Source organism: Chryseobacterium barbadense (genome assembly GCF_042849955.1).
Classification (GTDB): Bacteria; Bacteroidota; Bacteroidia; order Flavobacteriales; family Weeksellaceae; genus Chryseobacterium.
The window spans coordinates 344,667-402,337 of the sequence record NZ_BAAFHL010000001.1; the positions used below are offsets into that span (position 1 = coordinate 344,667).

Here is a 57,671-nt window from a genome sequence, read left to right on the forward strand (position 1 = left end):
CCTGGTGGACAAATTTTCTCTATCGGGAAATCTAAAGCGAAGCTTTTTGATGAAAAGGAAAGAATCCAGGTAACATTTAAGGATGTAGCGGGGTTGGAAGGAGCAAAAGAAGAAGTTCAGGAAGTCGTGGATTTCCTTAAGAACTCTGAAAAGTATACCAAACTGGGAGGTAAAATTCCGAAAGGGGTTCTTTTGGTAGGGCCTCCGGGAACCGGTAAGACATTATTGGCAAAAGCCGTAGCCGGTGAAGCTAAAGTGCCTTTCTTCTCCCTTTCAGGATCAGATTTCGTTGAAATGTTTGTTGGGGTAGGAGCATCGAGAGTAAGAGACCTTTTTGCCCAGGCAAAAGCGAAATCTCCGGCAATTATTTTCATCGATGAGATCGATGCAATCGGACGTGCAAGAGGAAAGAATAATTTCTCCGGCGGAAACGACGAAAGAGAAAATACCCTGAACCAGCTTCTTACGGAAATGGATGGTTTTGGTACCGATACCAATGTTATCGTAATGGCTGCTACCAACAGAGCGGATATCCTTGATAAAGCTTTAATGAGAGCCGGACGTTTTGACAGGTCTATTTATGTGGACCTTCCGGAATTACATGAAAGAAGGCAGATTTTTGATGTTCACTTAAAGAAAATCAAATTGGCGGATAATGTAGACAGAGAATTCCTTGCCAAGCAAACCCCTGGTTTCAGTGGAGCAGATATTGCCAACGTTTGTAACGAAGCAGCACTTATTGCGGCAAGAAATAATCATGACGCTGTTAATAAGCAGGATTTCCTTGATGCGGTAGACAGAATTATCGGTGGTCTTGAAAAGAAAAATAAAGCGATCAAACCTTCTGAAAAGAAAAGAGTGGCTTATCATGAAGCAGGACATGCTACCATCTCATGGTTGGTAGAACATGCTTCTCCATTGTTAAAAGTAACGATTGTACCAAGAGGACGTTCTTTAGGAGCAGCCTGGTATCTTCCGGAAGAAAGACAGCTCACGACTACTGAACAAATGCTGGACGAAATGTGTGCCACATTGGGAGGTAGAGCCGCAGAGCAGGTAATATTCAATAATATTTCTACAGGTGCGCTTTCTGATCTGGAAAGTGTAACGAAAAGAGCTCAGGCAATGGTAACGATCTACGGTTTGAGCCCGAACATCGGGAATATTTCTTACTATGACAGTTCAGGCCAATCTGAATATTCTTTTGGGAAACCATATTCTGAAGAAACAGCAACCAAAATTGATGCAGAGATCAAGAGATTGATTGAAGATCAATACGAAAGAGCTGTACAGATCCTTACGGAGAACAAAGATAAGTTAGATGCCTTAGCCAATAAGCTTTTGGAAAAAGAGGTGATATTCCGTGAGGACCTTGAAGAAGTGTTCGGGAAAAGAGCCTGGGATCCGGAATTAACGGAGAAACCCGTAACCAATACCATTCCTACGATAAAAGAGAAAGATGAGGTAGAAGAAAGCGAAATTCAGGCTCCTGAAAGCCCGACTCAGCTTTAAAATGGTCTCAAATTGATCAAAATACAAACCTGGTAATTCAAAATTACCAGGTTTTTTCATATTTAAGAACACTTTTTTAGAATCTATATAATTAATTTTTTACTTTTGTATAAAGTTGACTAAAAATAATTTAAGTTGAGTTTATTTAAGAAAATTGTAAGCAAACTTACCAACCAGCCTGAGGAAGAGGACAAACAGAGTTTGGAGAAGCTTGGAGATTCGTTGAAAAATGCGGATCTTGACTACAAGTTTGCGCAATTGTTTACGCATTCCGGAGGGTTTTTCAACTACTGTGCAGATGAAGCGGAAGCTCTTCAGACGTTAAATCAGATTGTTAAAATAGAAGGCATCCACAATATTTTCTGTTGGGATAAGGAGCTGCAGAACTTTTTGAATGTGGTGAAAACACCATACACTTCGGAACTGGTACATTCTAATGACGCAGCGTTTATTACGTGTGAATATCTTATTGCATATGATGGTAGAATAATGCTTTCTCACAACAATATTCTCCATTATCATTCGTCAAGACTTCCTGATAAAATTATCATTATGGCCAATGTTTCCCAGATCGTTAATAATCTTAATGATGCGATGGGAAAAATAAAAAGGAACGGGAATATTAAGAACCTTACTTCCATCAGCGGAAGCCAGTCCAAACTAGACAGTTCTTCCAATTCCAGTCCGAAACTGTTTTTATTGTTGCTTGAAGATTAAGCATCAACTTATAAAATTTTAAATTTGGATAAAAATCTCATACAAAGAACCATCTCCGGAATTGTATATATTGCAATTATCATCCTTTGTACTTCCCCGTTAGGAGCCCAGCTCCTCAACTCCATTTCTCCTGATCTTATTCAGCAACAATATCTGTATTATCTGTTGATTACCGTTTTGATGGTAATCGGATCATGGGAGTGCGTTAAAATTATGAAGTTTGGAAAAGGATATGAAAAATGGGTGGTTTTCCCTGTAATTGTCATTATATTCTATATGTTTTCCAAAAGGTATTTTTATCATGATTTCTATTTTGATTTCAGGTTGAATGAAATACTGGCGCTCGCGTTAATTGCCATTGCGGTAGTCACATTATTTAAATATCCGAATGAATTATACTATGACAGTGGAAAGCTGATTTTTACGGTAATTTATGTTGCCCTTCCTTTCTGCTTTGCCTTAGGGCTGCCAAAGTATTCAACCTATAATCATACTTTTTCTTTAGAAGTATTGTTCTTATTTATACTGATCTGGAGCAGCGATACTTTTGCTTATTTGGTGGGAAAGTTTTTCGGAAAGCATAAAATGGCTCCTAAAATATCCCCTAAAAAAACCTGGGAAGGATATGCAGGAGGTGTTATTCTGACATTAGTTCTGTCTTACTTTGTAGAACAGTATCAGCCGGATCTTCGTGGAAATTGGATGATCGTAGGGTTTTTAGTAGCTACTTTTGCACCTTTAGGAGATTTGGTGGAAAGCCAACTGAAAAGAACCTTTGGGGTGAAAGACAGCGGAAATATCATTCCGGGACACGGCGGAATTTTAGACAGGCTGGATAGTTTCATAATCTGTGCTCCTGTCGTATATTTGTACTTTATTTTAGATAAATTTATTTAAACTCATGAAACTACATAGAGAATCAAAAGGAACCATTATTGTAGCAACGTTGCTTTTTATTGTTATTGGCGCATTAGCTGTCTATTTTCTTAAAATATGGTCGCTGCTGGTTATTATGCCTTTATTAGTCATTTACAGCCTTATATTTTGGTTTTTCCGGGTTCCGAACCGTGAAATCCTGGAGCACCGTGAAAATGTGATCGCTCCTGTTGACGGAAAGGTTGTCATGATCAAAGAAGTGGAAGAAAATGAGTTTTTAAAAGAGAAAGCGATTCAGGTTTCCATTTTCATGTCACCTCTGAATGTGCATATTTGCCGTTACCCGGTTTCAGGAAAAGTAATCTACAAAAAATACCATCCGGGAAAATATCTGGTAGCATGGCATGAGAAATCCTCTACAGAAAATGAAAGGACAACGGTGGCTGTTGAAAGCTTAACCAATCATAAGGTCGTTTTCAGACAAATTGCAGGATATGTAGCAAGAAGAATTGTTTTCTATTGTAATGAAGGCGATGAGGCAAAAGCAGGACATGAATTCGGATTTATCAAATTCGGTTCCAGAATGGATGTTTTCTTACCATTGGATACGGAAATCGTTTGTAAGATCGGAGATATTACCAAAGGCGGATTAGATGTCATCGCAAGATTAAAAGAGTAATTTTAAGAATAAGGATATAGTAAAGAGAAAATCGGTTAGGTTTTCTCTTTTTATTTTATGTACGCTTTTACTTCATTAATAATATTGAAAATAAGTTCTAAAGGCAAATCCTCGTCCATATCAATTAAGAAGATTTTAAATTTCTTTCTGCCTTCCTGTAAAAGCTCAGGATGAGCTAATCTGTCACCATGATAGAAACTGATATAATGCTTTTGATATTTTTTACTGTAATATAAATAGCAAAGCATTTTCTTTTTGTACTTAAAGAAAGGAAGCCCGAAACTCAGTGTTTCCGTAATATATTCCGGGTCAGATTCCAGGATATTCTTCCGTAAAAACAAAAGAGTACTTCTTGCAGGTTCTTCAATTCTGTAGAAATACTCTTGTATTGGATTCATTTGATTTAATGATTTTAATCAAAGTTCTGGAGCTCAACAAGCTTGTAGTACATCCCTTTTTTGGCAATGAGCTCATGATGGGTGCCTTGTTCCACAATATCTCCTTTTTCCATTACTACGATCCAGTCTGCTTTCTGAATGGTCGAAAGCCTGTGGGCAATTACCAGAGATGTTCTGTTCTCCATCATTTTTTCCAGTGCATCCTGAACAAATCTTTCGGATTCAGTATCCAAAGCGGAAGTGGCTTCATCCAGAATCATGATCGGAGGATTCTTTAATACCGCTCTTGCAATGGAAACTCTTTGCTTCTGACCTCCGGAAAGCTTGTTTCCATCATCGCCGATATTGGTATCATACCCTTCAGGAAGCTGCGAAATAAATGAATCTGCATTGGCAATTTTAGCTGCGGCAATAATTTCTTCTTTTGTAGCATCCGGTTTACCCATCAGAATGTTATTGTAAACCGAATCATTAAATAAAACCGATTCCTGGGTTACCATACCTAAAAGCTGGCGGTACTCCTTTAATTTTAAATGCTTGATATTGATACCATCAATTAAAATATCTCCTTGCGAAACATCATAAAATCTGGCCAAAAGATTGGCAATCGTTGTTTTTCCGCTACCACTTTGACCTACCAGAGCTACTGTTTTTCCCTTTGGAATCGTAAGAGAGAAATTTTTAAGAATAACATTGTCTTTATCGTAATAAAAGCCGATATTATTGAATTCAATTTTATCATTAAGGGTAGAAATGGAAACCGGTTCCGCAATTTCTTCCACCTTTAAATCGTAATCAAGGACTTCAGAAACCCTGTCTAAACTTGCCATACCACCCTGAATAGAAGAAATGGAGTTGGAAAGCTTTTTGGCAGGATCTAATATTTGGAAAAATAACCCGATGAAGGCTAAAAACGTTACAGGGTCATTATTGGTTCCGTTAATGATATTTAAACCTGCAAACCATGTAATTAATAGAATCGTTACAGACCCTAAAAACTCGCTCATAGGAGAAGCTAATTCTCTTCTTCTGCTCATTCCGATGGCATATTTCTGCCATTGAGTTGTTGTTGTATTGAATCTATTTTTTAATATTCTGTCGGCATTGAATATTTTAATGACCTTAGATGATTTCAATGTTTCATCAACCAAAGAGAACATATTTCCCAATTCCTGCTGAGCTGAAGTTGCCTGCTTTTTTAAGCTTTTCCCCACCCATGATATGATCAGGCCCATGATAGGGAAGATGATCAATGAAAACAAAGTTAAATTTGCATCCAGCATGAATAAGGTAATCAACGTCCCGATAATCATGAACGGTGCATTTACCAGATCCACAAGAACTCCCATAATGCCTCCTTCTACCGCTCCGATATCGTTAGAAATCCTCGACATCATATCTCCTTTTCTCTGCTCGGTAAAAAATGAAACAGGCAATTGCAAAAATTTATCATACATTGCCGTTCTCAAATCTCTGGTAATTCCTACCCGGTAATTCACAAGTAAAAAAGCACCCAGATATCTGAACAGGTTTCTCAATAAAAAAGCAAATGCGGTAATAATACACAATGTCGCTAAAACCTGAACACTTCCATGCTCGTTAATGTTCATTTGAATTTTATAGTAGGCTAATTCTTTTAAATAATCGAAATATTTGCCTAAATCACCTACATAGCCGAAAAAACTGTCGGAATTTCCTTTATAAACCGGAGGCCTTGAAATATCAACGGCCTTATCGAGCTTAAATAAAATCCTAAGAATAGGAAGCATGGTGATCACTGAGAAAATACTTAACAGCGAGTAAAGTATGTTAAATAATATACTTCCTAAAAGATATTTTTGGTGGGGTTTTGCGAAATAGAGTATTCTTTGTAATGGTTTCATTTAATGAGAATAGAAAAACAAAATTACGGAAAATTAAAGGATTAGACGTTTCTAATCGAATTTTACTTTATTATTATACTTAGGAGCAAAATTCTGAGGCGTCAATTTTTCCAGTGTTTTTCCAAAATTATTGATGATTTGGGTAAGGTTGTCGAAATCCACCACGCTGATGTCATCACTTTCATGATGATAGTGGGAGGCTTTATTCATATTGACCGTAGAGAAAGAATGGGCAATAATTTTCTTCTTCACAAAGCTTACATTATCTGATCTGTAAAATAATTGTTGTGCAGCATAAGGATCGGGATGTATCATCAGGCCGTTGGAAGCATTCTTGTTAAACAGCTCATCCAAATCAGAATATTCATCACCGGTCATAAATAGTGCATTTTTTCCAAACTGGGATTCTGTAGCCACCATTTCAAAATTGAAAAGCGAATACAGGTTATTATAGATTTTATCCAGGTTCTTATCCTTGGCAATAGCTCTTGAACCTAACATTCCTTTTTCCTCCCCGTTGAAAGCGATGAAAACCATAGAAAAATCAGGTTTTTTGTCTTTAAAATAATCTGCAATTCCTGCCAGAGTGGTGATTCCGCTTGCGTCATCATCAGCGCCATTATAAATATTATCACCACTTTTTTTACTGGTTCCGATATGGTCAAAATGACCTGAGAATCCCAAAAATTTATCGGTTTTTCCCTTTTTTACACCGCAAACATTGTAAGCGGTCTTTCCTTTATACTCAAACGGAACCAGATAAGAATTCCCGGTACAGTATTCCAGATTGTTTTCTTCAAAAAGTCGTGCAATATATTTGGCGGCATTGTCATTTTCAGGAGTTCCTATTTCACGGCCTTTCATGTCATCGGAAGCAAGAGTGGAGATCACGGTTTTGATCCTGTCTGGGGAAACATCCTGTGCAAAAGTAAATACGGAAAAAAGAGATACAGTAAGGTAAGCTAATTTTTTCATTGTAAAGAATTTATTATATCTGTCGCAAATTACATGAAAATGTTGCATAAAAGTTCTAAAATCTTCTAAAAGAAAAAACCGTCTATTTCTACGACCTCTACTCTTACGGTATGCAAAGCTGCCAGAGTCTGCAAAATAAAAAAACAGCTCCTTAAAAGAAGCTGTTCTCACTCAAAAAATCGTTGTAAGGTTATCGAAGTCTGTCTACAGATTTTACGAGCCTCTCATCTCTGCGGATGTATACATTTGCAATAGACAAGCAAATTACCGCGATCAATGGGAAAATTGGCTCAATACCCTTCTCAGGAAATTGAATTCCTCCGGATAAATTGAGTAACCAGTACGCCAATACACCAATCAACAAAGCGTTTATAATTATGCTGATGTTATTCAGCAGAATTTGTCTTTTTCTGTTTTTAAAGCTGAACAAACTGAACAATCCTATCAAAACAAGCACCACACAGGCAATATTTATTACGGGAATAGTGCCGAAAACAGCAACATCCTGTCCTGTAACAAAAAGAAAAACAGCAGCTAAAACTGCCAGAAAAACCCATATAGTCTGTATTCTTTGTAGCATTGAATAGTAAATTCCTGGCAAAAATAATATAAATTTTGCACAATTCAAAAATAAGTGTAGATTTGCATTATACAATGTACTTGAAAACCAAAGTCACCGGACTTACTTTTCTTATTCACAATTAATTACATTTTTACATACAAATATGTTTAACCTAGAAACGTTAAGGTCAAAATCCGTAACGGAACTGACTAAAATCTTGAAGGATTTAGGCGTTAAAGTTGCAAGAAACAGCAATGAGAATGATAAAATCTTTGCAATTCTTGATTTTCAGGCTTCTAACCCTAAAGTCGCAAAAGATTACTTCAATGCTACAGAAACCACTGTGGCTGCAGTAGAATCTCCGGCGGAAAAACCAACAAAAGCACCCGTTAAAAAGGCTGCTCCGAAAAAAACGGCAGTCAAGCCAAAACCTGAAGCCAAAGCTCCGGAGGAAACAAAAGCCAATGCAGAAGAGAAAGCACAAGCAATAGAAAAAGAAATTGTTTCTGAACAGGCAAGGCCGGAAGGCATAAAAGCTGAAACAACAACATCAGAAACTTCCAATACAGGATCGGCCAAGAAGAAAAGAAAAAGAGTTTCTGCCACAGCAAACAACACAGAAGCGCTTCCGGAAAAAACAGAAGCCCCTAAAAACACAGAATCTCAGGAACCTGCTCCTATAGAAGAAAAGCCAATCCAATCTCAGTCTCAGCCGAGACCTCAAAAAGGCCAAAACCATCCGCACAACAGCGGTAATCCGAATAAAAATCCTAACCAAAATCAAAACCAGAACAGACAACCTGAAAGACAGGAAGAAACTGAACAGAAAAAAGAGTTCAATTTCGATGGTATGGTAAGTATTGAAGGGGTACTGGAAATATTACCGGATAATTACGGATTCTTGCGTTCTTCGGATTTCAGCTATATTTCATCTCCTGACGATGTGTATGTTTCTACAGCACAGATCAGAAATTTTGGACTGAAAACAGGCGATACCGTAAAAGGGATCGTAAGATTGCCCAAAGAAGGAGAGAAATATTTTTCCTTATTAAAACCAACAGAGGTTAACGGACGTGATCTGGCATTTATTAAAGATCGTGTTGCATTTGAATATTTAACACCGCTTTTCCCGGAAGAGAAATTTAACCTTGCAGGCAGAGGCTCCACGGTTTCTACCAGGGTTGTAGATCTTTTTGCACCTATCGGAAAAGGACAGAGAGCGATGATCGTTGCCCAGCCTAAAACCGGTAAAACCATGTTGCTGAAAGATATTGCGAACTCTATTGCAGCCAATCACCCGGAAGTATATATGATGGTCCTTCTCATTGATGAACGTCCTGAAGAAGTTACCGATATGGAAAGAAGCGTCAATGCAGAGGTTATTGCATCTACATTTGATGAGGCAGCAGAAAAGCACGTGAAAGTAGCCAACCTGGTTTTAGCGAAAGCTCAAAGAATGGTTGAGTGCGGACACGATGTAGTTATTTTACTGGACTCCATCACCAGATTGGCAAGAGCTTATAATACCGTAACGCCGGCCTCTGGAAAGGTTCTTTCAGGAGGGGTGGATGCCAATGCTCTTCATAAGCCGAAAAGATTCTTCGGAGCGGCGCGAAAAATTGAAGGCGGAGGTTCATTAACCATTATTGCGACAGCCCTTATTGACACGGGCTCTAAAATGGATGAGGTAATCTTCGAAGAATTCAAAGGAACCGGAAACATGGAACTTCAGCTGGACAGAAAAATTGCCAACAGAAGAATTTATCCTGCCATTGATCTGGTTGCATCAAGTACCCGTAGAGACGATTTACTTCTGGATGAGGTAACCTCCCAGAGAATGTGGATCTTAAGAAAATATCTTTCTGAAATGAATCCTGTGGAGGCCATGGAATTTGTAGATAAAAACATCAAAGGAACTCTTAATAATGAGGAATTCCTGATGTCTATGAACAAATAAATAATTTAACTTTGTTAATGAAGCATGGGATGAATATTCCGTGCTTTTTTTATGATATAAGTTGGAATTGAGTATGAAAGACACTGTTAACTTCCAGTTTTTGACTTCTATCTTCCAACCTTTTTAATTTTAATTCATTCTTAATCAAAATATCAATGTTAAAGATTTATTAAAGTAATCCCCAGTTTTTGATAATAGCTTAAATAATGGCTAAATTTGAATATTAACATTAAAACAATCAACATTATGTCATTTGAATTACCAAAACTAGGATATGCTTATGATGCATTAGAGCCGACTATTGACGCGAGAACTATGGAAATTCACCATACCAAGCATCACCAGGCTTATATAGATAATTTAAACAAGGCAATTGAAGGCACAGACCTAGCAGGGAAAAGCATAGAAGAAATCTGCCAGACAGGAACAGATAAGCCGGCTGTAAGAAATAACGGCGGAGGGCACTTCAACCACTCTTTATTCTGGGAAATTTTAACTCCGGGAGGTAGCAAAGAGCCGGTAGGAAATGTAAAAGCTGCTATTGAAAACTACGGTGGATTGGAAAAATTTAAAACCGATTTTTCTGAAGCTGCTAAAACAAGATTCGGATCAGGATGGGCGTGGCTGATTAAAAATGAAGATGGATCTGTATCTGTTTCCTCCACTCCAAACCAGGACAACCCTTTAATGCCTGTTGCGGATGTTAAAGGAACTCCGGTGTTAGGACTGGATGTTTGGGAACATGCTTATTATTTAAATTACCAGAATAGAAGACCTGATTATGTGGCTGCTTTCTTTGAAGTAGTAAACTGGGATAAAGTAGAGGAATTATTCAACAAATAATTATAAGCTATATAAAAAGCAAAAAGGTTCTGGAGTATTCCGGACCTTTTTTGTTGATTTTTATATAGATGGAAAAACTATTTATGACCTATGAAAGTATATATTCAGACATTGAGAATGATAGCAATGCTGTCTTTATTCCTTTTCCTGTTTTTTAAATTTTCAAATCTTAACAGGAATTTTGAATTTGTTTTTTCGGTTGCGGCAATAAGCTGTTTTGCTTTGCTGGCTATTGTTACAGTTTCTAAGGTGATTATGAAATATATTAAATCTTAACTTTAAGTGTATACAATATAAAAGGTTCAGAATTCTGAACCTTTTTTGTTTTACCTTATGAAAGCATCACTTCCTGAAAGCCCGTTCAGGCGAAGCTTATATTTCCAGTTCACAAAAACAAAAACCTGGTATAGTTTATATTCGAATTTGAGTCCGTAGTTCTCTCTGGGATCATAATCAATGGAGGACTCCACAATATTTCTATACCTTCCTGAAAAATAATAGGAATTCCACTCACTTACCAATATTGCGTTTTTACTTTTTAAATAAGGTTCGGAATATTGATTGACAGGTTTTGCAATGGCGTTCAGAAAATAATCAAACTGGGTATCCAGTACTGTGATATCCCATTCTCCGTCTTCATTTTTTGACGGTTTGATTTCCGATTTCTCCTGCTCACTTTTAGGGTTGGTCTGAGACTGGCAACTCAAAGAAATATATGCAAGAGATAGTATTACAATTAAATTTTTCATATCCTGGAGATTAATAATAAAAAAGCACTCCAATAAGAGTGCCTTTCTTTATTTTTTCACATATTCTTTCTGAACTACAGAAACCGCAGGGAAGTGGTCACTGTATCCTCCGGTAAACCGGTCACCGTCCCAGGAACGGAAGGGATATCCTTTCCATTGTCCTTCTTTGTTTACTAGATAGGAAGGAGCATAAATTTCCGCCTTATAGATGGTATAGGTTGGAGTAAGCTTTTCCGGGGAATATAAATTTTTTGAAACGATGATCTGATCAAATAAGTTTGGAGCATCTCTGTAGGCTAAAGAAGCAACTCCCGCTTTGTATAATTTGTACATCAGATTATAATAAGGGTATTTGTCTGATAATTCACTAGGATCGCCCACGGCGCTTAAGTGTTTTTTCAAACTCGGGCTTACAGGATCATCATTGTAATCCCCCATTGCGAAAGTTTTAATACCCGGATTCTCTGCGATTACTTTATCCATTTCGTTCTTTAAAACAGTAGCTGCAGCATTTCTTTTTGCCTGTGAAATGGCTTCGCCACCTCTTCTCGATGGCCAGTGATTCATAAAAACGGCTACTTTTTCACCATCCAGTAATCCGATTGCGATAACAATATCCCTGGTATATTCTCTTTTGCCGTCTTCATCAAAGATTTTTACTTCCTTTTTGTAAGAATTTAAAACTGAAAATCTGCTTTTCTGATAAATGATGGCTACATCAATACCTCTGGCATCATAAGAGTTGAAATGAACAATTCCATAATTGCTTTTCGCCAATGCCGGTTGCTTGATAAGGTCTTCAATAACCTTTCTGTTTTCCACTTCTATAAGTCCGCAGATAGCAGGGTTGTCATTGGTGTATTGTCTTCCCAGTTCTGAAATTACTTTAGCTTCATTAGCCAATTTCTGGTTGTAGTATTTAGTTCCCCATCTTTTAGGACTGTTTGCCGTGAAATCCTCCGCCAGGATCTGATGACGGATCACTTTTTTTCCGATCAAAAGCTCATCGCTCCATTCTCCTTTATAATCTTCAGTAGTCTGTAGATGCTTTAAGGAATCTACCGGGACACTTCTGTGAAATTTAGGATTAGAAACAGGAAGTGTTCCGTCTATATAATCGGCAGAGGGAATCGTATCCCAAAGGTTTTCCACATTGAGGAAAGCTACTGCAGCTCTTCTTACCTGCTTTTGTTGGGAAAAAGTAAAGCCAAAGCAAAATACTGCTGCAATTATTAGATATTTTTTCATATTCTTAGTATATTCAAAATAAAAATGAGGGGGTAAAATTACTAATTTATTATAAGAATTAAGATTAAAAATATTTAATAGATATTTTTTCACTATTCATGATAAACAGGTGGTATTTTTAAAAGATGTACCACAGGTTAAGAAAAATTAATAGAATAAGTTGCTAAAAATGTTTGTGTTAATGAAAATAGTTCTAAATTTGTTGCCCCTTAATTAAAGAAGGAGCTAAAAATAAGTTTATTATGATTAAAAAACTATCCCTAATCTCTTTATTTACATTATTGCCTGCATCTTATTATTTTGCGCAAACCACAGTGTATGCGTACGTTAAGGATCAGGATGGTAAGCCTTTGGAGAGAGCAGAAGTAGATCTTGCGCAATCCAGCAATGATGTGACCGCAGATAAAATTGGATACTTCCAATTTGTGGATTTACAACCTGGCCATTATCTGATTACAGTTACAAGGCCAAGCTTCGAATCTAAGATTGTAGAGTTTGATGTAACAGCAGGTGAAAAAAGAAAAGACCTGGGAGTCATTACACTAAATTATAGCGTGGGAAGTGATGCCGGAGTAGTTGTGATTGATGATTCCGCGAATGATACCGAAGACGGCGGTTCTGCGATGCAGCCTACGGTAGGGCTCTTAAGTTCAGGGAGAGATGCATTCCAAAATGTATCAGCTTTTGAATTAGGTGCATATTGGTTTAGACCAAGAGGTGTAGATAACAGATTTGAGGATGTGGTTTTCAATGGGGTGCCGATGTCTAAGAATGATGACGGAAGAATTGATTTCAGCAACTGGGGTGGTTTGAATGACGTAACAAGGTATCCTTATGAAAATGTAGATAACATCACGCCTTCCGAATATACATTCGGTAATTTGGGCGGTGTTGTTTATTACAATACCAGAGCTTCTTCGTATAGAAAACAAACTTCCTTAGCATATTCATTCACCAACAGAAGCTATTTGCACAGAGCAATGGCCACCTACTCTTCCGGTTTAACCAAAGATGGTTGGGCTGTTACCCTTTCTGCGAGCAGAAGATGGGGCGACAGAGCAATACTTGATGGGGTTTATCAGGATGCTTATGCCTATTTTGCATCTATAGAAAAGAAATTCAGCGACAGGCACTCGATCAACTTCACAGGTTTCGGATCTCCTACCTACAGGGCATCCAATTCTCCGAACACGCAGGAAGTGTATGATATCATGGGTAAAAACTATAACTCTTACTGGGGATGGCAAGATGGGGAGAAAAGAAATTCAAGAATAAGGAATGTATTTGAGCCGATCTTTATGTTGACAGATTACCTTAAAATAGGTAAGAACTCCAATTGGACAAATACGGTTTCCTACCAGTTCGGAAGCGATGCAAGAAGCAGATTAGACTGGTTCCATGCACCAGATCCTAATCCGACTTATTACAGAAAATTACCTAGCTATGGAATTTATACGGCCGATGAGTTCAGAGAAAATGCACAGATAGATTGGACTTCCCTTTATCAGGCTAATTATCTGAACCTTACAGATATGAACGGTAAACCGAGAGGAGCCGTTTACACTGTAGTAGAAGACGTAAACAAAGATAAAACCTTTAATTTTGCTTCTCATTTTGATACGAGATTGAAAGATAACTGGAAATTGAATATCAATTTCAATTACCAGAATTTAAAATCAGATAACTTCAGAAGAATTAAAGATTTACTAGGGGCTAATTTTGCCAATAACTTAAATGCTTTTGATGGTGATGTAAAATATAATATTGATGATCCGAACGTAGAAGTTAGAGAAGGAGACAGAACTCAATATTCTTATGAGCTGACAAGAAATAACTATGCCTTAAACGTTTCATCAGAAATAGATTTCACCAAATGGAATGTAATGGCATCTATTTTCTCTTCTTATTCAGAAGCTCAAAGGGAAGGGGACTTCAGAAGTTTCAGGTTCCAGAATAACTCCAAAGGCAAGAGTGCTATTTATGATGCATTGGATGCAGGGATTAAAGCTAGAGTTACTTACAAGATCAATGGTAAGAACTTTATCGTCTATAATGGAGCATTCTTTAGTTTGGCTCCAACTCTTAATGAAATCTATATCAACCCAAGGGTAGTGGATTTTGTAACTCCGGGAGTGAAAAACCAGATGATCAATTCCAACGAATTAAGTTATATTTTAAGAGGACAAATCTTAAAGCTTAGATTATCAGGTTACTATACAACCATCAACAACGCCACTGAAATTGCGAGATATTATGCCGATGTAGAAGGAACTTTTGGAACTTCTTTGAGTACATTGGTTAATGAGGCTCTGACAGGAGCTAATAAGAGATACATCGGAGCTGAATTAGGGTTTGACCTAAAAATCACACCAACCTTAAATGCAGTGGGTGTAGCAAGTATTGGAGAATATAAGTATACCAATAACCCTGATGTGGCTACCTTTGATGATATCAACGAGTTCAGAAGCGCTGATTTCTGGGGGAAAGCCAATATTAAAAATTATAAAGTAGCCGGGACGCCTCAGAAAGCATTTTCCTTCGGACTGAAGTATAATTCACCAAAATACTGGTGGATAGGAGCTTCTGCTAACTATTTAATGGATCAGTACCTGGATTTCTCTGCATTAAATAAGACGCCATATTTTTATATAGATCCTGCAACCGGAGATCCTTATCAGGCAGGTACTACCAGTGCAGGGGTTTCTTATCCGGCGGCTACACCAGAAAATGTTGCACCATTACTACAACAAAAGAAGTTCGATAACCAGTTTATGCTGAATGCTAACGCAGGAAAATCATTCTTAATCGGAAAATACAGAATGGGAATTAGTGTTTCAGTAAATAACATTCTTAATAACAGAGACTATGTTACGGGTGGATTTGAACAGGGTAGAAATGTTAACTTCCCTGATGCCTTTGTCGATTCACAAAAGCAATATCCTTCTTTTGCTCCAAAATTGTGGTATGACAGAGGAACTACATTCTTTACCAATGTTTATTTAAGATTCTAAACTACTATTTATGAAAAAATATAATTCAATTTTCAAATATATTTTCATCGTTTTCGCTTCTCTGGTTATCACGGGATGTGTACATGATGATAAATATGATGAGCCGGGCGTTGGCGACTTTCAATGTGCGGATCTTACAGCAACGATGACTCTTGCTCAGGTAAAGGCTAAATTTGCCAGCACAGCTCCTAATACGGCCTTTGTTTTCCCTGATGATTCTCAGGATATTATCGAAGGGTATGTGTCTTCAACAGACGAAACCGGAAACATTTATAAGACCATCTACATCCAGGATAAACCGGAAAATCCTACACAAGGATTTACTATCAGTGTAGATATGGTAAGTACTTATACGCAATACCCGCAGGGGTCAAAAATATATATCAAACTGGCCGGGTTAGCGGTAGGAACTTACGGAAATGTAGTGCAGTTAGGGGTTAAAGATCCTGCTTCCACTGCTACAAATGCTGTAGCAAGAATCTCTGAAAAGCTTGTTCCTGCTCGTGTTTTCAGATCTTGCTCTATCAGAGAGAAAATTGTACCTAAAGTAATGACTTTAGCTCAGATGGTTACCGCAAACGATCAGTATTTAGGATGTCTGATTCAGGTGAATAATGCTGAATTCGACAGCAGGATATTATGTACCAACTATGCACCTAGTGGTGTAACGGTAGACAGACAGATCAGAGATGCCAGTACAACTACAGCAAGAGTAGTAAGGAACAGTGGTTTTGCTTCATTTGCGAACCAGATCATGCCTGCCGGAAACGGTAAATTTGTGGGAATTTACAGCAAATTCAACTCTACATACCAAATGTACATCAACAAGGTAACAGACCTTGATATGAATAATTTCCCACGTCTGGACGGTATTGCTGCCAATCCTTGTCAATATAGCGATGCAGGGCTAACCCCAAAAACAGTTGCAGAAGTTAAACAATTGTCTACTTCCAACCCACTTAACTTAATTACAGGTGACTTTGTATTAAAAGCCAAGGTAACTGCCAATGATAAAACAGGGAATCTTTTCAAATATATCTACGTTGAAGATGCAACAGGAGGGATCAGAGTAAACATTGATAAAGCAGATTTATACAACGATGCAAGATTTGCAGTAGGTAAAGAAGTATATATCAAGCTTAAAAATCTCTATGTAGGAGCGGTAAACGGGGAACTCCAGATAGGTTCGCCTTTCAGCGGAGTTGTAGGTAGAATAGCAGAAGCAGATGTATACAAATATTTCTTTGATTCTAATAAGCCTGCAACAGCTGTAGTGCCTACAGAGAAAACCATTACTCAATTCACTGCAGGTGATGTGGGGAAATGGGTTAAAATTAAAGATTTACAGTTTATCGAAGGAGACTTAGAAAAAACGTATGCCGGAACAGCTGCAACCAACAGAACCCTTCAGGATTGTGCCGGAAATACAATTATTTTAAGAACAAGCAACTTTGCAGACTTTGCCGGAAATATTATAGAAGCGGGAAAAGGGGATGTATACGCTATTTTAAGTGTATTCAACGGAACCTACCAATTATGGATTACAGATATTTTAGGGGCCGATTTAGATGAACCTAGATGTGACGGGACTATTTATACGCCACTTCCGGTAATTTACAATGATAACTTCGCTGCTGGTGGATTCAGTGCAGACTGGACAACTAAAAGTGTAACAGGGAACCAGGTTTGGGGAACATCTAACCAAGGAAACGGAACCAATTATTATGCTATAATGAACGGTTTTGCTTCAGGAAATAATGCTAATGAAGACTGGCTGATCTCGAAAGCTGTGAGTTTAGTAGGTAAGACAAAAGCGGCGGTTAGCTTTACAACAGACGTTAGATATGCCGGAAACGCTTTACAGGTATATGCTACTGAAAACTATACAGGAGATCCTGCAACTACTGTGTGGACTTTGCTTCCTGCAACACTTGATACCAATACAGGTGCATTCGGAGACTGGGTGAGCTCTGGAAATGTAAACTTAAGTGCTTTCTTAGGTAAAAACGTAAGAATCGCATTTAAATATACATCTACAACTTCTGCTGCGGCAACATGGGAAGTAGATGATTTCAAAATTAAGGCACAATAATCGACTTTTAATAATAAAGAATGCGGGCTGATTTTTTCAGTCCGCATTTTTTATTGTTTAACAAATAATTTAATTGAACCAAGGCGATTGAAGAGAAAAAAATGATAAATTCAGACTCTGATTTCAGATTTTTTCAATGGAACCTTTATCAACGCCCTATATATTTTATTTAGCAGGAATATTTATCGCCTTTTTCTGCTCTATTCTCATTATAGGAAAGAGAAAAAAAGTAACGGCGGATTACATATTGGCACTATGGTTCTTCATCATAGGAATACATCTCGCTTTGTTTTTATTCATTTTTTCGGGAGAGTATGAGAGATTTCCCTATGTTCTTGGAGTGGAAGTGCCTATTCCTCTGATCCATGGGCCTATGCTGTATCTGTATGTTCTGAATCTTACCCGCCAAAACAAATTGAAATATTATGGATATCTTCATTTTATCCCCGTTATGATCATTTACTTCACTTTATTTGATTTTTTTAGATTGCCTTCTGTAGATAAAATTTCTGTTTACCGGAATAATGGATGTGGCTATAAAGACCTGAGAAAATACGTCAGTATTCTGATTCTTGTTTCCGGGGTTGTATACACATTACTAAGTTTCCTTTTAGTAAGAGAATACAAGAAGAAAATTTCTGAACAGTTTTCCAATACTGAGAAAATCAATTTAAATTGGACTTATTACCTGATTGTCAGTATTGCTTTAATCTGGGTAGCCGTATTTTTGAAAAACGACCTGATCATTTTTACATTAGTAGTTATTTTTATTGTCCTGGCAGCATATTTTGGAATCAATAAGGTAGGTATATTGAACCCGGCAGATATACAAGAAATTCATGAGAAAGAAGAAAAGGTGAATGTTGAGGTTGCACCTGCAAAATATCAGAAGACACTTATAAGTGAGAAGTCTTTACAATTAATCTACCAAAAGCTTAATGAAAGAATGGAATCCGAAAAGATCTTTAAAGATCCGGAATTGAACTTGAATCAGGTGGCAGAAATGCTGAATGTTCATCCGAATACGCTTTCCCAGACCATCAATTCCATTGAAAATAAAAACTTTTATGATTATATCAACCGGAAAAGAATTGAAGAATTCAAAAGAATTGCAGTTTTACCGGAAAATCAGAAATTCACTATCCTTTCATTGGCTTTTGAAAGTGGATTTAATTCTAAAACATCTTTTAACAGGAATTTCAGGAAATACATGAATTGCTCGCCCAGGGAATTTTTAAAAAGCCAAAATGTAAATTTGGAATAATCAAAAGGAGAGAGATTTGTAATTGGTTTATTTTCAATAGAATAAATTTCATTCAAATTAGTTCCACCTTACATTATGGAACAGATGATCCCCTCATATTCTTCATTTTTGCTGAAACTTAATTGATAATCTGTTTCTTATGATGAAGAATTTCTCATTTATTATTATCGGGATTTTTGCCTTACTGATAGGAGCATATCCGCTAATCTATGTATTTGTTGAGCATAAGCATACTTTCCTGAGCTCTAAGCTTCCGGAAGTCTTGCAGAATGTAGTATGGAGAATTTCATTTTTTGCCCATATTATTTTTGGAGGATTGTCTCTTTTTATTGGATGGAGGCAATTTGGGAACACATTTAGGACCCGGCATATAAGGCTTCACAAAATAATAGGGAAGATATATGTTTGGTCGGTAATGATAAGCTCGATATCAGGTATTTATATAGGGTTTTATGCCAATGGGGGTGTGATTTCAGCTTTAGGATTTATCTGTCTGGGGCTGATTTGGCTACTAACAACTGTAATAGCAGTTTTATACATTAAAAAAGGTAATATTCATAAGCACCGGGATTTCATGACGTACAGTTATGCCTGTACTTTTGCCGCAGTAACCCTCAGGATCTGGTATCCTTTATTGAAAACAATCACAGAAGATCCTCTTAATTTGTATCTTATTGTTGCCTGGTTATGCTGGGTGCCTAATCTTATTGTTGCTTACTTTATCAATAAAGGCAGGATATTTCACTACAAAAAAACCACCGCCTGAGCAGTGGTTTTATAATTCAAATTCATTAAAAAGAAACTTCATTGGATTCTTTTCCCCGTTGGAAATTCATCACTTTCTGGCTTCCTTTATAAGCAATACTCACAATATTGATCTGCTTTGGAAAAGCGCTCAAAAGTATCGTATTTTTAATTTTCAGGGTATTGATATCGGATACACTTCCTGCTTCAAAATACACCCATACAGTTTCCCCGCTCACCTGACTTCCGGTGAAAGTTATAGTCTTGGGAGAACCATTGACGTACACATCAAAATTATTGTTTACATATTTTTTCACTTCAGCTTCAAACCCCGCTGTATTAGGATTTATTTTGATAGCATCCGAAATATGACTTGTATTCATTTTTGTAGTAAACTTCAACGTCTTGCTTCCTTCGATATAATCCACTTTTGTCATTGAGGAGAAAAAGTCTACATTCATGAAACTCATTAACACAAAAAATGTTAAAATTCCTGATATATATAAAAGTTTTTTCATCTTAATTAATAGATTTACAATCATGCTTGCTGTTTATAAAGTCACAAATAATATGCCAATTAAAAGTTTACGTTCACAGAATACTTATCATAAAAGGCCTTAATATGAGCTACAGCTTCGTCAGCCGTGTCTACCACACGGTAAAGATCCAGATCTTTTTCCGAGATCATGCCATCTTTTAATAAGGTTGCTTTAAACCAATCCAACAAACCGCTCCAAAATTCAGAACCAACGAGAACAATAGGAAACCTGCCTATTTTGTTAGTCTGAATTAAAGTCAATGCTTCCGTAAACTCATCTAAAGTTCCAAATCCACCGGGCATTACAATAAATCCCTGGGAATATTTAACGAACATTACTTTTCGAACAAAAAAGTAATCAAAATTCATGGAGTATACTTTATTGATATACGGATTGAAGTGTTGTTCAAACGGTAAATCAATATTCAGCCCGATTGATTTTCCGGTAGCATTGAAAGCTCCTTTATTTCCGGCCTCCATAATTCCCGGGCCACCTCCGGTAATAATTCCGAAACCAATTTTGGTAATTTTTTCAGCAATTTCCACAGCCATCTGATAATATTTGCTTTCAGGCTGCAGGCGTGCTGAACCGAAAATAGAAACACAAGGTCCTATTTTGGCTAATTTTTCATATCCATCCACAAACTCAGCCATCACCTTGAAAACCATCCAGCTGTCTTTGGTAATGGTTTCATCCCATGTTTTTTGTCTGAAGCTGTTATGTAGTTTTGTTTCGTTAATATCTAATTCCGGGTTTACTAAGCTTTCATCCCTTCCGTCAATTTCCATTTGTACAACTATTTAAAATGTTTTTCGGCTTCTGTTACAGATTCCGGTCTGCCCACATCTATAAGAATACTTTCATGCATAAAACCATGAATATGTTCCGTATGCATAAGATCCAGATATTCTTCCATAACAGAGAATTTGCCTGTTCTTTTTATTTTTTCAAATATAACAGGGTTGATGCAGTGTACTCCGCTGAAAGCCAGCGCTTTGAATCCTTTGTTGAATTCCGCCAGCCTCTGTTCTCCGGTTTGTACATTCAGCCACCCTCTTAAGACCATATTATCATTGAAGAGTAATTTTCTTGAACTTTCCCTGTCTGAAACCGCTAAAGTGGCAAAATCTTTCATCTTTTTGTGATAAAGAACCAGACTGTTGATATCAAGGTTAGTCAGGATATCAGCATTCATAATTAAGAAATCTTCTCCGTGATCAAGGAATCTTCTAGCAAAAATCAAACCACCTCCGGTTTCCAGTAATTCCTCTGTTTCATCGGAGATCTCAATGTTGCAATCGAAGTTATTATTTTTCTTAAGAAAATCGACGATCTGATCTCCAAAATGATGCACATTAATAACGAAATCTTTGATTCCAAAGTCCTTAAGGTAAGTAATGTTTCTCTCCAGTAAGGCAATACCGTTCACTTTGGCCAATGCTTTTGGGTGATGATCGGTAAATGGCTTAAGGCGTGTTCCTTTTCCTGCTGCAAAAATTAAAGCTTTCATTTATATCTTATCAATTATCATTTATAATTAAGTTGATGCTGTTCATCATGATGAAGACTGATTTCAGTACTTTCAGGGTATTTTTCCTGAATAAACTCAGCAATTTTTATCGCGCAGTAGACGGATCTGTGTTGTCCGCCCGTACATCCGAAATTGATCTGAAGATTTTCAAATCCTCTGTCAATATAATTATCAATGTTAATGGAAATAATGCTTTTGACCAGTTCTAAAAACTTAGGCATTTCAGTTTTTGTTTCCAGAAACTCCTGAACACCGATGTCATTCCCTGTCTGACTTTTGTATTCTTCTATTCTTCCCGGATTCAGGATTCCCCTACAATCAAAAGTGAAACCACCACCATTCCCGGAGTCATCTTTGGGGATGCCCCCTTTTTTATATGAAAAACTGTGTATGTCTACGTGTAACATTGTTATATATTATAATTGATTATTGATAAATGATGATCGATTTGAATTGCTTATAATGATCATTATCCGGTATTCTATTCTTTATTTATTTACAATTGAATCGATTTTTAACCTGGTCTGTTCCAGAGCCAGTTGTTGTATTACTTTTTCAAGCTCTGGATACTCTTTCATCTGTTCCCATGATTGGGCAAAGTGGGTTATATTGTCTATCCCTTTTTCAATACTTGCGATGAAATGTTGTTTTCTCTGAATAAGCCCGCGAAATCCATAAGCTCCCAGAACCTGTAAAAATCTCATCATCTGAATCGGTTTTACCGAAGCTTTTAGTTGATTTTGGATGTTTTCATTTTCAAACTGTTGAATATAGAACTTTACCATTTCATTTTGAAAATCTTCCGGAAAGTTGGCCTTAGCCTGGAAAAGAAACGAGATTACGTCATACATCAATGGCCCCTTCATGGCAGATTGATAATCAATGAACGCAACATCATCCTGATCGTTTACCAGAATGTTTCTGGCCTGAAAGTCACGGATCATCAGACCCGTAGGTTCCAGACTTTCAATGAGGCAGGCTATTTTCTTGAATTCTTTGAGGAGGGTAGATTTGTGATATTCCAACTCAAGGACATCTGCAACAAAGTTTTTAAAGTAATACAGGTCATGGGTCACCGGTAATTCATCATAGTTCTGATACTCGAAAGTTTTGCTGTAATCAATTTTTCCGGCGGTCTTGGTTTGTAATTGATAGAGTTTTTGGAGAGTTTGCCCTACCAAGTTTTTTACCCGGTCCGTTAAGCCTTCTTTTGCAATGATCTCTGAAAAGGTATTTTCCCCTAAAAATTCCTGGATATAGATTTTGCGATCGTCGGAAATGGCAAAAATACGAGGAGTATTAAGACTTAAATGTTCAAAAATCTCTGAAAAGTAGAAAAAGCTCTCATTTTCAAGGATATTTTCGTTGTAGGTAACAATATAATCCTTTTCAGCTTTTGCCAAAAAATTTACCCTCGCGGAACCGCTTTGAGCTAATGTAATAAACTCAGAAGATTTTTTACCGGTATAATTTTCAAAAAATCGTTTTGCGTTCTCAGAATTCATAGTAGGAAACAAATATAGTAAATTTATATATTTGTAATATGCTAAAGGATTTTAAGCCTGTTCTGGGAATTTTACTGAGATTCATCATCATTTATATGGTGCTGCTTTTTGGCTATCAGTTTTATCTGAACAGCTTTAAGGCAAGTGGTCTTGACCCATTTTCCAGACTGATCGCACAACAGGTGAAGCATGTACAGAATGTATTGGGTTACACAACTCTATTGTATGATGATGTTCCGAAAGAGCAGGTCTGGTTCAATGTGAAAAATGTCTACGCAACGAGAATGGTAGAGGGTTGTAATGCCGTTTCGGTAATGATCTTATTCCTGGCTTTTATTTTTGCTTTTTATAAAGGTACTCAAACATTTGTATTTGCTTTTGTAAGCCTGGTTTTACTATACATTATGAACGTCTTGAGAATTACAGGACTAAATATTGTAATGACGGACTATAAGGAGTATGGAAAGATGACCCATGACTTTGTTTTCCCGGCTATTATTTATGGCAGTGTTGTATTGCTTTGGCTGATATGGATTAAATTTTTCGCGTTAAAAAATGAAAATTCTTAATTGGTTCTTAGTTGCAATAGGAATTGCAGGACTTATCAGCGTGAGAATATTTGAAGATAGAATGTTCTATGATCCTTTTCTGGGGTATTTTCATGAAGCCGATAAAACTGTTTCTTTTCCTCCGTTTGAGTGGGGAAAACTGATTGTAAACCATCTTTTCCGGTTTCTTCTCAACTTGTTTTTTTCCGGTATGATTATTCACTTCCTGTTTAAAAATAAAGAGTGGACCATTCAAGGAACTTTACTGATAACGATTGTTTTTGTCATTACCTTTCCGATCTATCTGTATTGTATAAGCGACCGCTTTGAAATAGGGTATCTTTTCTCTTTTTACATGAGAAGATTTGTGATACAACCTGTAATCATCTTGCTTATTGTTCCTATGTTCTATTACAGAAAGCAGCTTTTAGAGAAAAGTAAATAATATTTAACCTGAGTTCGGGTTAAGAAACAGAATGATTTTATTTAAACACGATGTACGCAAAGGTCTGTAAATTTTACTGCCTATATTTTCCGTTCGCAACGGCGTTCACTCAACTAAAGATAAGGCTTTTGTTAACAATTGCTGAACAGAGTGCCTTTGCGTTCTAAAAAAATGATCCTTTTTACTAATATTGCGACCATTTGCGTTTAAAATAAATATAGAATATTAAATTACTTAACCAGAACTGGTTATTTAATAAAAATGCTTTGCTCCGTTTAGCATGACACCGTATTTTCTATGAATAATATTAGAAATGTCATACTGAGCGGAGTCGAAGCCTTTTGTAAATTTATTCTGCGGTATGTTTATCTTCCCGGGTAATATTCTCCGGAGTCCATTCCACTCTTTTTACAAAGTTTCTTTCACGCACAGGGCATTCTTTGATCTGGCAAACCGGACATGAAATGGTTTTGCAATCATCCATGTGAAAGTTAAATTCCACACTTCGTTTGGTATGCTTTGCTAAAAGTTTGATGACGTTTTCCATTTCTTTATGGGCATCACGAAGACTGTAATACCAGGGAAGCGTAATGTGGGCATCTATATGAAGGGAAGCTCCGAACTGCTGGATTTTCATATTGTGAATGTCGATCCATTCTGTTTTCCTGTTATTTTCAAGGATCTCAACGATGTTTTTTAAGATATCGGGGTTTTGTTCATCCATGATGCCACTTAATGACTTTCGAACGATTTTATACCCTACAAAAATGATATAAAGTCCAAAAATTAAAGCAACCACGGAATCCAGCCAATAGATTTTAGTAAAATAAACCACGATTAAACTCACTACCACGCCAATGGTTGTAAGAGTATCTGACTGAAGGTGTTTTCCTGAAGAAATAAGAACCAGTGAATTTTCTTTTTCGCCTTTTTTTATCGAAACATACCCTAATAAATAATTAATGATTGCTGTTGCAGCGATGATCCAGATTCCTGTATCCAGTTTGCTTAACGTTTTTCCTACCACTAAGCTATTGGCTCCTTCATAAATAATCATAATACCGGCAATGGCAATCAGGGCTCCTTCTATTCCGGAGGTAACAAATTCTACTTTGCCGTGTCCGTAAGGGTGGTCTTCGTCTTTTGGTTTTGCAGCAAGATGCAGAGAATAAAGTCCCATAAAGGCACTGATGACATTGACTATACTTTCCATGGCATCAGAAAACACTGCGTCGGAATTCGTAAGCTTCCAGGCGATGATTTTTCCTATAAAGAGAATTACTCCAAAAGCTGCGATAAGTTTTTGAAAGCCTATTTTATCTTTATTGATATCCTTTTGAACGTTCATAGGTTTGATAAAAAAAAGAATCTCAATTTTGAGACTCTTTTTATTTTTGTTAGGTTATACTAAGTTGTTGGCTACAAGATATTCTGCGATTTGTACAGCGTTGGTTGCAGCTCCTTTTCGCAGATTGTCTGCTACGATCCAGAGATTCAGCGTTTTCGGCTGGGAAAGGTCTCGCCTGATTCTTCCTACGAAAACTTCATCTTTCCCTTCAGAATATAAAGGCATTGGGTAGTGATTGTTTTTCACATCATCCATTACAATTACTCCTGGAGTTTCAGATAGGATTTTTCTTACTTCATCAAGATCGAATTCGTTTTCAAATTCAATATTTACGCTTTCAGAGTGTCCTCCCTGTACAGGAACTCTTACAGCTGTTGCCGTTAGATTGAATGTATCGTCTCCTAAGATCTTCTTAGGCTCTTTCATCAATTTAATTTCTTCTTTCGTATAATCATCATCGGCAAATACATCACAATGAGGTAAAGCGTTTTTGAAGATCTGATAAGGATATACTTTTGCGACGGAATCATCTCCACCGATCTCTGCGTTTAATTGATCAACAGCAGCTTTTCCGGTACCCGTTACAGATTGGTAAGTGGAAACGATTACTCTTTTTAAATCATATTTTTTGTTCAGCGGACCTAAAACCATTACTAGCTGGATTGTTGAACAATTCGGATTGGCGATGATCTTATCTTCTTTTGTTAAAACATCGGCATTGATTTCAGGAACCACCAATTTCTTGTCAGGATCCATTCTCCAGGCAGAAGAATTATCAATTACCGTTGTTCCGGCTTCAGCAAAAAGTGGGGCAAATTCAAGAGAAGTTCCACCACCAGCAGAGAAGATGGCAATATCCGGTTTGGCAGCTATAGCGTCCTTCATGCTTACAATCGTAAATTCTTCCTGTTTATACTTCACCTTCTTACCAATAGATTTTTCCGAAGCTACCGGAATTAACTCAGTTACAGGGAAGTTTCTCTCTTCGAGAACTTTAAGCATGACTTGTCCAACCATTCCTGTTGAACCTACTACAGCTACTTTCATTGATTTAATTAAAAATTATTTAAGTTAATATATTATGCTCCAAAGACTCTCGCCCATGGAAACGCGAATGCAAATAAACCTACTGCAATTAATCCCATAATAACAATTCCTAAAGAAATTGTATCGTTGGATTTTACTTTCTTATTGATGATAGTCATCAAAACGGCAGCAATTAACATAGAAAATGGGTGCTCAACATATTGAAATCTCAGGTCAGCATTTTTCATCACAGATCCCATATCCAATCCTTTTGTGAAATTGGTGATCAGCATAATGATTCCAATCAGAAACTGAATGTGAAAGAAGATCATGGTGAAAAGCGTAGTCTTCTTTAAAAAATTATTCACTTTCCCGCTGAATCCGAACATTGTCGCCAAAAGCGCAATGATAAATAATGCCACTAAAAGAAGCTCCAGATATGCAAATCCTTTGTGTGCATTAAGCAAAATGTTGTAAAAGTCCATATTCAATTTTTTTGTACACAAATATAGCAAAAATCCCGGCGATAAGCCGGGATTGATATTGAGAAAATCTAATGTTTTAATTGATTAGAATTTGAAAGCAACTGATGCAGACCAAGTTCTACCGAATCCGAAGTATACCGTATTACTTGTATCCAATCCTTTGTAGAAGTTTAATGGATTATTGATGTATGCATTATATGCTGCTTGTGCTTGTGCATCCGTATTAGTCGGAGTTTTGAAGTCAGCTAGTTCTTTAATATGGTTAGATGATTTACCATCAGAAATATACGTTGTATCGAACAGGTTGTAAACATTTCCTGTAAGAACTAGTTTTTGTCCTCTTCCGACATTGAATGTATAGGAAAGTCCCAGATCAAATAAGTTGTAGCTTGGATATTTTAATGCTCCTTTCTGTGCATTTCTTGAGATTGTTCCATCGGCAGCAACTAAATAATCAGCATTGAAATTAATTAAACCATAATAATTGTTATAATAATTCCACGTAGAGAAGATGCTTAAGTCTTTAACCGGCTTTAAAGTAAATCCTAATGCAGCCGTAGTTTGTGCTGCGTCAGAAACTTTTACATTATCTAAAGCAAATGTTACATCTGTACTTCCGTTAAAGCTGATCGGGGTTCCGTTCTCATCATAAAGGTTTCCAGTCGGATTTCCTTTATAATACCAATCTCCGATAGAGAACATTCCGTTGAATGAAAGGTAATCCGTAACTTTTAGTGTACCTTCAAATTCTACTCCCATATGAATTTCCTGGATACCTAAAAGGTTTGCATAAGGTCTTGTATAAGTTCCACCTGCTGGATTAGGAATGTTTGGAAGGTTAGAGAATCTTTGGTATCTGTCTTTCCAAGAAGTGTAGTAAAGGTTAACGTTACCATTGAAAATTCTACTTCTGAATCCATAACCTAATTCAGCAGAAGCAATTTTTTCGTTGGTCAATAGAGGGTTTACAATCTGTTGGTTACCAGTAGCTCTACCATCGGAAGGGTTATTCGGGTTGGTGCTATTGGCAGGCGCCAGAGGAGAATTGTAAACAGCGAAGAAGTTTGGCTGCTTAGAATAATATCCTACATTAGCAAAAACATTATGTTGCCCATCAATATTATAGTTAACGCCTCCTTTTGCATTGAATCCGAATAAAAACTTCATTGGAGTTTTGGTGTTCACTGTTTGACCTTGCTGAATGGTTACGCCATCAATAATCCAGTTATCGATTCTGCTATACCCTTGTTCTGAAGCAGACCCCTGAACGAAAGCGGAAATTTTATCACTTGTATATTCAACCTGTCCGAAGAAACCTCCCCATAGAACTTCTCCATTATAATTTCTGTAAACTATCTGATTTTTATCTTTTACTGCTTTTGCAAAAGGATTTGCAGAAGGTTTAGGATCCTGAACAAGAGTAACATCATATCCACCAGGAATATTCATATTATCTTTTTCAATATATTTATTATTACCCCAAAGATCTGTTAAAACTCCCGGGTGGTAACCGTAGTAATATCTTCCGTCAAAACCAGCTGAGAAATTCCAGTTTTCATTGATTTTATGTTGGAAGTTAGCAAGAATTCCATACCAGTCGTGAGAGTTAACACTTGCTCTTCTTGTTAATCCGTTGGTTCGTGTTGCAATACCTGGTGTAGCATTTACCTTATTAATACCAGTATTAGGAGCTACATTAGGATTCCAGATTATATTCTGTCCCTGATTCCATGCGACGATATCATCAAATCTGATAAGACCTTCTGCTGTTTTTGGTAAACTGTTAATATTAGTTCCATTAATATTCCCCATTACACCAGTTCCACCACCTCTTCCCCAAGAAGCATATCCTACTGTTGATAGTTTTGATTTCTCAGAAATTTTCCAATCCCAGTTGATGGATGCAACAGGCTTGCTATAGAAGTTAATAGACTGAGACATTACCTCTCCATTTAGCATACCCCAGTTAGAATTGTATCTTCTGTTAGGTTCATCTACACCATTTCCATATTTAATGAAGTTCGCAATTGAGCTTTGGAAGTTTTGCATGTGCCATTGTGGAGCCCCTGTGAATGTAAACTGGAAGTCATGTTTTTCATTGGGTTGATAGCCTAAAGCAAAGTAATAGTTGTATGCTTCAAATTCACTCGCGTCGATATATGTATTACCGGCAGTTCTGCTCATTAAGAATGATGAAGACCATCCTTTTTCATTCTTTCCTGTATTATATGAGAATAGAGTTTTTAAGTATCCGTTGTTACCAACACCTATCATTACGTTTCCTTCTCTTTTTTTATCTGCAGCTCTTGTAATAATATTGATTGTTCCTCCGATAGAAGCAATCGCTAATTTAGAAGAACCAAGACCTCTTTGTACCTGCATGGCAGAAGTTACGTCAGAAAGACCTGCCCAGTTTGACCAATATACAGTACCTCCTTCCATATCGTTTACAGGTACCCCGTTGATCATTACAGCAGTGTTGTTGGTGTCAAATCCTCTGATGTTTAAACGTCCGTCACCAAAACCACCACCTCCTTTAGCGGAGTAGATGGATGGAGTTGTTTTTAAAATTTCAGGGAATTCCTGGTTTCCTAATCTTTCTACGATTTGCGCTTCTTTAATTGTTGAAACCGCTACAGGAGTCTTTCTATCTTTAGCGATATCAGCTGTACCTGTTAATACTACCTCTTCAATGTCCCTGGATTTTGAAACCGTATCCTGAACCTGTTGAGCATAATAAACGCTCGCTGTAGAAAGGGAAATAACTACAGTTAGCATTGATTTGTTGATTAATTTCATAATCGTTATAATAGTTAGATTTAAATTTTATGCAAAATTCGGGAAATAAATTTTAACCATTATTAACTCAATGTTAATTTTTAATCAGTCTTAATAAGGCTTAAGATGTTGATTTTCAATATTGTGTAAAATTAACGTTGTTTTTATGAAAAAAATCATATTATTTAATTTTTAACAAATAGGGGTCATTTTTGTTAAAAATACAATGCTATTTCACTGCTTTGAGGCTTAAATCTATATTTTCAGCTGAGTGAGTAAGGGCTCCTGCAGAGATATAGGTTACTCCCGTAGAAGCAATTTCTTTGAGCATATCTCTGGTGATTCCTCCGGATGCTTCAGATTCGCATGAACCATTAATCATATCTACCGCCAGCCTCATGGTTCTTACATCCATATTATCAAGCATGATCCGGTCTACTTTTGCTTTGATAGCTTCCTGAACTTCTTCAAGGTTTCTGGTTTCAACCTCTATTTTTAATTTTTTTTTGTTCTTTTTGATATAATCTTTGGCCATTTTCACGGCATTGGTAATGCTTCCGTTATAATCAATATGGTTATCTTTCAGCATGATCATATCATACAGCCCATATCTGTGGTTTGTGCCACCTCCTATGGCAACGGCCCATTTTTCACATATCCTAAAATTAGGGGTTGTTTTGCGGGTATCTAATAATTTGGTTTTTGTTCCTACCAGTCTGGAATCCCAATCGTGAGTAAGGGTGGCAATTCCGCTCATTCTTTGCATACAGTTGAGAACAAGCCTCTCAGTGGAAAGAATGGATCTTGCGCTACCGGTAACAATAAAAGCAATATCTCCGATTTTTGCAGTTTCACCGTCTTTTATGAATGTTTCAACCTTCAGGTTTTTATCAAAGGTTTTGAAAATAATCTCTGCCAATTCCACACCGGCAAGAATACAATTCTGTTTTACCAAAAGTTTAGCACTTTGCTTTAAATCAGCTGGAATAGTAGACAGAGTGGAATGATCGCCATCCTGGATGTCTTCTTCAAGTGCTGATTTTATGAAAGTTTTTAATGCTTTATCTGTTACGTAGCTAGGTCTTTTCATATGGGTGCTTTTTTAGGCTAAATCTTTATTGTAAAATGCTCCTTTGTTTTCTTTCATTTCCATAGATTGGGTAATGATGAGATGAGCAACGGTAGTTAAATTTCTTAATTCTGATAATTGAGGGGAAAGAATGGAGTAGTGGTAAATTTCATCCACTGCTGCGGCAATTTCCTGGTGTTTTTGTAAAGCCATTTTTAAACGTCTGTTGCTTCTTACAATTCCCACCAGATCGCTCATCATTTCCTGAAGCTGTTTTCTCAGGTAACTGATGATGACCATCTCATCCATGATCTTCATGCCTTCTTCATTCCATTCCGGAACGGCTTTTAAATCTTCAAAATTGAAATTGTTTTCTTTTAATAGTTCAATGGTTTTCATGGCGGCATTGTGCCCGAAAACCAAGCCTTCAAGCAAGGAGTTCGATGCGAGCCTGTTAGCTCCATGGAGACCGGAATTGGTGCATTCTCCCACAGCAAAAAGATTTCTTATGGAAGATTGTCCGTCCTTATCGATTTCAATGCCACCCATCAAATAATGACAGGCGGGAACCACCGGAATTAATTGGGTGAAAGGATCAATCCCTTCATCCTTGCATTTTTTATAAATATTGGGGAAATGTTCTAAGAATTTCTCATGATTCATTTCTCTGCAATCCAGCCCTACATATTCATCTCCGGTGATCTTCATTTCATTGTCAATGGCTCTTGCAACAATATCTCTGGATGCCAATTCTTCACGTTCATCATATTTATGCATGAACTTTTCGCCTCTTTTGGTTCTTAATTTAGCTCCGTCACCACGAACAGCTTCGGAAATTAAGAACAGCATTCCATCTATTTTACTATATAAAGCGGTAGGGTGAAACTGGTAATACTGCATATTGGAAACCTTACCTTTGGCACGGGCTACAAAAGCAATTCCGTCTCCTGTAGCAATGGTTGGGTTAGTGGTGTTTTTATAAACGTGGCCGGCTCCTCCGGTAGCAACCAGTGTGATTTTAGCGGTAATTTTTTTGATGGTTTTGGATTTTTCATCCAGGATATAAGCTCCGTAACAATGGATATCGCCTTCATTTAATTCTTTCCCCGGAACATGGTGTTGCGTAATGATATCAATGACGTAATGATGATCCAGAATTTCAATGTTGGGACTGCTGTTTGCGGTTTGTAAAAGAGCTCTTTCAATCTCAAATCCGGTAATGTCTTTATGATGAACAATTCTGTTTTCTGTATGGCCTCCTTCTCTTCCCAAGGCAAACTGCCCGTTTTTCATATCGAAATTAGCTCCCCATTCTACAATTTCATTGAATCTTGCCGGAGCTTCCGTTACAACCATTTCCACGACATCGCGTTTATTTTCACCGTCTCCGGCACGCATGGTGTCTTCAATATGTTTATCGAAATTATCTTTTTTGAAATCCGTAACGACCGCTAAACCTCCTTGTGCATATTTGGTATTGCTTTCATCCTCGTCAGATTTGGTAACGATAATTATTTTGGCTTCAGGAAATTGTTCAGAAACTTTTATGGCATAAGAAAGTCCCGATATTCCGGAACCGATTACCAATACATCCGCTTTTATCATATGCTTGCTTTAAGACAATTGTCTAAAATAATTAAATAAATTTAAACAATTTTTCATTGGGTTTTCTCACTTTTTTCATGTATTGAAAATGGTCTTCCTCAGAACGGTATCCTAACGCGAGGGTTACGGTTACTTTTTCTGTTTCAGAATTTATACTTAATATATCTTCTATTACATCCTGACGGAAACCTTCCATAGGACAGGTGTCAATATTTTCAATGGCAGCGGCATACATTAAATTGGCCAAAACGATATAAGATTGTTTTTCCGCCCAGTTGAAAATTTCGTCACTCGTTTTTTGACTGATATGCTGATTGATGCTGTTCTTAAATAAATCCAGGGTTTCCAGCGGAACCTCTCTTACCTCAGAGATATGATTAAAATACCCACGGATATAGTTTTCTTCAATGATCTTTTTTGAAATAATAACGATAAGATGGGAACATGTGGAAATTTGGGAAGGATTATAAAATGCCGGAATTAATTTCTGCTTCATGTCTTCACTTTCAACCACTATTATCTTATAGGGCTGAAGCCCCAATGAGCTTGCGGCAAGCTTACCGGACTCAAGAATATTATGTAAGGTTTCCTGAGGAATAATTTCTTTGTTAAATTTCTTTACAGAATATCTTCTGCTTAAAGCTTCCAAATAATTCATAAGACAAATTTAGGAATTGAATGTGAATAAATAGATTTTCGAGGTAAATATATTGCCTTGAAATGTCGCAGAAAAAACTCCACTTCAATTTGAAGCGGAGTTTTTTATATTGTATGGTTGTTAAAGCTATTCTCTGTTTTTCACCATAATCCAGCCTGAAAATTTAAATGGAGTATTGTGTTTATCGTTCTCATTCCATGTTACAGAGTACCAGTAGTTTCCGGTAGGGACTTTTCTTCCGGCAGCAGTAGTTCCGTCCCAACGGTATTTATTGTTTTTGTCGCCCTGATGGATTTTATAGCCATATCTGTCGAAAATACTGAATTCCAGATTTTGCTTATTGGCTAATAAAGAATAATCAATGGCATCATTAACTCCATCTCCGTTTGGTGTGATCACATTGATTAGGTTCGGAACAACAATTCCGATATCTATTGGCTCACAGTCGTAAGCATCTTTTACATATACGGTGTGATCCCCTCTGGAAATATTATTAAATACATTGGAATCCTGCCAGTTCACATTATCCAATGAGTATTGGTATGGAGGTGTTCCTCCGATAACATTAACGGTAATCGTATTGCTTGAAATATCTATATAAGTAACCACCGGTTGTTCAGAAGGATAAACTTTTACCGTCTGAGTGGTGATACAGTCTCCTGTTTTTAATTTTACCCAATAGGTACCTACTCCTACCCCTGAAATAGTTTGCGTAGTTGCTCCGTTGCTCCACAGATAAGAAGCGAAACCAGGTCCCGCATCTAATGTGGTGGTATCTTCCATGCAGATGATTTTATCCTCCAGAACTGAAGATTTTACCGGCGGAAGCACAATTAAAGTGACTTTCGCAACGGCATAACATCCGTTAGCATCTATGACTTTTATATAAACGACTCCGTTTGGAGCAATATAGTTGGCCGGATTCGGAATTTCGTTGGTTCCGTTAATTGCATCTGTTAAAGAAGGGTAATATTTTTTAGTTCCCCCCTGCGAGGTTACGGTAGCTACTGTAAGATTGAAAGATCCCAGTGAAGGATTAGACTCAATAAAGCATGTTCTTAGTGTAGCTTCATTCACGACAACAACAGGGAAAATGTTCAATGTAATCTGTGCTGCATCCACACATCCTTGCGGAGTGGTTACTTTTACAAATACAGATCCCGCCGCAGAAGGATATGCAGTAGGGTTGGTAATCTGGTTAGTCCCGTTATTAAGATCGAATAAAGTAGGGTAGAACTCCTTGGTGACTCCCGGAACATTCGTGACGGCAGCAGTTGTCAGATCAAATATGGCAACACCCGCATTATTGTTATTGCATCCCGTTAACGTAGCGTCGTCTGCTGCAAAAGGAGTAGGGTTAAGCTGAATAACACCATCTCCGTTATCACATAAGGTCGATGACGGATCCTTGATCACTACTTTGATGGTTGTATTTCCAGAGTATTGAAAGTTTGTCGGGTTTGCGATCGGTGTGGAATTACCCAATACATAATAAGTGAAAATATAATTTCCAGGGTTATTTACAAACTGGGAATTGAATGAAGTTAAATCCACTGTCCCATTTCCTGTCGCAGGATTTACACATACAAAAGGAGTAATGGTATTTTGTAAAATAGGTACCTTATCGATGAATATTTTAGCATTTTTGATAGAATGTCTTGCACTGGCTCCTCCCGTGGCTGCGGAAAAACCAAAATATCCCTGAGTCATTCCTATAGCACCTCCTGAAGGAGCAAAAGACTGGTCTACGATAAGAACACCATCTATTCTTATTTTAATAATCCAGTTGTTAGGATTTGTAAGATCGGTTTCTCCATTCACTTCCACATGTTTATAATTGGATCCTACAAAAGGTTGGGTAGGATTAAGGTCCGGAGAGTGGAAGGTACTTCCCGGAGTATTGTTATATTCTATATTATTATTGAGAGAGTTATTGGTTCCGTACAAAACGTGGATCTTGCTCATCTGGCCTTCAGTCGTATTGTTGAAAATATCAAAACCCACCATCAGACCTGATGCGTTGGCAGGGATTCCCAGACCTCCTCCTGAAACGAAGCCTGTAGGAGGGTTGGCAAGATACCAAAAGGTGAAGCCATCTCCTCTTCCGAATTGAGCAGTACCGTTTCCGTCAATCCTGAAATCAAATTCTACTTTCCACTTATCACAATATTTAAGATTGATAGGGGTTGCTAATTTTATAGCTCCATATAAATTTCCCTGATCTGAAGTAAGTTGTACAAAGTCACCGTTAACCGTTGCACTTGAGACTAAATCCCAACCTGTTGTGTTAACCGGGTTTCCTGTAAGTTGATAGGTTTGGGCGAATCCTTTTGCGGATAGCCCTAATACTATAATTAAAAAATAAGAGTATAAAGCTTTTCTCATTATTATATTGATGTATTAAGCTATTAATAAATACAAATGTTTAAAATAAAAGCTGAAAATCACTCCAATCAAGAGGGTGATTTTCAGGCATGATTATTCTCTATTTTTCACTAATACCCAACCGGTATATTGTGTATGGGTATTGTTTTTGTCGTTTTCATTCCAGGAAATGGTATACCAGTATGTTCCGGTCACAATTTTTTTCCCGAAAGCAGTTCCGTCCCATTTGAAATTCCTCATTTTATCCGCCTCATAAAGTTTATTGCCATATCTGTCATATATCACAAATACCAGATTCTTTTTATAGGCTAAAGCGGAGTAATCAATGAAATCATTTACATGATCATCGTTAGGGGTAATAGCATTAATTAAATTAGGAACAGTAATGATCACCTCAATCGGTTCACAATCATATGAGTCTTTTACATATATCTTATGATCACCTCTTGAAAGGCCATTGAACACATTGGAATCCTGCCAGTTGGTTCCGTCTAGAGAATATTTATACGGTGGTGTTCCCCCCTGCACATTGATGGTGATAGAACTGTTGGTAATATCAATACTTGAAATGACAGGCTGACTGGAAGGATTAACCTTTACAACCTGAGTTGTAATACAAGTTCCTGTTTTCAGCCTTACCCAATATAAACCTACAGGAACATCAGAAATAGACTGTGTAGTTGCTCCTGTACTCCATTCGTAGCTATCAAAGCCTGGCCCTGCATCCAATGTTGTTTTATCATCTATACAGATCGTTTTGTCTTTTAAAACAGAAGAAAATACAGGCGAAAGTACTATAAGATTGATCTTGGTAATGGTATAGCATCCGTTTGCGTCAATCACTCTTACATACACTGTTCCATTGTGAGAGATATAAATTGAAGAATTAACAATTTCATTGGTTCCGTTTACTGCATCAGAAAGAGTGGGATAATATTTTTTAACCACTCCGGATTGTGCCGTTACATTAGCTGTCGACAGGTTGAAAGTAGCCGTCGTAGGGTCAGATTCAATAAAGCAAGAACGTAATGTCGCCTCCGTAACTACTACAGCAGGATAAAAAGCAAGAGTAATTTTTGCATTTCCGGTACATCCTTGCGGGGTGGTAACCTTTACGTATACGGTTCCCGGCGCTGAGGTATAGCTGGCCGGGTTTAAAATTTCATTAGTTCCGGCATTAAGATCGGCCAGTGTTTTATAATACTTTTTAATGACTCCGGGGACGCCGGTTACCACGGCGGAAGTAAGATTGAAAGTGGCTGTCCCCGCATTATTATTGTTACATGCGGTCAGGGTGACATCATTAGCAGTGAACGGAGATAATGTTAGTGCGATTGTTCCGTCTGCATTATCACATAAAAGAGAAGAGTTGTCCTTTACCCTTACAGAAATAGTGGTAGCAGTATTAAACTGGAAGTTGGCAGGATTGGCAATAGGAGTAGGATTTCCAAGCACATAATAAGAAAAAGTATAGTTGGCCGGGTTAGCAACAAACTGCGAATTATAAGCCGTAAGGTTTACAGTTCCGAAGCCTGTTGTAGGATTAGGACAAACAGATTGCGTGACAGTGTTCTGAAGAATCGGAACTTTATCTGTATAGATCTTTACATTTTTAATAGAGTGCCTAGATCTTGCGCCGCCTGTAGAAGCTGAAAACCCAAAATATCCTACAGTCATCGCTGCTGCAGTACCTGATGGAGCGAAAGACTGGTTACAAATTACATTCCCATCAATGGTTATTTTTATAATCCAGTTGGTTGGAGCAGCCGGATCAACCTGTGAAGTAACTTCAACATGCTTATAGGTAGTTCCCTGAAATGGTTGGGTAGTATTCAGATCCGGGGAATGAAACGAGCTTCCCGCAACATTGAAAAATTCAACGTTATTTGTGTCAGTTGTATTGGGAACCTGTCCATAAGCAACATGTACCTTGCTCATTGTGGCAGTTGTGGTATTATTATATGTATCAAATCCTACAATAAGACCTACTGCATTCTGAGAAACTCCCAGACCTGAACCCAATATACTTGCAACAGGCGGATTGGCGAGATACCAGAATGCAATTCCATCACCGTTGGAGGTCTGATTAGAATCCATCCGGAAATCGAATTCCACTCTCCATTTGTCACAATATTTTAAGTTGATCGGGTCATTCAGCCTGATAGATCCGGACTGGTTATTGGTGTCCGGGGTAAGCTGAATAAAATCTCCACTCACGCTCGCAGAAGGCACCATCGTCCATCCTGTAGTGTTTACAGGGGTTCCTGTAAGTTGGTAGGTTTGCGAGAAGAGTTTTCCATAAAAGCAGAGTAAAATAAGAGTAAAATAAGTTAGTAGTTTTTTATTCATTAATAGCACTTTTAATTAGACACGTAAAGATATTAAATACAAGTAAATAAATATGTCTTTAGCGTTAATTGTGTTAAAAATGACAAAATTTGATAATAAAATGAAAAAATATTAGAAGATTTCTAAATAAAAGTACGATGTGGATGTCATTAAATCATTTAAAAAAGAGAATTGTTCTCTAAATTTTCAAAATAAGTATCGGTCTCCAGATCCGGAGAGGCAGCAGCAGCAACGGCAAGCCTGTCACAAAGTTCATTTTCCGGATGTCCGGCGTGGCCTTTAATCCAATGCATTTTTGGATTATATTTCTGATAAAGAATAACAAACTTTTGCCATAGATCAGGATTTTTTACATTTTTCCAGCCTCTTTTGATCCAGCCGGCAATCCAGTTCTGATTGATGGCATCCGATACATATTTGCTGTCTGTGAAAATATGAATATCATTTTCCGTAGATTTTAATTTTTCTAATGCCGTGATTACGGCCAGAAGCTCCATCCTGTTGTTGGTGGTTTTTCTAAAGCCTTTTGAGAAAGTTTTCTGATAGCTTTTTTCGGGAACGCGCATGAGAATTCCATATCCGCCTTTCCCCGGATTTCCGCTGCAAGCACCATCAGTGTAAATTTCGATTCTCAATACTAAGATTTAAAGTGGCATAACTTTTTAGAACGGGAAATCTTCGTCATCATCAAAATCGTTCATGGACGACCCTGAAAGCTGGGAATTATCCGGAAGGTCGAAAGCAGCGCCAGGCTGAATGGTCGTTTTTATTTTATCAAAACCGCTTGGTTCATTTTGCTGACCAAAGCCTGAAGAAGGGTATCCGTAATCATTCCCGAACATATCCAAATCGCCAAACTTGGCAATGTTTTTCATGAACGAAAGCCTTACATCGGCAGTAGCACCGTTTCTATGCTTTGCAATAATGATTTCCGCCTGGTTTTCTGTGGAGGTTTCCTGTCCCGGCTCATCATTATCCCATACCGCAATTTTATAATACTCCGGTCGGAAGATGAAAGATACAATATCGGCATCCTGCTCAATCGCTCCGGATTCCCTTAAGTCTGAAAGCTGAGGCCTTTTTCCGGGACGGTTTTCCACACTTCTTGATAACTGTGAAAGAGCAATGACAGGGACATTTAATTCCTTGGCTATAGCTTTTAAGGAACGGGAAATCATGGCGATTTCCTGTTCACGGTTTCCGCCTCCTTTCCCACCGCTGCTTGCGGTCATCAGCTGAAGATAATCCACCATGATGATTTTCACCCCATGCTGCATCACCAGTCTTCGGCATTTGGCCCGGAAGTCAAATATGGAAAGGGAAGGGGTTTCATCAATATACAACGGCGCGTTTTCGAGCTCGGATACATTGGAAAACAACCTTTGCCACTCATCATCAGACATGGTTCCTTTTCTTAATTTCTCTGAAGAGATTCTGGTTTCGGAAGCGATCATCCTGGTGATCAGCTGTACAGAGGCCATTTCCAGAGAGAATAGTGCCATTGGGATTTTATGCTCTACTGCAATATTTCTCGCCATAGAAAGCAGGAATGCTGTTTTACCCATCGCAGGACGGGCAGCAATGATGATAAGGTCGGAATTCTGCCATCCTCCGGTTTCTTTATCAAGATCTCTGAATCCGGACGGAACACCTGAAAGTCCTTCTTTATCCTTTAAGGATTTTATAGTGTCAATAGCCTGCTTTACCAAAGAATTCGCCGTATCAAATCCTTTTTTAATGGTTCCGTTGGTAATTTCAAAGAATGACTGTTCTGCTTTGTCCAGAAGCTCAAATACATCGGTTGATTCTTTATAGGAAGAATCTATAACGTTAGCTGATACATTAATAAGGCTCCGGAGGATATACTTTTCAAGAATCACACGTACGTGGTATTCGATATGGGCGGAAGAACTTACCCCCATCGTAAGATCAATAATATAATGATCGCCACCGGCCAGGCTTAGCTTTTCCTCTTTTTTAAGCTCTTGGATAATGGTCATGAGATCTACAGGGTGATTTCCTTCATACAATTTCAAAATGGTCGTAAAGATCACCTGATGTCTCGGGTCATAGAAAACTTCCGGAGTAAGAAGATCGATAGAATAATCAAGCCCTTTTTTATCAATCAAAAAAGTTCCGATCACCAATCTTTCAAAATCTACAGCATTAGGCGGCATTTTCCCATCAGAAATTGATAATTCCTTCGCGAAATTCCCGTGTGTAAGAGATGATAGTGTTTCTTTCTGCGCCATATTGCAAAGATAGGTGATTTGAAAAAAAATAAAAAAATAGTAACTAACATTTTACTGGCAAACTGCGTTAAAATGCTTTAGTACTAAAAGAAGTGATATGTTAATAAAAAAATCACCCTGATTCAGGGTGATTTTTTGGATATCTAAAAACTGAATTATTCTCTGTTTTTCACCAGTATCCACCCGCTGTATTGTGTCGGGGTACTGTTTTTATCATTTTCATTCCATGTAATGGTATACCAGTAGGTTCCGGTAAGGATTTTCTTGCCAAAAGCAGTTCCGTCCCACTTATAACCTCTTGTCTTGTCTGCCTCGTAAAGCTTATTTCCATATCTGTCGAATATTACAAACACAAGGTTTTTCTTATATGCTAAAGCAGAATAATCGATATAGTCATTCACATTATCTCCATTCGGAGTGATGGCATTAAGAAGATTGGGAACTGTGATCTGTACCTCTATCGGCAGACAATCATAAGAATCTTTTACATATATTTTGTTTTCACCTCTTGGAAGACCTGAGAAAATATTGGAATCCTGCCAGTTAACCCCATCTAAAGAATATTGATAAGGCGGTTTGCCACCGGATACATTTACCGTGATCGTATTGTTTGAAATATCAACACTTGAAATCACGGGCTGCTGTGAAGAATACACTCTTACTTCCTGCAGCGTATAACATTTTCCGGTCTGAAGTTTTACCCAATACAAGCCCACACCTACTCCCGAAATGGATTGAGTGGTGGCTCCCGTACTCCATTCATAGCTGTCGAAACCAGGCCCAGCGTCAAGAGTTGTTCTGTCTTCCATACAGATTGTCTGATCTTTCAATACGGATGATTTTACAGGAGGAAGAACTTTCAGGTTGATTTTCGCAATGGCAAAACATCCATTAGCACTGGTTACTCTTACATAAACATCCGTTGAAGTAGTAATGTAAGCATTGAAGTTGGCAATCTCGTTGGTAAGATTCAAAGCATCAGCAGAGGTTTTATAGTATTTCTTCGTCATGCCGCTTTGTGAGTTAACGTTTGCCTGGGTTAAATCAAAAGAAGCAGTTGTGATATTAGTATCAATATAACAAGACTCAAGGAAAGCATTGTTAACCACTACAACAGGGTAAAAAGCAAGTGTGATTGCGGCATTATCTGAGCATCCTTCATTGGAGGTTACTTTAACGTATACTGTTTTTTCTGCCGAAGTATAGGCTGTAGGGTTTGTTATTTCATTGGTTCCAGCATTGAGGTCGGCAAGAGTAGGATAGTATTTTTTGGTTGATGGACCTGAATAAACAGGTGCGGTTGTAAGATTAAATGTTGCCGTACCGGCTCCATTGTTATTACAAGCATTAATGGTAACATCAGCGGCTTCAATATTGCCTTGTTTGAACTTGAATTTTCCCAGCTGGAAACATCCGTTTGCCGGATTGGTTGGGTTAGCAGGATCCTGATATACAATTCTGTAATAATAGACGGTAGTCCCGTCTACGGTAGTTACTGTAAGAGGGTTAGCTCCCGTAATGGCATCATTTTGAAGATTGTGATAAGTAACCGAGAAGTTAGGGTTACCATTCAGAATTCCTGTTGTTAAGGTGGTAAAATCAAACTGTGTTGGCAGCTGGCATTTTAAGATCTCTCTAGGGTCGTTTGGATTGGCAGCCGGGTTTCCTGGTGTAATAAAAGGGTTGGGCGCTAATGCCGGATCGGTAAATGCTGATGTCAGCGTTGCCGTACCGCTCCACGTTAATGAAAAACCATTGGCAGAATTACTATAATTATCAATAATTAGATAATACGTTTGTCCGGCTACTACATCCATATAAGGGCTCCAGTATACGGAACCTGTTGGTGTAAGTTCAAGACCCGTATTCCCGGTAGGAGATGATCCTGCGAAATTACATCTGATGGGAGCTCCCAGATTGCTACATTGTACGTTAGGCCCATAAACGGCAAAGTCATAATCATCACTGTTTACATTAGAATCAATTGTAAAAGCCAACGTTCCTGAAGTGGCAATGGTGAAAGAATACCAAACGGAAAAGTTCTCATCATCATTCAGGCATCCCAATGTGTCCAGATCTTCCAGAATATTTCCCGGTCCGGAAGGAGTATAAGAAATATTGGAGTTTCCACACACCGGTATGGCTGTAGGGCAGTCTGATTGGGAGTAATATAATTGAGTGAGTAAAATTGTTAAAAATAATAATAGTTTTCTCATTTTTAAAATGATTTATTAATGTAAAAATACGAAAAGATTTAAGTAGATTCAGTCGTATGGGAGGGAGAAAAGAACCGCTTTAAGCGGTTCTTGTTTTATATAATTATTCTCTGTTTTTTACCATGATCCAGCTGGAGAATTTGAAAGGCGTGTTGTGCTTGTCATTTTCATTCCATGTTACAGAGTACCAGTAGGTACCGGTTGTTACTCTTTTGCTGCCATTAGTAGTTCCATCCCATTTATAACCATTGGATTTATCCGCCTGATAGATTTTGCTTCCGTATCTGTCGTAAATGCTCAATATAAGATTTTGCTTATTGGCTAATGCAGAATAATCGATAATATCATTTACCCCATCACCATTTGGTGTGATAACGTTGATCAGATTCGGAACAACGATTCCGATATCTATTGGCTCACAGTCGTAAGCATCTTTTACATATACGGTGTGATCTCCTCTGGAAATATTGGTAAATACATTGGAGTCCTGCCAGTTTACATTGTCTAATGAATATTGGTAAGGAGCTGTTCCGCCTACTACATACACAGTAACCGTATTGGTAGCAATATCGATGCTGGAAACTACAGGTTGTTCAGAAGGATAAACTTTTACCGCCTGAGTGGTGATACAATCTCCTGTTTTTAATTTTACCCAATAGGTACCTACTCCTACCCCTGAAATAGTTTGCGTAGTTGCTCCGTTGCTCCACAGATAAGAGGCGAAACCAGGTCCTGCATCTAATGTGGTGGTATCCTCCATGCAGATGATCTTATCTTCCAATACAGAAGAATAAACAGGTGGGAGCACAACAAGAGTCACTTTTGCTATAGCATAACATCCGTTTGCATTCGTTACTTTAATATAGGCTACTCCGCTTGGAGCGATATAGCTGGCCGGATTCGGAATTTCGTTGGTTCCGTTAATTGCGTCTGTTAAGGAAGGATAATATGTTTTGGTTCCTCCCTGGGCCGTTACGGTAGCTACAGTAAGGTTGAATAATGCTGTTGAAGGGTTGGTTTCAATGAAACATGATCTTAGTGTTGCTTCATTTACTACTACTACAGGATGGAATTTCAGGCTGATTTCAGCAATATCGGTACATCCATACTGTGAAATTACTTTTACATATACGGTTCCTTCCGCAGATACATAAGAATACGGGTTGGTGATTTCATTGGTACCCGCATTCAGATCGTGAATGGTAGGATAATATTTTTTGGTGACGTTTAATGTAGGATCAATAACATCTGCCGTAGTCAGATCATAGGTAGCGGTACCTGCATTGTTATTATTACATTCCGTGAGTGTATCATTATAGGCTTCAATGGTGCCGTCTTTAAATTTGAAATTACCATACTCTTTACATCTGTTAACAGGATCATTCGGGTTGGCAGGATTGGTATAATTGATACTATAATAATAAGTTTGTCCCACACTTACAGAAATTGGTAACGTAATAGGATTATTTCCTGTTAAAGCATCATTCTGGCTTGTATGGTATTTTACAGAGAAATTCGGGTTACCGTTGATGATCCCTGTAGATAATGTGCTGAAATCAAAAGTAGCCGGATTTGAACAAATCACCACTTCATTCGGGTCTGTAGGGTTGGCAGCCGGGATTCCGGGAGTAACGAACGGATATGGAGTGATGTTAGGATCATTAAATGGAGAAGCAAGCGTAGCCGTACCTGACCATGTTAAAGAAAATCCGTTGGCGGAATTACTATAGTTATCAATAATTAAATAATAAGTTTCCCCCGCTTGTACATCCAAGTGCGGGCTCCAGTAAGCATTTGGGGGTGGAGTAAGGGAAAGACCTGTATTTCCTGTAGGGGAAACTCCTGCGAAGTTACATCGGATAGGAGCACCTAAGTTACTACATTGTTTGTTAGGTCCGTAAACTCCAAAATCATAGTCATCATTATCAACATTGGCATCAATGGTGAAAGCCAGAGTTCCGGAAGTGGCAACGGTGAAAGTATACCATACGGAAAAGTTTTCATCATCAATAAGACATCCTCCCAGATCTTCCAGGATATTTCCTGGACCTGAAGGGGTGTAAGAAATGTTGGCATTTCCGCAAACAGCAATTGCCGTGGGACAATCTGACTGGGAAAATAATATCTGTGACGATATCAGCAGAAAAAATAATAGAATTTTTCTCATAAAAGGGGGAATTTTATAAAGCAAATATAAAAATTATTAATGGTTAATTGAAAAAAATGTAATATATTTAATAGATTTATCCGTAAACTGGATTTAATATTGCATTTTTCTTAATTTTGGATTCGTGCTTCCTACAATTAATGCAATAAGAACCGTCATAGTACCGCCAAATACAACAGAGCGCACCACCCCCATAAGTTTAGCGGCTAACCCACTTTCAAACTGCCCCATTTCATTGCTTGACATAATGAATATGGAGTTGACACTCAAAACACGCCCCCGAATATGATCCGGTGTTTTGAGTTGTACAATGGTTCCACGGATTACCACTGAGATTCCGTCAAGCATTCCGCTTAAGACAAGGAACATAAATGAAAGCCAGTAAAGGCGGGATAACCCAAACCCGATAATACAAAGTCCGAATCCGGCCACAACAGCCAATAATATCTTCCCTTGATTTTTTCTCAAAGGAACGATAGATAAAATGGTAATAATGCACATGGAGCCAATGTCTGAAGCGGCATTCAGTAATCCGAATCCTTCTGCTCCCACTTTTAAAATATCTGTTGCATACACGGGAATCATTGCAACAGCTCCTCCAAAAAGGACGGCAAACATATCCAGGTATAAGGCTCCTAGAATTTCCTTGGTTTTAAATATATAGGAGACGCCCTCTCTCATGCTTTCTATTACACTCACATGCTCTTTTTTATATTCAGAATATTGTTTATTCAGTTGCCAGAAGAATAGAGAAGCTATAAATATGAGGGAGATAATGAATACAAGAGTCCATTTCACACCAAATCCGGCAATAAGAAAGCCTCCTATTGCATGGCCGCAAACAGATGAGATCAAAAAAGCGGCCTGATTTAATGTGACGGCATTGGGAAGATTTTCTTTCTTAACGATTCTAGGAATCATGGATGGAACAATAGGCCCGATGAATGCCCTTGCAATTCCGGTGAAAAAAATAACTCCATAAATGAAATAAGTGATCTGGTGGCCCGTAAAATGCATTTCTACATTGAAAAAGGCGGGAATAAGCAGAAGTCCGATTAGAAAAATATAAGCATAATTACAGATCAGCAAAAGTCTTTTTTTCTCATTCATGTCGATAACATGGCCTGCATATAATGCACAGCTTACAGCAGGAATTACCTCCGAAAGCCCGATAAGCCCAATTGAAAAAGGATCTTTTGTTAACTGATATACCCACCATCCCAATAAAGTGGCAAGCATTCTGAAAGCTAAAACAATAAAAAATCTTCCCGTAAGAAGATTTCTGAATTCAACATTTTGTAATGTTTTTAACGGCGTCAATGAAATCATGCACAAAAATAGCCCTAAATATTCATTTAAGGCTATCCGTATAATGTATTTTTAACTGATAAATCAAATATGTCCCGAAAGATAAAATCTATTTAATCCGCTCTTGTAGAACTTAATACCAGTGCGGCAACTCCTGCTGCTCCGATGACCGTTGCACCCGCAACTACCCGTGCTTTAGATCTGTCTTTAACAGCAGCAACGTTAGATTTAGGAATAATAACCTCTGTACTGTCTTTTTTTCCCGCTGTACCGATGATATTATCACCATCTACATTACGGAATAACATTTTTTGTTTTTTAGAACCGTCTTTCAGGGTAACAATGTACATTCTTCCTGCTTCAAGATTAGAATAATCGTTTTTTGAAACATCTTCGGAATACTTGGTAGTAGCACAAGATGAAATAACAAATAAAGACGTTAATAAAGATGATTTTAAAAGTACAGCTGCTTTCATTATTATTTTTTAATTTTTCAAATTTATAATTTTTTTCGAATATACGTTTTTGTAATTAAAAAAATGTGTTTAAATTTTATAGATTTCCAATAAATCGGCAATTTTTCTATCGTTGGCAAGTCTTGGGATTTTGTTTTGTCCTCCCAATTTACCTTGTGATTTTGCATATTCATGAAATGCATTTTTCATTAAAGAGGTAATGTGGAGTGTTTGCAGGATATTCCCTGAGATCAGGTCGTCATAATAGGTGTTACGCTTTCTCAGCTGTTTATCAAGCTCATGTCTGAAAGCTTCAAGGTCTTGCGGCTCTTTCTCGAATTCAATAAGCCATTCATGATAAGGAAGCCCTTCGTCAGGATTTACCTGAGGGGCCAGATGAAATTCAGTGATCTGAGCGGGATATACTTCTAAAGCCGCTTTCATGGCCTCTTCCACTTCAAATGCAATAACGTGTTCTCCGAAAGCGGATGTAAAATGTTTCGTTCTTCCGCTTACCAGGATCCTGTGAGGATTTTGGTCTATAAACCTTACAACGTCTCCTATAGAATAGGCCCATAGTCCCGAGTTGGTGGTTAGGATTAAAGCATAATCTTTGTTAAGCTCAATATCTTTTAATGTTAACCTTCTGGCATCGGGTTTTCCATATTCTTCCAAAGGCACAAACTCATAGAAAATTCCATGATTGATCAAAAGAAGAAGCCCCTCTTTGGTATAATCATCCTGAAAAGCAAAAAAGCCTTCTGAAGCCGGGAACGTCTGGATGATATCAACTTTTCCTCCTAACAGGTCTTCCATTTTATCACGGTAGGGTTCATAATTTACTCCGCCCGTAACAATTAGCTGAAGGTTAGGGAAAATCTGTTTGATTTTTTTACCATGCCGTTCAATTAATTTTTCAAAATACATGATCAGCCAGGGAGGAATTCCCGAGATCAGGGTCATATTTTCTCTTTCTGTTTCCTCCACAATTTTATCCACCTTGGCTTCCCAATCTTCCATGACATTGGTTTCCCAGCTTGGCAAACGGTTTTTTTGCAGATAATTAGGGATATGGTGGGCTACAATACCGGAAAGACGACCTGTTTTTATTCCATATATTTCTTCAAGCTCAGGGCTTCCCTGAAGGAAAATCATTTTACCTTCAACGAAATCTGCATTATTTTTTTTAGCGATATAATGGAACAAAGCACTTTGGGCTCCTGCAATCTGATAAGGCATTCCTTCTTTTGAAATAGGGATGTATTTAGCGCCTGAAGTTGTTCCTGATGTTTTGGCGAAATATTCCGGAGTCCCCGGCCATAAAATATTGGCCTGTCCTCTTTTCATCCTTTCTATATAGGGTTTCAGATCCTCGTAATCAGCAATAGGAACTCTCTTCTGAAAATCTCCCACAGAACGGATGCTCTCAAAATCATGTTCCCTTCCAAAAAGAGTTTTTTGAGCTGCATCTACAAAAGAGAGAAGCTGTTCTTCTTGTTTTTTTTGTGGATTTTGCTTGAATGCTTTAGTGCTCTGAACATGCCTTTTGGCCCAGATCAATGCTATTTTTTTCTTGAGAAAGTTTAACATGCATCAAATTTATAAATAACTGAAGACATTGTTGCAGTTTTATTTTTTTGTCATAAAAAAACCGGAGAATTTCTTCACCGGTTCTTCGAAATTTGATTATGAAAATAACAACTATATGATGTGTTTATTTGTTTTCTTTATACCTTTTGTCTGGGGTGCCGTCTTTTTTTAGTTTTTTGTTTTCCTTGTATCTTTTATCCGGAGTTCCGTCTTTCTTCAGCTTAGCAGCAGGTTTAGACGTTTTAGCTTCAGGAGCTTTTACGGTTTTAGCAGCCTGATGAGCAGTAGCCGTTGAAGGTGTGGTTTGCTGAGCGGTAGCAAGGCCTAATCCTAACATTAGTGACATTGCAGATAAAAATTTTTTCATTGGAGCTTTTTTTGTTGAGTAAAGGTATGCAAAAACCACACTGAAGAATTTGGTTTTTTGAAACTTAACTAAAGTTTATTACTGCTTAAAAAAATATTAAAGTTATTTTAATTTATAAAAAAGCCCGTCCCAAAGAGACAGGCTATCATTATATGAAAAGTTGTTTTTAACGTGTACAATTAGCAGTCCAGGTTTTGCCGTCTTTGTTGTATAAAATCTTCAGTTCATCATTGTCAATTCTGATGTATGAAGTAGCTGTAGAACCAACCATTACCAAGGTGTTGTCTCCTTGTTTCTCAAATTCTATTCCGTTAAGATCCGGGATGCTGTTTGAAAATGCAAAATTATATTTTGTGCCACTCGCTATTTTGGTAACGAAGACGCTTCCGTCATTTGTACTTATGTCTGTGTCTGCATCATCATACGATACACTACCACGATACGTTCCTGCAAAGAAATCATTGTTGGCAGGATCATCGTCATCGCTACATGAAGTAATGGCCGTGACTGCAAAAAACATTAACATAAAAATACCTAAGATTCTGATTACTTTTTTCATAATATTATTCGTTTAAAGTTGTTATTTCTTCTTAAAATTTCCAAAGACTATGCCATGGACGAAAAATGATTTATATTTTAACTTTTAATTAAAAAAATTAGCAAATATTATGAAAAACGCTTCTTGAAAAAGAAGCGTTAATAATGTGAGTAGAGTGATTATTTCACCAGCTTACTTTTTTTCAGCTCATCACCAAATTGTCTCTGGAATATTTGTGCATCGGTACGGATTTGCTTCAGAATTTCTCCTTCAGATAAAGGTTGCTTCAAAGATCTGCCATTATATCTGGTATAGTACAGTTTTCTTCCATCCACGCTCACTTCATAGATGGTAGCGTTAATGTTGGGAACTTCAAAGACCGCGATCTTAACATTTATATTGTTGAACTGTCCTTTGATTTCCGTAAGATCAGAAACTCTTACATTATCCGTGATTTCATCCAGTTGCCAGCCTTTTTCACTTTTGGAGGTGGAGATTACCGTGATTACTTTTGTATTATCAACTAAAGGTGTTTGGCTTTTTCTGCTTTCTTCCGCTATGGAAGTAAGAGCAATGGAGTCTGAACGAAGCAGTTTTTCAAAGTTGACGTCAAAAACCGAAATAGAAGCTTCGGGTTTTGAACGCTCTAATGCTGCTGCATCCATATTAAGATTGAACTCTTTGTTATTTTTCAAAATCGAAATAAGATCGGCTTTCCCTTTGTTCACAGCATCATCTGATGTTGTAAAATTATTTTCTCTGATTTCATTCTGGCCGGAATTTCCCATATTGTTTTTGTCGTTACACGAAATTAGGAAAACTGATAACAATAAAACGGCCAATATATGTTTTAGATTTTTCATTTTTTTGAATTTTAAATTATTTCTTTGCTAAATCATACCAAGTATTCCAATGCGTGCTGCTTCCGGCAGGATCTGCATAGGTTTCATACGTGATTAACCTTTCCTGTCCCTGGCAGGGACTCCATGGGTCATTCAAGACAACATATCTTGTTCCGGCCACTGTTACATAGCCTTTTACCACTACAACGTGTCCTACAACTCCCGGGGTTCCGTAGGCATAGCCCATAGGTTTCTTGGAGCAAAAGATTTGTTTCTGTAGCTTTTCCCAGGATAAAGCACTGGTGCTTTCACTGAATTTTAATCCGGCAAAATCCAGTTCCAGCCAACCGGGACGATTACAGTCTGCGTTTTTAGGGCAGGAGGTGCCTGCAGTTTGGGGAGTACAGCAATTGTTCACGCCAAACCGGTGGTTGGCTAAGGCACACTGGGTCACATTGATCTGGAAGTGCTGGGCTAGCATCTGAGTGGTCGCCGCCCAACACCAGTTGTTGGTTTCTTGTGGTCTTAATGTATTGGAAACATTGCCTATAATCTCTGGTTTGCAACAGCTCATTAAGGTAAGTCCAATAAAAAACAGACCTAAAATTAATTTTTTCATGGGGTTAGTTTTTTCTGTTTCCTACTCTTTGGGCTTTTCGGATTCCGCCATATTTCTGTTACAAAAGTACCATGAAGGAAACATCTCAAAGTAAGGGTTTTGCCTATTTTTTGGGTAGGGATTTTCCTGATTTATAATTCGTATCTTTGCGGGAGCCAACGGTTTCGGAAACACCCGAAATCGCTTTTGTCGTTTATACCATTACTATTTATGCAGTTAAAAACCATTACCGAAAAATTTCTTCCGGAATTGCTTCAGAAAGAATTTGGAAAAGAAATTTTCACTCAATTGGAAAACAGCCAGCATATTTCTGTAAAAGGAAGTGCCGGTTCTTCTGTCTCCGTTTTTGTAACGGAACTTTTTCTGACTCAGAAGAAAAATATTCTGTATCTGGTGGATGATAAAGAAGATGCTCTTTACGTCAATACGGAAATGGAAGACCTTCTGGGGAAGGAGAAAATTCTTTATTTTCCGGCTACTCATCTGGAGCCTTATCAGGTAGAGAAAACGCAGAATGCAAACCTGGTGTTGAGAACGGAGGTTTTAAACAAAATTAATTCAGGGAAATCTCCGAAAGTTATTGTAGCCTATGCCGGTGCTTTGTCGGAAAAGGTTTTGAAGAAAGAAGATTTTAAAGCCATTTCCCATCATATAAAAGTTGGTGATCAGCTTGATTTTGATTTCGTGGACGAATTGCTTCATCATTATCATTTTCAGCAGGCGGATTTTGTTTCTGAACCTGGAGAGTTTTCCGTAAGAGGAGGAATTGTGGATGTATTCTCTTACTCCTATGAAAAGCCTTACCGCATCACTTTTTTCGGAAATGAAGTGGAAAGTATCAAAACTTTTGATATCGAAACCCAACTTTCACTGGCTAAGGTGAAAGAATTTCAATTGGTTTCCAATATGAACTTTTCAGTAACAGGTTCGAAGGTCTCTTTGCTGCAGCTTTTACCGGGGGGAAGTTTTGTGGTTTCTAAAAACGGGGTGGTAGGGCTTCAAAAAATCAAAAGTTTTTATGAAAAATCTTTGGAAAAGTATGAAAGTCTGAACAAAGATATTGCTCATAGGATACCACAGGAGCTGTTTATTTCTGATCAGGAATTTTTATTTGATTATAAAAAATTTAAAACCATTGATTTCAGTAGCGTTGCTATGGAAGGGGTGTCTACTGTTGATCTTAAAGTGGAACAAACCGCACAGCCCTCTTTCCATAAAAATTTTGAATTGCTGATTGAAGACCTGGAAGAAAAGCAGCACCAAGGTTTCGAAACATGGGTTTCTTTTTCAACGGAAAAACAAAAAGAAAGATTAGAGTCTATTTTTGAAGAGCTTGAACATGATGTTCCTTTTAAAAGCTTCAAATCTGAGCTGCATGAAGGATTTGTAGATAATCAACATAAAATTCTGGTGTACACAGATCATCAGATTTTTGACCGGTATCAAAGATATAAAGCGAAAAATACGTTTGCCAAATCCGAGCAGCTTACCCTGAAGGATCTGATGTCTTTGAAAGTGGGAGATTATATTGCTCACATCGATCATGGAATCGGGAAATTCATGGGATTGGTGAAAGTGAATAATGATGGTAAGATTCAGGAGTGTTTTAAACTGACCTATAAAAATGGGGATTTATTATATGTAAGTATTCATTCACTCCACAAAATTTCAAAATATAATGGTCCGGACGGAAAAGAAATCGTTTTAAGCAAACTAGGGTCACCAGCATGGAAATCATTAAAGCAAAAAACCAAAACAAAGGTTAAGCAAATTGCTTTCGACCTTATTAAGCTTTATGCGCAGAGAAAAACAGCGAAGGGTTTTGCCTATTCTCCGGATTCTTATTTACAGAACGAGCTGGAAGCAAGTTTTATTTATGAAGACACTCCGGATCAGGAAAAAGCAACCATAGATGTGAAAAAAGACATGGAAGCGGTTACGGTGATGGACAGGCTGGTTTGCGGAGATGTAGGTTTCGGTAAAACGGAGGTTGCCATTCGTGCTGCATTTAAAGCGGCAACAGACGGAAAGCAGGTAGCGGTGTTGGTTCCCACCACTATTCTGGCCTTTCAGCACTTCAGGAGCTTTAAAGAAAGACTAAAGGATTTTCCGGTCAATATTTCTTATATGAACAGATTCAGAACGGCTAAGCAGAAATCTGAAACCCTCGAAGCCTTAAAAAACGGGAAAGTAGATATTATTATAGGTACTCATCAGTTAGTGGGAAGTGGCGTTAAGTTTAAAGATTTAGGTCTACTGATCATTGATGAAGAGCATAAATTCGGAGTTTCGGTGAAAGATAAGCTGAAAACACTGAAAAGTAATGTGGATACACTTACCCTAACGGCAACGCCCATCCCAAGAACGTTACAGTTTTCTTTAATGGCGGCGCGAGATTTATCTGTTATTAAAACACCGCCGCCAAACAGACAGCCTGTAGATACCCAGATTGTAGGTTTCAATGAAGAAATCATTCGTGATGCTGTTTCTTATGAGTTGCAGCGCGATGGACAGGTTTATTTTATTAACAATAGGATTGAAAATCTGAAGGATATTGCCGGGCTTATCCAGAGGCTGGTTCCGGATGCGAGGGTAATCACCGGCCATGGGCAGATGGATGGAAAGCAGCTGGAGAAGAATGTGCTTGATTTTATGGAAGGCAAATATGATGTTCTTGTTTCTACTACAATTGTTGAAAGCGGCGTGGATGTTCCTAATGCCAATACCATATTCATTAATGATGCACAGCGTTTCGGAATGGCGGACCTTCACCAGATGAGAGGCAGGGTGGGGCGAAGTAACAGGAAAGCTTTTTGTTACCTCATTACTCCTCCGTTTGATATGATGACTTCCGATGCCAGAAAAAGGCTGGAAGCGATTGAGCAGTTTTCTGACCTTGGAAGCGGTTTCCAGATTGCGATGAAAGATCTTGAAATTCGAGGAGCAGGAGATTTATTGGGAGCTGAACAAAGCGGTTTCATCAATGAAATGGGGTTTGAAACCTATCAGAAGCTTATGCAGGAAGCACTGGAAGAATTAAAAGATGATGAAAGCTTCGGAAATCTGTTTGATAATGAAGAAGAAAGACAAAAATTATTCAAATCGGTAAAAGAAGTAAATATTGATACAGATCTTGAGCTGATGTTACCGGATTCCTACATCTCCAACACGGAAGAAAGATTGCTTCTTTATCAAAAAATTGCTGAGATTGATAATGAAAAGGATCTGCAGAAGTTTGAACTGGAATTGATAGACCGTTTCGGAAGCTTACCTAAAGAGGCCGTTAATCTGTTAAAAAGTGTTTCTTTGAAATGGCTGGCCGCAGAAATAGGATTTGGAAAAATTGTAATGAAGAATGGAGTTTTCTTAGGATATTTTCCGGACAACCCACAAGATAAGTTTTACCAGACCGATCAATTCAGGCATATTATCAATTATCTGACTCAAAATCCTGCTGAGGCCCAGCTGAAGGAGAAAATCGGGAAAGAAGGAAACCAGCTGATGATGAGAAAAGAGAAAGTAAAAAATGTAGATGAGGTGAATATTCTGCTGAGGTCTATTCTTGCTTCCAATTAATTGGTTTATTTATAAGTTTACTCTTATATGAATTCATGACTTATCCTTTTTTTTGTTTTCAGTATGTGTATGATTATGAAGGCAGTATGGAAATTTGTTGCAAGGCTATAGGAAAGCAGAAGTGATGTGAAAATAATTATTAGTTTTTCGAGAATATAAATAAAAATATGATTTTTATTCAAAAAAAAATTATATTTGTGGAAAAATAAACAATCATCTGGAAATGAAACAACTTTTCTACTTTATTTTATTATTAGCAGGGTTTTCCTCTATCCATTCATGCAAAGATATGGTAGATGAAGACGGCAATCCACTGATCGATCTTAACGGTAACAGCGGCCTGATTGGCGCCAGAGCATTATATAGAGAAGTTACAGATGCGGATACCATTGCGGAATATCATTATAGTGGTCTTCTTTTAACGAAGGTCATTACAGACAGTTCTTCAATTACAGACGTAATGTACAGTGGTGACAAAGTAAGCAAAATCAATTTTAACGGTTTCCTCGACTTGGATCATGATGGAGCCTTAGATGAAGATAGTATTTCATACACCCAGTTATTCACTTACGGGAATAACGGGAGGCTAACTTCTATTTCTGAAAACCGTTGGATATACAGAAGAGGTCCTGCCGTTCCGCCTGCAACTTTAGGCCCACAGGTACTTTTCAGAAAAACAAAATCATTATATACACTTGGATATAATGCCTCTACCAACAAGCTGGAATCTATTGTAATGATCAATGGTCCTGAAGCTCCGGCAACACCATTCGTTTATACGGATTATTCAAAAACAGCTTATACATATATAGGAGACAATGTATCTAAAGTAGTAAGAGAATACGGACCAATGAATAACGGTGTGATTACTACAACAGTTACTAAGAAATATTCTTACGACTATTTCAACTATGATAACAGAATCAGCCCATACTCCTTGCTTCCAATGGCATATAAAATTTCTGTATTGCTATCTACGGAAGAAAATGATATGAGAAGCCTGATCTTATCTCCGAATAACCCTAAGAGATTTACCATAACAGATCTTATGGTGCCAATTCCTACTCCGGTTGTTTATAGTACAAACTTTAACTATGATCCTCAAACGTATATGACAAGAGGATTTGGAATATATTATTTCTACAAACCAATGTAAAAGTAATTTTAAAAAATATTGAACTCAATTCTTTACAGGATTGAGTTTTTTTATTTATTATGCCTTAATTTTGCAAAAAATTTCTACATGAAATATTTAATTGTTGGCCTGGGAAATAAAGGGGCAGAGTACGAAAATACCCGTCATAATATAGGATTCAAAGTGGCTGAAAAAATTGCGGAAACATTGGAAGCCCCTTTCCAGACTACTAACTTTGGCTGGATGGCTGAAGGAAAATATAAAGGCAGAAAAGTCTTGGTCTTAAAACCCGATACGTATATGAATCTATCCGGGAATGCCGTTAAATATTGGATGCAGAAAGAAAATATCCCCTTGGAAAATTTGATGATCATTACAGATGATCTGGCCCTTCCTTTCGGAACTTTAAGAATGAAAATGAAAGGTTCTGATGCCGGTCACAATGGCCTTAAGAACATTCAGGAAGTATTGCAGACTCAGAATTATCCGAGACTTCGTTTTGGGATTTCAGCAGAATTTTCCGAAGGCAGACAAGTAGACTATGTATTGGGAACCTGGAATGAAGAGGAAAAAGAAAAGCTTCAGGAAAGGATTGACAAATTTGCGAAAGCATGCCTGTCTTTTGTTTTTGCTGGGATTCAGAATACCATGTCTGCTTTTAACGGAAAGTAGTCATGAATTAAATATTATAGCTTCCAACTGATATTTTACAAACAAAAAAAATAATTCAGATCAACTAAAAAGACCACCGATTCAGGTGGTCTTATTGCTGTATTTTAAAATTAAATTTCCAATCTTGATGGTTTATAACCAGGTTACTACACCTGTTTCAACGTCATAATTGGCCCCAACTATTTTTATTTTGCCTTCTTCCTCAAGCTTTTTAAGTGTTGAGCTTTGCTTGCGGATATCTTCAATGGCATTTTTTACATTCTGTTGGTTCAGTCTTTCTAAAAGCGAACTGTTTTTTGAAGAACGCTCTTCTCCCTCTTCAATGATTGCTTTGATCGTTGAGTCAAAATGGCTGACAAGGTGATTAAGATTATCCATTCCCATTCCTTCGATTTGTGCAGCATCAAGTCCACCTTTTAAAGCACCGCATTTAGTATGTCCCAGAACAACAACAAGCTTGGAACCTGCCACATTGCATCCAAATTCCATGGAACCCAGAATATCCTGGTTGACGAAATTTCCTGCAATTCTGATACTGAAAATATCTCCCAGCCCCTGATCAAAAATAAGCTCTGCAGAAGTACGGCTGTCTATGCAGCTTAAAATCACCGCAAATGGCCACTGCCCTTCACGGGTAGCATTCACCTGTTCTAAAAGATCTCTGTTGGCCTTCAGGTTATTTACAAATCTTTGATTTCCCTCCTTTAAAAAATCTAATGCTTTTTCAGGAGTTATGGTCAATTGGGTTTCGTGTGTATGCGCTTTCATATATTTTTTTATTTTCTAATAATATTTTTTTAATAAAGAATTTGTGAGCTGATTACATAGCTCTTCTGTGAGTAATCAGGATGTGAGAATCTTCATCCTGTTCATAATCCCTGTATGAAGTTTTAAATCCTATGAGTTCCACATCAATGTCTTCTTCTTTTGCCCTGATATTGGCGAAATCCTGTATCATTTCCAGGACATCCGTTGCAATATAGGAAGTTCCTCTTGCATCAATGGTTACTGTAGAATTAGGTTTAATATTTTTAAGTGTTTTTTTGATTGCTGCTTTATTCAGGAAAGAAACCTCTTCAGCAAGCTTAATGCTGATTTCATCCGCATCATCAAGATTTTCCCTGCTTAGATAATAAGCACGTTTCATATTTCCCTGAAGGATATAGAAAACGGAAATAGCCAAACCTATTCCAACTCCTTTCAGCAAATCGGTAGCTACTACAGCTATTACCGTAGCAATAAACGGGATAAACTGGAATTTACCCAAATGCCAGAAATGTTTGAATGTCGCAGGTTTTGCCAATTTATATCCTACTAAAATCAATACCGCTGCAAGGGTAGCGAGAGGGATTAAATTTAAGACTACAGGAATGGATAGTACGCAGATCAGTAAAAGAACACCATGGATGATGGTGGAAGTTTTGGAGGTGGCGCCTGCATTTGCATTCGCTGAGCTTCGTACAACTACTGAAGTCATCGGTAATCCACCGATAAATCCACTTACCAGATTCCCGATTCCCTGAGCTTTAAGCTCAAGATTCGTATCTGTTATTCTTCTCTGTTTGTCTAATCTGTCTGAAGCTTCGATGCACAGTAAAGTCTCAACGGAGGCTACAATAGCAATCGTTGCACCTGTTAACCATACTTTATAATTAGTAAAACCAGAGAAGTCTGGTAAGGTGATAAGGTTTTTCAAATCATCTATGGATTTTGATACAGGTAGTGGGACAAGATGTTCAGGTCCAATAGCTAAACTGCTTCCTGTCATTTTAAATATTTCATTTAAAATAATTCCCGTCACTACTGCAACCAATGCTCCTGGAAGCATTTTCATTCTTTTCAAAGCCGGAAGCTTATCCCAGGCTAAAAGAATGGCAACTGAAACCAAAGTCACTAAAACAGCACCTGGGTGAATTGCTCCAAACAGCTCTGTAAAATAGTTGAAATTTAGGCCTTTATCAAATATGGATTCGTGACCTTCATAGTCTTTGTCAAAACCGAGTGCATGGGGAATCTGCTTTAAGATGATAATAATACCGATCCCGGCGAGCATTCCTTCAATAACGTTATTGGGAAAGTAGTTGGAAATGCTTCCTGCTTTTATGAATCCTAGAACCAATTGAATAAGCCCTGCAATGATTCCGGCACAAAGG

48 protein-coding genes (2 of these 48 cut by a window edge) are annotated in these 57,671 nt (G+C 37.7%); 15 read left to right on the top strand and 33 right to left on the bottom strand.

Going from position 1 to position 57,671, the window contains the following annotated elements; translation table 11 throughout:
• From ftsH to ACGHIN_RS01660, 4 genes are all read left to right on the top strand, one after another.
• On the top strand, nt 1-1,512 hold the 3' portion of the coding sequence (gene ftsH, locus ACGHIN_RS01645; protein WP_390450272.1) for an ATP-dependent zinc metalloprotease FtsH. It extends 480 nt beyond the left edge of the window; 1,512 of the gene's 1,992 nt are visible here — the last part of the coding sequence; its start codon lies off the left edge, out of view; the stop codon is at nt 1,510-1,512.
• A 135-nt stretch (nt 1,513-1,647) separates the two neighbouring features.
• Nucleotides 1,648-2,229, top strand: coding sequence for an LUD domain-containing protein (locus ACGHIN_RS01650; RefSeq protein ID WP_390450273.1), 582 nt, complete (start codon nt 1,648-1,650; stop codon nt 2,227-2,229).
• A 24-nt stretch (nt 2,230-2,253) separates the two neighbouring features.
• Nucleotides 2,254-3,126 (top strand): phosphatidate cytidylyltransferase, encoded by an 873-nt coding sequence (locus tag ACGHIN_RS01655; RefSeq protein ID WP_390450274.1) that lies wholly within the window; start codon nt 2,254-2,256, stop codon nt 3,124-3,126.
• A 4-nt stretch (nt 3,127-3,130) separates the two neighbouring features.
• Entirely contained in the window at nt 3,131-3,784 is a 654-nt protein-coding gene (locus ACGHIN_RS01660; RefSeq protein WP_390450275.1) for a phosphatidylserine decarboxylase family protein, read from the top strand.
• Nucleotides 3,785-3,834: 50 nt separating this feature from the next.
• Here the strand turns inward: ACGHIN_RS01660 and ACGHIN_RS01665 are convergent, their stop codons facing one another.
• From ACGHIN_RS01665 to ACGHIN_RS01680, 4 genes are all read right to left on the bottom strand, one after another.
• Nucleotides 3,835-4,182 carry a DUF1801 domain-containing protein gene (locus tag ACGHIN_RS01665; protein ID WP_390450276.1) on the bottom strand — a complete coding sequence of 116 codons (348 nt, stop codon included), beginning with the start codon at nt 4,180-4,182 and terminating at the stop codon, nt 3,835-3,837.
• 14 nt (nt 4,183-4,196) lie between these two features.
• Nucleotides 4,197-6,065, bottom strand: a complete 1,869-nt coding sequence (locus ACGHIN_RS01670) for an ABC transporter ATP-binding protein (RefSeq protein ID WP_390450277.1) — start codon at nt 6,063-6,065, stop codon at nt 4,197-4,199.
• A gap of 51 nt (nt 6,066-6,116) precedes the next feature.
• Complete coding sequence (locus ACGHIN_RS01675) at nt 6,117-7,040, bottom strand: M28 family peptidase (protein WP_390450278.1); 924 nt, start codon at nt 7,038-7,040, stop codon at nt 6,117-6,119.
• 190 nt (nt 7,041-7,230) lie between these two features.
• Nucleotides 7,231-7,620, bottom strand: coding sequence for a DUF4293 family protein (locus ACGHIN_RS01680; protein ID WP_390450279.1), 390 nt, complete (start codon nt 7,618-7,620; stop codon nt 7,231-7,233).
• A gap of 145 nt (nt 7,621-7,765) precedes the next feature.
• Between ACGHIN_RS01680 and rho the strand changes: the two genes are divergently transcribed.
• Complete coding sequence (gene rho, locus ACGHIN_RS01685) at nt 7,766-9,559, top strand: transcription termination factor Rho (RefSeq protein WP_390450280.1); 1,794 nt, start codon at nt 7,766-7,768, stop codon at nt 9,557-9,559.
• A gap of 246 nt (nt 9,560-9,805) precedes the next feature.
• Entirely contained in the window at nt 9,806-10,402 is a 597-nt protein-coding gene (locus ACGHIN_RS01690) for a superoxide dismutase (RefSeq protein ID WP_390450281.1), read from the top strand.
• Nucleotides 10,403-10,728: 326 nt separating this feature from the next.
• Here ACGHIN_RS01690 and ACGHIN_RS01695 read toward each other — a convergent pair whose 3' ends face one another.
• The gene (locus tag ACGHIN_RS01695; RefSeq protein WP_390450282.1) at nt 10,729-11,151 is read right to left on the bottom strand and encodes a DUF6146 family protein; all 423 of its coding nucleotides are present in this window, start codon (nt 11,149-11,151) and stop codon (nt 10,729-10,731) included.
• Nucleotides 11,152-11,199: 48 nt separating this feature from the next.
• The gene (locus ACGHIN_RS01700) at nt 11,200-12,399 is read right to left on the bottom strand and encodes an endonuclease/exonuclease/phosphatase family protein (RefSeq protein WP_390450283.1); all 1,200 of its coding nucleotides are present in this window, start codon (nt 12,397-12,399) and stop codon (nt 11,200-11,202) included.
• Nucleotides 12,400-12,641: 242 nt separating this feature from the next.
• Here ACGHIN_RS01700 and ACGHIN_RS01705 point away from each other — a divergent pair, with 242 nt between their 5' ends.
• The 4 genes from ACGHIN_RS01705 (at nt 12,642) to ACGHIN_RS01720 (ending at nt 19,532) form a co-directional block, all read left to right on the top strand.
• Nucleotides 12,642-15,410 carry a carboxypeptidase regulatory-like domain-containing protein gene (locus tag ACGHIN_RS01705; protein WP_390450284.1) on the top strand — a complete coding sequence of 923 codons (2,769 nt, stop codon included), beginning with the start codon at nt 12,642-12,644 and terminating at the stop codon, nt 15,408-15,410.
• Nucleotides 15,411-15,420: 10 nt separating this feature from the next.
• Complete coding sequence (locus ACGHIN_RS01710; RefSeq protein ID WP_390450285.1) at nt 15,421-17,502, top strand: DUF5689 domain-containing protein; 2,082 nt, start codon at nt 15,421-15,423, stop codon at nt 17,500-17,502.
• Between the two features lie 136 nt (nt 17,503-17,638).
• The gene (locus tag ACGHIN_RS01715; RefSeq protein ID WP_390450286.1) at nt 17,639-18,766 is read left to right on the top strand and encodes a helix-turn-helix domain-containing protein; all 1,128 of its coding nucleotides are present in this window, start codon (nt 17,639-17,641) and stop codon (nt 18,764-18,766) included.
• Between the two features lie 139 nt (nt 18,767-18,905).
• A complete protein-coding gene (locus ACGHIN_RS01720; protein WP_390450287.1) occupies nt 18,906-19,532 on the top strand; it encodes a DUF2306 domain-containing protein in 627 nt (208 codons plus the stop codon).
• A gap of 25 nt (nt 19,533-19,557) precedes the next feature.
• Here ACGHIN_RS01720 and ACGHIN_RS01725 read toward each other — a convergent pair whose 3' ends face one another.
• The 5 genes from ACGHIN_RS01725 to ACGHIN_RS01745 all read right to left on the bottom strand — a co-directional run bounded on the left by ACGHIN_RS01725 (nt 19,558) and on the right by ACGHIN_RS01745 (nt 23,085).
• Nucleotides 19,558-20,028, bottom strand: a complete 471-nt coding sequence (locus tag ACGHIN_RS01725; protein WP_390450288.1) for a DUF6702 family protein — start codon at nt 20,026-20,028, stop codon at nt 19,558-19,560.
• Nucleotides 20,029-20,087: 59 nt separating this feature from the next.
• Nucleotides 20,088-20,837 carry an LOG family protein gene (locus tag ACGHIN_RS01730; RefSeq protein WP_390450289.1) on the bottom strand — a complete coding sequence of 250 codons (750 nt, stop codon included), beginning with the start codon at nt 20,835-20,837 and terminating at the stop codon, nt 20,088-20,090.
• An 8-nt stretch (nt 20,838-20,845) separates the two neighbouring features.
• Nucleotides 20,846-21,559, bottom strand: a complete 714-nt coding sequence (locus ACGHIN_RS01735) for a nucleotidyltransferase family protein (protein ID WP_390450290.1) — start codon at nt 21,557-21,559, stop codon at nt 20,846-20,848.
• A 17-nt stretch (nt 21,560-21,576) separates the two neighbouring features.
• Nucleotides 21,577-21,987, bottom strand: a complete 411-nt coding sequence (locus tag ACGHIN_RS01740; RefSeq protein ID WP_390450291.1) for a RapZ C-terminal domain-containing protein — start codon at nt 21,985-21,987, stop codon at nt 21,577-21,579.
• Nucleotides 21,988-22,068: 81 nt separating this feature from the next.
• Nucleotides 22,069-23,085 (bottom strand): aminoglycoside phosphotransferase family protein, encoded by a 1,017-nt coding sequence (locus ACGHIN_RS01745; protein WP_390450292.1) that lies wholly within the window; start codon nt 23,083-23,085, stop codon nt 22,069-22,071.
• Between the two features lie 38 nt (nt 23,086-23,123).
• Between ACGHIN_RS01745 and xrtF the strand changes: the two genes are divergently transcribed.
• Together xrtF and ACGHIN_RS01755 are read left to right on the top strand one after the other, a co-directional pair.
• Complete coding sequence (gene xrtF, locus ACGHIN_RS01750; RefSeq protein ID WP_390450293.1) at nt 23,124-23,654, top strand: exosortase family protein XrtF; 531 nt, start codon at nt 23,124-23,126, stop codon at nt 23,652-23,654.
• A complete protein-coding gene (locus ACGHIN_RS01755; RefSeq protein WP_390450294.1) occupies nt 23,641-24,078 on the top strand; it encodes an exosortase F system-associated membrane protein in 438 nt (145 codons plus the stop codon). The genes xrtF and ACGHIN_RS01755 overlap by 14 nt, the downstream gene beginning before the upstream one ends.
• A 349-nt stretch (nt 24,079-24,427) precedes the next feature.
• Here ACGHIN_RS01755 and ACGHIN_RS01760 read toward each other — a convergent pair whose 3' ends face one another.
• The 20 genes from ACGHIN_RS01760 to ACGHIN_RS01855 all read right to left on the bottom strand — a co-directional run bounded on the left by ACGHIN_RS01760 (nt 24,428) and on the right by ACGHIN_RS01855 (nt 50,135).
• Nucleotides 24,428-25,426, bottom strand: a complete 999-nt coding sequence (locus ACGHIN_RS01760) for a cation diffusion facilitator family transporter (RefSeq protein WP_390450295.1) — start codon at nt 25,424-25,426, stop codon at nt 24,428-24,430.
• A gap of 54 nt (nt 25,427-25,480) precedes the next feature.
• Nucleotides 25,481-26,473 carry an aspartate-semialdehyde dehydrogenase gene (locus ACGHIN_RS01765; RefSeq protein ID WP_390450296.1) on the bottom strand — a complete coding sequence of 331 codons (993 nt, stop codon included), beginning with the start codon at nt 26,471-26,473 and terminating at the stop codon, nt 25,481-25,483.
• A 32-nt stretch (nt 26,474-26,505) separates the two neighbouring features.
• Nucleotides 26,506-26,937 carry a hypothetical protein gene (locus ACGHIN_RS01770; protein WP_390450297.1) on the bottom strand — a complete coding sequence of 144 codons (432 nt, stop codon included), beginning with the start codon at nt 26,935-26,937 and terminating at the stop codon, nt 26,506-26,508.
• An 84-nt stretch (nt 26,938-27,021) separates the two neighbouring features.
• On the bottom strand, nt 27,022-29,736 hold the full coding sequence (locus tag ACGHIN_RS01775; RefSeq protein WP_390450298.1) for a TonB-dependent receptor: 2,715 nt from the start codon (nt 29,734-29,736) through the stop codon (nt 27,022-27,024).
• Nucleotides 29,737-29,944: 208 nt separating this feature from the next.
• Nucleotides 29,945-30,805 carry a carboxylating nicotinate-nucleotide diphosphorylase gene (gene nadC, locus ACGHIN_RS01780; RefSeq protein ID WP_390450299.1) on the bottom strand — a complete coding sequence of 287 codons (861 nt, stop codon included), beginning with the start codon at nt 30,803-30,805 and terminating at the stop codon, nt 29,945-29,947.
• Nucleotides 30,806-30,817: 12 nt separating this feature from the next.
• On the bottom strand, nt 30,818-32,389 hold the full coding sequence (gene nadB / locus ACGHIN_RS01785; RefSeq protein ID WP_390450300.1) for an L-aspartate oxidase: 1,572 nt from the start codon (nt 32,387-32,389) through the stop codon (nt 30,818-30,820).
• 31 nt (nt 32,390-32,420) lie between these two features.
• Nucleotides 32,421-33,047: an NAD(P)H-dependent oxidoreductase gene (locus tag ACGHIN_RS01790; protein ID WP_390450301.1), complete on the bottom strand. Its 627-nt coding sequence runs from the start codon at nt 33,045-33,047 to the stop codon at nt 32,421-32,423.
• A gap of 126 nt (nt 33,048-33,173) precedes the next feature.
• Nucleotides 33,174-35,432: a T9SS type B sorting domain-containing protein gene (locus ACGHIN_RS01795; RefSeq protein ID WP_390450302.1), complete on the bottom strand. Its 2,259-nt coding sequence runs from the start codon at nt 35,430-35,432 to the stop codon at nt 33,174-33,176.
• Between the two features lie 93 nt (nt 35,433-35,525).
• A complete protein-coding gene (locus tag ACGHIN_RS01800; protein WP_390450303.1) occupies nt 35,526-37,781 on the bottom strand; it encodes a T9SS type B sorting domain-containing protein in 2,256 nt (751 codons plus the stop codon).
• 158 nt (nt 37,782-37,939) lie between these two features.
• The gene (gene rnhA, locus ACGHIN_RS01805; protein ID WP_390450304.1) at nt 37,940-38,416 is read right to left on the bottom strand and encodes a ribonuclease HI; all 477 of its coding nucleotides are present in this window, start codon (nt 38,414-38,416) and stop codon (nt 37,940-37,942) included.
• Nucleotides 38,417-38,443: 27 nt separating this feature from the next.
• Nucleotides 38,444-40,033 carry a replicative DNA helicase gene (gene dnaB, locus ACGHIN_RS01810; RefSeq protein ID WP_390450305.1) on the bottom strand — a complete coding sequence of 530 codons (1,590 nt, stop codon included), beginning with the start codon at nt 40,031-40,033 and terminating at the stop codon, nt 38,444-38,446.
• 155 nt (nt 40,034-40,188) lie between these two features.
• Nucleotides 40,189-42,249 carry a T9SS type B sorting domain-containing protein gene (locus ACGHIN_RS01815; protein ID WP_390450306.1) on the bottom strand — a complete coding sequence of 687 codons (2,061 nt, stop codon included), beginning with the start codon at nt 42,247-42,249 and terminating at the stop codon, nt 40,189-40,191.
• A 103-nt stretch (nt 42,250-42,352) separates the two neighbouring features.
• On the bottom strand, nt 42,353-44,416 hold the full coding sequence (locus tag ACGHIN_RS01820) for a T9SS type B sorting domain-containing protein (protein ID WP_390450307.1): 2,064 nt from the start codon (nt 44,414-44,416) through the stop codon (nt 42,353-42,355).
• A gap of 93 nt (nt 44,417-44,509) precedes the next feature.
• Nucleotides 44,510-45,745 (bottom strand): MFS transporter, encoded by a 1,236-nt coding sequence (locus ACGHIN_RS01825; RefSeq protein ID WP_390450308.1) that lies wholly within the window; start codon nt 45,743-45,745, stop codon nt 44,510-44,512.
• Nucleotides 45,746-45,837: 92 nt separating this feature from the next.
• A complete protein-coding gene (locus tag ACGHIN_RS01830; protein WP_390450309.1) occupies nt 45,838-46,200 on the bottom strand; it encodes a hypothetical protein in 363 nt (120 codons plus the stop codon).
• Nucleotides 46,201-46,269: 69 nt separating this feature from the next.
• Nucleotides 46,270-47,769: a GH3 auxin-responsive promoter family protein gene (locus ACGHIN_RS01835; protein WP_390450310.1), complete on the bottom strand. Its 1,500-nt coding sequence runs from the start codon at nt 47,767-47,769 to the stop codon at nt 46,270-46,272.
• 124 nt (nt 47,770-47,893) lie between these two features.
• Nucleotides 47,894-48,136 carry a hypothetical protein gene (locus ACGHIN_RS01840; RefSeq protein WP_390450311.1) on the bottom strand — a complete coding sequence of 81 codons (243 nt, stop codon included), beginning with the start codon at nt 48,134-48,136 and terminating at the stop codon, nt 47,894-47,896.
• A gap of 166 nt (nt 48,137-48,302) precedes the next feature.
• Entirely contained in the window at nt 48,303-48,695 is a 393-nt protein-coding gene (locus ACGHIN_RS01845; protein WP_390450312.1) for a hypothetical protein, read from the bottom strand.
• 158 nt (nt 48,696-48,853) lie between these two features.
• Nucleotides 48,854-49,537: a hypothetical protein gene (locus ACGHIN_RS01850; RefSeq protein ID WP_390450313.1), complete on the bottom strand. Its 684-nt coding sequence runs from the start codon at nt 49,535-49,537 to the stop codon at nt 48,854-48,856.
• Nucleotides 49,538-49,553: 16 nt separating this feature from the next.
• Nucleotides 49,554-50,135: a papain-like cysteine protease family protein gene (locus ACGHIN_RS01855; RefSeq protein ID WP_390450314.1), complete on the bottom strand. Its 582-nt coding sequence runs from the start codon at nt 50,133-50,135 to the stop codon at nt 49,554-49,556.
• Between the two features lie 210 nt (nt 50,136-50,345).
• Here ACGHIN_RS01855 and mfd point away from each other — a divergent pair, with 210 nt between their 5' ends.
• From mfd to pth, 3 genes are all read left to right on the top strand, one after another.
• Complete coding sequence (mfd, locus tag ACGHIN_RS01860; protein ID WP_390450315.1) at nt 50,346-53,711, top strand: transcription-repair coupling factor; 3,366 nt, start codon at nt 50,346-50,348, stop codon at nt 53,709-53,711.
• 223 nt (nt 53,712-53,934) lie between these two features.
• On the top strand, nt 53,935-54,867 hold the full coding sequence (locus ACGHIN_RS01865) for a hypothetical protein (protein WP_390450316.1): 933 nt from the start codon (nt 53,935-53,937) through the stop codon (nt 54,865-54,867).
• 87 nt (nt 54,868-54,954) lie between these two features.
• The gene (pth, locus tag ACGHIN_RS01870) at nt 54,955-55,518 is read left to right on the top strand and encodes an aminoacyl-tRNA hydrolase (RefSeq protein WP_390450317.1); all 564 of its coding nucleotides are present in this window, start codon (nt 54,955-54,957) and stop codon (nt 55,516-55,518) included.
• Nucleotides 55,519-55,650: 132 nt separating this feature from the next.
• On the opposite strand, the gene ACGHIN_RS01875 is transcribed toward pth, so the two are convergent.
• Both ACGHIN_RS01875 and ACGHIN_RS01880 read right to left on the bottom strand, forming a co-directional pair.
• On the bottom strand, nt 55,651-56,286 hold the full coding sequence (locus ACGHIN_RS01875) for a carbonic anhydrase (protein WP_390450318.1): 636 nt from the start codon (nt 56,284-56,286) through the stop codon (nt 55,651-55,653).
• A 52-nt stretch (nt 56,287-56,338) separates the two neighbouring features.
• Nucleotides 56,339-57,671: the 3' portion of a SulP family inorganic anion transporter gene (locus ACGHIN_RS01880; protein WP_390450319.1), read on the bottom strand. Its footprint extends 260 nt past the window's final position; 1,333 of the gene's 1,593 nt are visible here — the last part of the coding sequence; its start codon lies off the right edge, out of view; it ends in the stop codon at nt 56,339-56,341.

Bases quoted from the DNA above. Each gene is read 5' to 3' on its own strand.
- ACGHIN_RS01660 (WP_390450275.1), top strand. From the start codon at position 3,131: ATGAAACTACATAGAGAATCAAAAGGAACCATTATTGTAGCAACGTTG.
- ACGHIN_RS01665 (WP_390450276.1), bottom strand. From the start codon at position 4,182: ATGAATCCAATACAAGAGTATTTCTACAGAATTGAAGAACCTGCAAGA.
- ACGHIN_RS01670 (WP_390450277.1), bottom strand. From the start codon at position 6,065: ATGAAACCATTACAAAGAATACTCTATTTCGCAAAACCCCACCAAAAA.
- ACGHIN_RS01675 (WP_390450278.1), bottom strand. From the start codon at position 7,040: ATGAAAAAATTAGCTTACCTTACTGTATCTCTTTTTTCCGTATTTACT.
- ACGHIN_RS01680 (WP_390450279.1), bottom strand. From the start codon at position 7,620: ATGCTACAAAGAATACAGACTATATGGGTTTTTCTGGCAGTTTTAGCT.
- rho (WP_390450280.1), top strand. From the start codon at position 7,766: ATGTTTAACCTAGAAACGTTAAGGTCAAAATCCGTAACGGAACTGACT.
- ACGHIN_RS01690 (WP_390450281.1), top strand. From the start codon at position 9,806: ATGTCATTTGAATTACCAAAACTAGGATATGCTTATGATGCATTAGAG.
- ACGHIN_RS01695 (WP_390450282.1), bottom strand. From the start codon at position 11,151: ATGAAAAATTTAATTGTAATACTATCTCTTGCATATATTTCTTTGAGT.
- ACGHIN_RS01700 (WP_390450283.1), bottom strand. From the start codon at position 12,399: ATGAAAAAATATCTAATAATTGCAGCAGTATTTTGCTTTGGCTTTACT.
- ACGHIN_RS01705 (WP_390450284.1), top strand. From the start codon at position 12,642: ATGATTAAAAAACTATCCCTAATCTCTTTATTTACATTATTGCCTGCA.
- ACGHIN_RS01710 (WP_390450285.1), top strand. From the start codon at position 15,421: ATGAAAAAATATAATTCAATTTTCAAATATATTTTCATCGTTTTCGCT.
- ACGHIN_RS01715 (WP_390450286.1), top strand. From the start codon at position 17,639: ATGGAACCTTTATCAACGCCCTATATATTTTATTTAGCAGGAATATTT.
- ACGHIN_RS01720 (WP_390450287.1), top strand. From the start codon at position 18,906: ATGATGAAGAATTTCTCATTTATTATTATCGGGATTTTTGCCTTACTG.
- ACGHIN_RS01725 (WP_390450288.1), bottom strand. From the start codon at position 20,028: ATGAAAAAACTTTTATATATATCAGGAATTTTAACATTTTTTGTGTTA.
- ACGHIN_RS01730 (WP_390450289.1), bottom strand. From the start codon at position 20,837: ATGGAAATTGACGGAAGGGATGAAAGCTTAGTAAACCCGGAATTAGAT.
- ACGHIN_RS01735 (WP_390450290.1), bottom strand. From the start codon at position 21,559: ATGAAAGCTTTAATTTTTGCAGCAGGAAAAGGAACACGCCTTAAGCCA.
- ACGHIN_RS01740 (WP_390450291.1), bottom strand. From the start codon at position 21,987: ATGTTACACGTAGACATACACAGTTTTTCATATAAAAAAGGGGGCATC.
- ACGHIN_RS01745 (WP_390450292.1), bottom strand. From the start codon at position 23,085: ATGAATTCTGAGAACGCAAAACGATTTTTTGAAAATTATACCGGTAAA.
- xrtF (WP_390450293.1), top strand. From the start codon at position 23,124: ATGCTAAAGGATTTTAAGCCTGTTCTGGGAATTTTACTGAGATTCATC.
- ACGHIN_RS01755 (WP_390450294.1), top strand. From the start codon at position 23,641: ATGAAAATTCTTAATTGGTTCTTAGTTGCAATAGGAATTGCAGGACTT.
- ACGHIN_RS01760 (WP_390450295.1), bottom strand. From the start codon at position 25,426: ATGAACGTTCAAAAGGATATCAATAAAGATAAAATAGGCTTTCAAAAA.
- ACGHIN_RS01765 (WP_390450296.1), bottom strand. From the start codon at position 26,473: ATGAAAGTAGCTGTAGTAGGTTCAACAGGAATGGTTGGACAAGTCATG.
- ACGHIN_RS01770 (WP_390450297.1), bottom strand. From the start codon at position 26,937: ATGGACTTTTACAACATTTTGCTTAATGCACACAAAGGATTTGCATAT.
- ACGHIN_RS01775 (WP_390450298.1), bottom strand. From the start codon at position 29,736: ATGAAATTAATCAACAAATCAATGCTAACTGTAGTTATTTCCCTTTCT.
- nadC (WP_390450299.1), bottom strand. From the start codon at position 30,805: ATGAAAAGACCTAGCTACGTAACAGATAAAGCATTAAAAACTTTCATA.
- nadB (WP_390450300.1), bottom strand. From the start codon at position 32,389: ATGATAAAAGCGGATGTATTGGTAATCGGTTCCGGAATATCGGGACTT.
- ACGHIN_RS01790 (WP_390450301.1), bottom strand. From the start codon at position 33,047: ATGAATTATTTGGAAGCTTTAAGCAGAAGATATTCTGTAAAGAAATTT.
- ACGHIN_RS01795 (WP_390450302.1), bottom strand. From the start codon at position 35,432: ATGAGAAAAGCTTTATACTCTTATTTTTTAATTATAGTATTAGGGCTA.
- ACGHIN_RS01800 (WP_390450303.1), bottom strand. From the start codon at position 37,781: ATGAATAAAAAACTACTAACTTATTTTACTCTTATTTTACTCTGCTTT.
- dnaB (WP_390450305.1), bottom strand. From the start codon at position 40,033: ATGGCGCAGAAAGAAACACTATCATCTCTTACACACGGGAATTTCGCG.
- ACGHIN_RS01815 (WP_390450306.1), bottom strand. From the start codon at position 42,249: ATGAGAAAACTATTATTATTTTTAACAATTTTACTCACTCAATTATAT.
- ACGHIN_RS01820 (WP_390450307.1), bottom strand. From the start codon at position 44,416: ATGAGAAAAATTCTATTATTTTTTCTGCTGATATCGTCACAGATATTA.
- ACGHIN_RS01825 (WP_390450308.1), bottom strand. From the start codon at position 45,745: ATGATTTCATTGACGCCGTTAAAAACATTACAAAATGTTGAATTCAGA.
- ACGHIN_RS01830 (WP_390450309.1), bottom strand. From the start codon at position 46,200: ATGAAAGCAGCTGTACTTTTAAAATCATCTTTATTAACGTCTTTATTT.
- ACGHIN_RS01835 (WP_390450310.1), bottom strand. From the start codon at position 47,769: ATGTTAAACTTTCTCAAGAAAAAAATAGCATTGATCTGGGCCAAAAGG.
- ACGHIN_RS01840 (WP_390450311.1), bottom strand. From the start codon at position 48,136: ATGAAAAAATTTTTATCTGCAATGTCACTAATGTTAGGATTAGGCCTT.
- ACGHIN_RS01845 (WP_390450312.1), bottom strand. From the start codon at position 48,695: ATGAAAAAAGTAATCAGAATCTTAGGTATTTTTATGTTAATGTTTTTT.
- ACGHIN_RS01850 (WP_390450313.1), bottom strand. From the start codon at position 49,537: ATGAAAAATCTAAAACATATATTGGCCGTTTTATTGTTATCAGTTTTC.
- ACGHIN_RS01855 (WP_390450314.1), bottom strand. From the start codon at position 50,135: ATGAAAAAATTAATTTTAGGTCTGTTTTTTATTGGACTTACCTTAATG.
- mfd (WP_390450315.1), top strand. From the start codon at position 50,346: ATGCAGTTAAAAACCATTACCGAAAAATTTCTTCCGGAATTGCTTCAG.
- ACGHIN_RS01865 (WP_390450316.1), top strand. From the start codon at position 53,935: ATGAAACAACTTTTCTACTTTATTTTATTATTAGCAGGGTTTTCCTCT.
- pth (WP_390450317.1), top strand. From the start codon at position 54,955: ATGAAATATTTAATTGTTGGCCTGGGAAATAAAGGGGCAGAGTACGAA.
- ACGHIN_RS01875 (WP_390450318.1), bottom strand. From the start codon at position 56,286: ATGAAAGCGCATACACACGAAACCCAATTGACCATAACTCCTGAAAAA.